45 protein-coding genes and 1 tRNA gene (2 of these 46 running past the window's edge) are annotated in these 57,671 nt (G+C 74.6%); 23 read left to right on the plus strand and 23 right to left on the minus strand.

Annotation, left to right across the window (positions count from 1 at the left end):
- The 5 genes from CO540_RS29715 to CO540_RS29735 form a co-directional block, all read left to right on the plus strand.
- Positions 1–1,055 carry the 3' portion of a bifunctional 3'-5' exonuclease/DNA polymerase gene (locus CO540_RS29715; protein ID WP_172967968.1) on the plus strand. Its footprint begins 649 nt before the window's first position, so 1,055 of the gene's 1,704 nt are visible here — the last part of the coding sequence; its start codon lies off the left edge, out of view; it ends in the stop codon at positions 1,053–1,055.
- A 143-nt stretch (positions 1,056–1,198) separates the two neighbouring features.
- Entirely contained in the window at positions 1,199–1,792 is a 594-nt protein-coding gene (locus CO540_RS29720) for an NTP transferase domain-containing protein (RefSeq protein ID WP_099164460.1), read from the plus strand.
- Between the two features lie 101 nt (positions 1,793–1,893).
- Positions 1,894–2,226, plus strand: coding sequence for a TfoX/Sxy family protein (locus CO540_RS29725; RefSeq protein ID WP_099165024.1), 333 nt, complete (start codon positions 1,894–1,896; stop codon positions 2,224–2,226).
- Between the two features lie 95 nt (positions 2,227–2,321).
- Positions 2,322–3,041 (plus strand): VOC family protein, encoded by a 720-nt coding sequence (locus CO540_RS29730; protein ID WP_099165025.1) that lies wholly within the window; start codon positions 2,322–2,324, stop codon positions 3,039–3,041.
- Positions 3,042–3,104: 63 nt separating this feature from the next.
- On the plus strand, positions 3,105–3,566 hold the full coding sequence (locus CO540_RS29735; protein ID WP_253866282.1) for a hypothetical protein: 462 nt from the start codon (positions 3,105–3,107) through the stop codon (positions 3,564–3,566).
- A 9-nt stretch (positions 3,567–3,575) separates the two neighbouring features.
- On the opposite strand, the gene CO540_RS29740 is transcribed toward CO540_RS29735, so the two are convergent.
- The 5 genes from CO540_RS29740 to CO540_RS29760 all read right to left on the minus strand — a co-directional run bounded on the left by CO540_RS29740 (position 3,576) and on the right by CO540_RS29760 (position 11,327).
- Complete coding sequence (locus CO540_RS29740) at positions 3,576–4,478, minus strand: amidohydrolase family protein (protein WP_253866284.1); 903 nt, start codon at positions 4,476–4,478, stop codon at positions 3,576–3,578.
- Positions 4,475–5,284, minus strand: a complete 810-nt coding sequence (locus CO540_RS29745) for a metal-dependent hydrolase (RefSeq protein WP_091573510.1) — start codon at positions 5,282–5,284, stop codon at positions 4,475–4,477. Before CO540_RS29745 ends, CO540_RS29740 begins: the two co-directional genes overlap by 4 nt.
- A gap of 199 nt (positions 5,285–5,483) precedes the next feature.
- The gene (locus tag CO540_RS29750; protein ID WP_099164461.1) at positions 5,484–7,853 is read right to left on the minus strand and encodes a serine/threonine-protein kinase; all 2,370 of its coding nucleotides are present in this window, start codon (positions 7,851–7,853) and stop codon (positions 5,484–5,486) included.
- A 77-nt stretch (positions 7,854–7,930) separates the two neighbouring features.
- Complete coding sequence (locus tag CO540_RS29755; RefSeq protein ID WP_172967969.1) at positions 7,931–9,256, minus strand: glycosyltransferase family 4 protein; 1,326 nt, start codon at positions 9,254–9,256, stop codon at positions 7,931–7,933.
- 127 nt (positions 9,257–9,383) lie between these two features.
- Entirely contained in the window at positions 9,384–11,327 is a 1,944-nt protein-coding gene (locus CO540_RS29760; protein WP_099164463.1) for an amylo-alpha-1,6-glucosidase, read from the minus strand.
- 42 nt (positions 11,328–11,369) lie between these two features.
- Here CO540_RS29760 and CO540_RS29765 point away from each other — a divergent pair, with 42 nt between their 5' ends.
- On the plus strand, positions 11,370–14,069 hold the full coding sequence (locus CO540_RS29765; protein ID WP_099164464.1) for a glucosidase: 2,700 nt from the start codon (positions 11,370–11,372) through the stop codon (positions 14,067–14,069).
- A 37-nt stretch (positions 14,070–14,106) separates the two neighbouring features.
- Here CO540_RS29765 and CO540_RS29770 read toward each other — a convergent pair whose 3' ends face one another.
- Positions 14,107–15,438 (minus strand): hypothetical protein, encoded by a 1,332-nt coding sequence (locus tag CO540_RS29770; protein ID WP_253866285.1) that lies wholly within the window; start codon positions 15,436–15,438, stop codon positions 14,107–14,109.
- 199 nt (positions 15,439–15,637) lie between these two features.
- Here CO540_RS29770 and CO540_RS29775 point away from each other — a divergent pair, with 199 nt between their 5' ends.
- From CO540_RS29775 to CO540_RS29785, 3 genes are all read left to right on the plus strand, one after another.
- Complete coding sequence (locus CO540_RS29775; protein ID WP_172968093.1) at positions 15,638–16,312, plus strand: HAD family hydrolase; 675 nt, start codon at positions 15,638–15,640, stop codon at positions 16,310–16,312.
- 22 nt (positions 16,313–16,334) lie between these two features.
- The gene (locus CO540_RS29780) at positions 16,335–17,120 is read left to right on the plus strand and encodes a DUF4184 family protein (protein ID WP_099164467.1); all 786 of its coding nucleotides are present in this window, start codon (positions 16,335–16,337) and stop codon (positions 17,118–17,120) included.
- A 377-nt stretch (positions 17,121–17,497) separates the two neighbouring features.
- Positions 17,498–18,205, plus strand: coding sequence for a hypothetical protein (locus CO540_RS29785; protein WP_099164468.1), 708 nt, complete (start codon positions 17,498–17,500; stop codon positions 18,203–18,205).
- 21 nt (positions 18,206–18,226) lie between these two features.
- On the opposite strand, the gene CO540_RS29790 is transcribed toward CO540_RS29785, so the two are convergent.
- The 4 genes from CO540_RS29790 to CO540_RS29805 all read right to left on the minus strand — a co-directional run bounded on the left by CO540_RS29790 (position 18,227) and on the right by CO540_RS29805 (position 20,121).
- Positions 18,227–18,508 (minus strand): SCO0607 family lipoprotein, encoded by a 282-nt coding sequence (locus CO540_RS29790; protein WP_253866287.1) that lies wholly within the window; start codon positions 18,506–18,508, stop codon positions 18,227–18,229.
- A gap of 74 nt (positions 18,509–18,582) precedes the next feature.
- Entirely contained in the window at positions 18,583–18,858 is a 276-nt protein-coding gene (locus CO540_RS29795) for a hypothetical protein (RefSeq protein WP_099164469.1), read from the minus strand.
- 47 nt (positions 18,859–18,905) lie between these two features.
- Complete coding sequence (locus tag CO540_RS29800; RefSeq protein WP_091573521.1) at positions 18,906–19,337, minus strand: hypothetical protein; 432 nt, start codon at positions 19,335–19,337, stop codon at positions 18,906–18,908.
- Positions 19,338–19,542: 205 nt separating this feature from the next.
- Positions 19,543–20,121 carry a DsbA family protein gene (locus CO540_RS29805; protein ID WP_099164470.1) on the minus strand — a complete coding sequence of 193 codons (579 nt, stop codon included), beginning with the start codon at positions 20,119–20,121 and terminating at the stop codon, positions 19,543–19,545.
- A 208-nt stretch (positions 20,122–20,329) separates the two neighbouring features.
- Here CO540_RS29805 and CO540_RS29810 point away from each other — a divergent pair, with 208 nt between their 5' ends.
- From CO540_RS29810 to CO540_RS29825, 4 genes are read left to right on the plus strand one after another with little or no spacing between them, the layout of a single operon-like run.
- Complete coding sequence (locus tag CO540_RS29810; protein WP_099164471.1) at positions 20,330–21,613, plus strand: ABC transporter substrate-binding protein; 1,284 nt, start codon at positions 20,330–20,332, stop codon at positions 21,611–21,613.
- Positions 21,610–22,605 carry a carbohydrate ABC transporter permease gene (locus CO540_RS29815; RefSeq protein WP_099164472.1) on the plus strand — a complete coding sequence of 332 codons (996 nt, stop codon included), beginning with the start codon at positions 21,610–21,612 and terminating at the stop codon, positions 22,603–22,605. Before CO540_RS29810 ends, CO540_RS29815 begins: the two co-directional genes overlap by 4 nt.
- 1 nt (position 22,606) lies before the next feature.
- On the plus strand, positions 22,607–23,443 hold the full coding sequence (locus tag CO540_RS29820) for a carbohydrate ABC transporter permease (RefSeq protein ID WP_099164473.1): 837 nt from the start codon (positions 22,607–22,609) through the stop codon (positions 23,441–23,443).
- A gap of 9 nt (positions 23,444–23,452) precedes the next feature.
- A complete protein-coding gene (locus CO540_RS29825; protein WP_099164474.1) occupies positions 23,453–24,661 on the plus strand; it encodes an ABC transporter ATP-binding protein in 1,209 nt (402 codons plus the stop codon).
- A 366-nt stretch (positions 24,662–25,027) separates the two neighbouring features.
- Here the strand turns inward: CO540_RS29825 and CO540_RS29830 are convergent, their stop codons facing one another.
- Together CO540_RS29830 and CO540_RS29835 are read right to left on the minus strand one after the other, a co-directional pair.
- Positions 25,028–26,131 carry a winged helix DNA-binding domain-containing protein gene (locus CO540_RS29830; RefSeq protein ID WP_099164475.1) on the minus strand — a complete coding sequence of 368 codons (1,104 nt, stop codon included), beginning with the start codon at positions 26,129–26,131 and terminating at the stop codon, positions 25,028–25,030.
- A gap of 237 nt (positions 26,132–26,368) precedes the next feature.
- Positions 26,369–26,860, minus strand: a complete 492-nt coding sequence (locus CO540_RS29835; RefSeq protein WP_099164476.1) for a GNAT family N-acetyltransferase — start codon at positions 26,858–26,860, stop codon at positions 26,369–26,371.
- Between the two features lie 84 nt (positions 26,861–26,944).
- Here CO540_RS29835 and wrbA point away from each other — a divergent pair, with 84 nt between their 5' ends.
- Positions 26,945–27,562: an NAD(P)H:quinone oxidoreductase gene (gene wrbA / locus CO540_RS29840; RefSeq protein ID WP_091573528.1), complete on the plus strand. Its 618-nt coding sequence runs from the start codon at positions 26,945–26,947 to the stop codon at positions 27,560–27,562.
- A gap of 72 nt (positions 27,563–27,634) precedes the next feature.
- On the opposite strand, the gene CO540_RS29845 is transcribed toward wrbA, so the two are convergent.
- Positions 27,635–29,554, minus strand: a complete 1,920-nt coding sequence (locus tag CO540_RS29845; protein WP_099164477.1) for an anthranilate synthase family protein — start codon at positions 29,552–29,554, stop codon at positions 27,635–27,637.
- Positions 29,555–29,812: 258 nt separating this feature from the next.
- Between CO540_RS29845 and CO540_RS29850 the strand changes: the two genes are divergently transcribed.
- The 3 genes from CO540_RS29850 (at position 29,813) to CO540_RS29860 (ending at position 34,301) form a co-directional block, all read left to right on the plus strand.
- Positions 29,813–31,195 (plus strand): FGGY family carbohydrate kinase, encoded by a 1,383-nt coding sequence (locus tag CO540_RS29850; RefSeq protein ID WP_099164478.1) that lies wholly within the window; start codon positions 29,813–29,815, stop codon positions 31,193–31,195.
- A gap of 122 nt (positions 31,196–31,317) precedes the next feature.
- The gene (locus CO540_RS29855) at positions 31,318–33,882 is read left to right on the plus strand and encodes an ATP-binding protein (RefSeq protein WP_253866290.1); all 2,565 of its coding nucleotides are present in this window, start codon (positions 31,318–31,320) and stop codon (positions 33,880–33,882) included.
- A 5-nt stretch (positions 33,883–33,887) separates the two neighbouring features.
- Complete coding sequence (locus CO540_RS29860) at positions 33,888–34,301, plus strand: roadblock/LC7 domain-containing protein (RefSeq protein ID WP_196806755.1); 414 nt, start codon at positions 33,888–33,890, stop codon at positions 34,299–34,301.
- A 60-nt stretch (positions 34,302–34,361) separates the two neighbouring features.
- Here CO540_RS29860 and CO540_RS29865 read toward each other — a convergent pair whose 3' ends face one another.
- Complete coding sequence (locus CO540_RS29865) at positions 34,362–35,849, minus strand: GH1 family beta-glucosidase (protein ID WP_099164479.1); 1,488 nt, start codon at positions 35,847–35,849, stop codon at positions 34,362–34,364.
- Positions 35,850–36,688: 839 nt separating this feature from the next.
- Between CO540_RS29865 and CO540_RS29870 the strand changes: the two genes are divergently transcribed.
- Positions 36,689–39,586 (plus strand): glycoside hydrolase family 48 protein, encoded by a 2,898-nt coding sequence (locus CO540_RS29870; protein ID WP_172968096.1) that lies wholly within the window; start codon positions 36,689–36,691, stop codon positions 39,584–39,586.
- Positions 39,587–39,874: 288 nt separating this feature from the next.
- On the opposite strand, the gene CO540_RS29875 is transcribed toward CO540_RS29870, so the two are convergent.
- Positions 39,875–40,570, minus strand: coding sequence for a DUF3159 domain-containing protein (locus CO540_RS29875; RefSeq protein ID WP_099164481.1), 696 nt, complete (start codon positions 40,568–40,570; stop codon positions 39,875–39,877).
- Positions 40,571–40,657: 87 nt separating this feature from the next.
- Between CO540_RS29875 and CO540_RS29880 the strand changes: the two genes are divergently transcribed.
- Together CO540_RS29880 and CO540_RS29885 are read left to right on the plus strand one after the other, a co-directional pair.
- A complete protein-coding gene (locus CO540_RS29880) occupies positions 40,658–41,545 on the plus strand; it encodes a phosphatase PAP2 family protein (protein ID WP_172967970.1) in 888 nt (295 codons plus the stop codon).
- An 8-nt stretch (positions 41,546–41,553) separates the two neighbouring features.
- Positions 41,554–42,225: a maleylpyruvate isomerase N-terminal domain-containing protein gene (locus tag CO540_RS29885; protein ID WP_099164482.1), complete on the plus strand. Its 672-nt coding sequence runs from the start codon at positions 41,554–41,556 to the stop codon at positions 42,223–42,225.
- Positions 42,226–42,231: 6 nt separating this feature from the next.
- Here CO540_RS29885 and CO540_RS29890 read toward each other — a convergent pair whose 3' ends face one another.
- Together CO540_RS29890 and CO540_RS29895 are read right to left on the minus strand one after the other, a co-directional pair.
- Positions 42,232–43,071, minus strand: a complete 840-nt coding sequence (locus tag CO540_RS29890) for a DUF1028 domain-containing protein (RefSeq protein WP_099164483.1) — start codon at positions 43,069–43,071, stop codon at positions 42,232–42,234.
- A gap of 63 nt (positions 43,072–43,134) precedes the next feature.
- On the minus strand, positions 43,135–44,346 hold the full coding sequence (locus tag CO540_RS29895; RefSeq protein ID WP_099164484.1) for a low temperature requirement protein A: 1,212 nt from the start codon (positions 44,344–44,346) through the stop codon (positions 43,135–43,137).
- A 145-nt stretch (positions 44,347–44,491) separates the two neighbouring features.
- Here CO540_RS29895 and CO540_RS29900 point away from each other — a divergent pair, with 145 nt between their 5' ends.
- Together CO540_RS29900 and CO540_RS29905 are read left to right on the plus strand one after the other, a co-directional pair.
- On the plus strand, positions 44,492–45,472 hold the full coding sequence (locus tag CO540_RS29900) for an LLM class F420-dependent oxidoreductase (RefSeq protein ID WP_099164485.1): 981 nt from the start codon (positions 44,492–44,494) through the stop codon (positions 45,470–45,472).
- Position 45,473: 1 nt separating this feature from the next.
- The gene (locus CO540_RS29905) at positions 45,474–46,274 is read left to right on the plus strand and encodes an SDR family oxidoreductase (RefSeq protein WP_099164486.1); all 801 of its coding nucleotides are present in this window, start codon (positions 45,474–45,476) and stop codon (positions 46,272–46,274) included.
- 311 nt (positions 46,275–46,585) lie between these two features.
- Here CO540_RS29905 and CO540_RS29910 read toward each other — a convergent pair whose 3' ends face one another.
- The 5 genes from CO540_RS29910 to CO540_RS31105 form a co-directional block, all read right to left on the minus strand.
- Entirely contained in the window at positions 46,586–48,868 is a 2,283-nt protein-coding gene (locus tag CO540_RS29910) for a DUF3488 and transglutaminase-like domain-containing protein (RefSeq protein WP_099164487.1), read from the minus strand.
- Positions 48,844–49,998 (minus strand): DUF58 domain-containing protein, encoded by a 1,155-nt coding sequence (locus CO540_RS29915; protein ID WP_099164488.1) that lies wholly within the window; start codon positions 49,996–49,998, stop codon positions 48,844–48,846. The genes CO540_RS29910 and CO540_RS29915 overlap by 25 nt, the downstream gene beginning before the upstream one ends.
- A 2-nt stretch (positions 49,999–50,000) precedes the next feature.
- Positions 50,001–50,996, minus strand: coding sequence for a MoxR family ATPase (locus CO540_RS29920; RefSeq protein WP_091573541.1), 996 nt, complete (start codon positions 50,994–50,996; stop codon positions 50,001–50,003).
- Between the two features lie 25 nt (positions 50,997–51,021).
- On the minus strand, positions 51,022–53,586 hold the full coding sequence (locus CO540_RS29925; RefSeq protein WP_172968097.1) for a fibronectin type III domain-containing protein: 2,565 nt from the start codon (positions 53,584–53,586) through the stop codon (positions 51,022–51,024).
- 205 nt (positions 53,587–53,791) lie between these two features.
- Positions 53,792–56,842, minus strand: coding sequence for a tetratricopeptide repeat protein (locus CO540_RS31105; RefSeq protein WP_253866295.1), 3,051 nt, complete (start codon positions 56,840–56,842; stop codon positions 53,792–53,794).
- Positions 56,843–57,040: 198 nt separating this feature from the next.
- Between CO540_RS31105 and CO540_RS29940 the strand changes: the two genes are divergently transcribed.
- A tRNA-Leu gene (locus CO540_RS29940) sits at positions 57,041–57,124 on the plus strand.
- A gap of 261 nt (positions 57,125–57,385) precedes the next feature.
- Here the strand turns inward: CO540_RS29940 and CO540_RS29945 are convergent.
- Positions 57,386–57,671 carry the 3' portion of a DUF4253 domain-containing protein gene (locus tag CO540_RS29945; RefSeq protein WP_157779193.1) on the minus strand. The gene runs 473 nt beyond the window's last position, so only the last 286 of its 759 coding nucleotides appear in the window; its start codon lies beyond the right edge, outside the window; the stop codon is at positions 57,386–57,388.

Raw genomic sequence — 57,671 nt, forward strand, 5'->3', positions numbered from 1 at the left:
CGCGCCGGCTGGCCGAGCTGCAGGCGCGGATCGCCGCCGCGTTCGGCGTACGCCGGTTGCACGCCGACTCGCCCGCGGAGCTGTTGCGGGCGTTCGCCCGGGCGGGTGTGGAGCTGCCCAACACGCGGGCCTGGGTGCTGCGGGGGGTGGAGCACCCGGCGGTGCCGCTGGTCCTCGAGTACAAGGAGCTCTACCGGATCTGGACGGCGCACGGCTGGGCCTGGCGCGACGCCTGGGTGTCCGGCGGCCGGTTCCACCCGGAGTACGTGCCGGGTGGCGTGGTGTCCGGCCGGTGGGCCACCCGGGGCGGCGGGGCGTTGCAGATCCCGAAGGTGATCCGCCGGGCCGTGGTGGCCGACCCGGGTTGGACGTTCGTGGTGGCCGACGCGGGCCAGCTCGAACCGCGGGTGCTCGCCGCGGTCTCCGGGGACGAGCGGCTGGCCGCCGCGGGCGGCGCCGGCGACCTCTACGCGGCGCTGGCCCGGGACGCCTTCGGCGGTGACCGGCCCCGGGCCAAGGTGGCGCTGCTCGGCGCGATGTACGGGCAGACCGGCGGTGCGGCGGTGCCGGCGTTGGCGGTGTTGCGGAAGAACTACCCGACCGCGTTCGGCTACGTCGAGGCGGCCGCCCGCACCGGCGAGGCCGGCGGGCTGGTCCGGTCGTGGCTGGGCCGCACCTGCCCGCCCGGTTCGGTCGGTTTCGCCGACGGGGACGACGCGGCGCCGGACGGCGAGGTGGATCCACACAGCCCGTCGGCCCGGGCGGCCCGGTCGCGGGGGCGCTTCACCCGCAACTTCGTCATCCAGGCCACCGCCGCCGAGTGGGCCTCGACGCTGCTGGCCACGCTGCGCACCGAGCTTGCCGGCACCGGGGCGGAGCTGGTCTTCTTCCAGCACGACGAGGTGATGGTGCACTGTCCGGACGGTCAGGCCGCCGCCGTCGCCGAGGCAGTGACCGCGGCCGGCGAGCGGGCCACCCGGCTGTTGTTCGGCGACACGCCGGTCCGCTTCCCGCTCGACCTGTCCACGGTGGACTGCTACGCCGACGCGGCTTAGTCCCACAATTTTCCGATTTGCCCCGCTACCCGGCCCTGATCGTGCTCGTTGGGTCCGGTGTGCGTACGACGGGACGGACCGGGCGCGGCTGTGCCCGGTCCGTCCCCCTGGTCGAGGGGGCACCGCTGAACCGGATCGCTGCAATGATCATCGCCGCTGGTGGCGGCCGCCGCATCGGCGGCCCCGAGGCGTTGCTGCACCAGGGCGAGAAGCCGCTGGTGAGCCAGATGATCGACACGATGACCGCGGCGGGCTGCGCGGACGTCGTGGTCGTGCTGGGCGCGGCGGCCGAACAGGTGCGGCAGACCACCGACCTCACCGGCGCCACCGTGGTGGTCAACCGGGCCTGGGGGACCGGCGTGGGCTCCTCGATCCGGGCCGGGCTGGCCGCGTTGACCGACGACGGCATCGAGGCGGTCGTCGTGGTGCCGGTGGACATGCCCGGGCTCACCGCGACGGCGGTCCGCCGGGTGACCGCGCTGCCGTACCCGGACGTGCTGGTCTGCGCGACCTACGACGGCCTGCGCGGCTACCCGATGCTCTTCGGCCGCCGACACTGGTCCGGCATCGCCACGCTGGCCAGCGCCGACGTCGGCGCCCGGCCCTACCTGCTGGCGCACAAGGACCAGATCGTCGACATCGCCTGCGACGCGGTGGCCGACGGCAGCCGGATCGACAGCCCGGAACTGATGGCGCTCTACGGGCTGTCCATCCCCGAGCAGCGCGTCGGCGCCTGAGGGGTAAGGAAGGGCCCCTTCTTAACGCCTGCGGTAGAGGAAGGGCCCCTTCTTAACAAGCGCGCACAGTGGGTGTCGGACCCCGGTGCCAGGATGTGACGGTGGCCTACGACGAGGACCTGGCGAACCGGGTGCGGGAGCTGGTCGGGCGCGAGCCCGGCGTCACCGAACGGCGCATGTTCGGCGGCTTGGCGATGATGCTGCGCGGCAACATGTCGGTGGTGGTGCGCGGCGCCGGCGGCCTGATGGTGCGCGTCGATCCGGCCGACACCGAGGCGGCGCTGGCCGAGCCCGGCGCCGGGGCGACCGTGATGCGCGGGCGGCCGATGCGGGGCTGGGTGACCGTCGACCCCGCCGCGTGCGAGCGCGACGCCGACCTGGCCCGCTGGGTCGACCGAGGGGTCCGCTCCGCCCGGGCCCTGCCGGCGAAGTAGCCCGCCCGATATTCGGCTGCGGATGGCCCCGCTCCGCCCTACGCTCCCGACCTGTCGACAGACGCTCGGACGGCGGATCGGAGATGAGCACCGCGATGACGAGTCACCTCTACGCGATCAGTGTCGACGCGGCGGAGCCGCTGCGGCTCGCCCGGTTCTGGTCGGGGGTGCTGGGTCGGGAGATCGTCGACGACCCGCGCGAGGGGGTCGCGCTCCTGCCCGACGGCGACCCCGGCTTCCGCGTCCGCTTCCTCCGGAACCCCACTCCGAAGACCACGCAGAACCGGGTGCACTTCGACCTGACCAGCGGATCCCCGCGGGACCAGCGGGAGACGGTGGCCCGGGCGTTGGCCCTGGGCGGGCGGCACATCGACATCGGGCAGGGCCCCGACGACGGGCAGGTGGTGCTCGCCGACCCCGAGGGCAACGAGTTCTGCGTCATCGAGGCGGACAACACCTTCCTCGCCGGCTGCGGGCCGATCGGCGCGGTCAACTGCGACGGCACCCGGGCGGTCGGCTACTTCTGGCGCGCGGCGCTGGGCTGGCCGCTGGTCTGGGACCAGGACGAGGAGACCGCGATCCAGTCGCCGGGCGGCGGCGCGAAGGTCACCTGGAGCGGCCCGCCGCTGATGCCGAGCGACGGACGGGACCGGCTGCACCTCGACGTCGTCCCGTCGGGCGGCGACCGGGACGCGGAGGTCGACCGCCTGGTCGCGCTCGGCGCGACCCGGGTCGGCACGGGCCGGCACACGGCCGACGACGTGGTGCTCGCCGACCCCGACGGCACCGAGTTCTGCGTGCTGACGCCCCGCTGACGCGAGGTGCCTCGCGTTCGCTACCGTCCGCGGGGGACGACACCCCGACGGGGAGGGAGCGTCGTGGTCGCTCGTCATCTGGTGGGCATGGCCACCGCCTGGCTCGTGGTCCTCGGCGAGGCGGTCGTCGGCTACCTCGGCCTGCTGTCGTACGCGCTGGTCACCGACGCCGACCCGGGCGGGCCGCTGGCCGGTCCGCTGCTGGTGCTGGTCGCGGCGGTGGTCGGCCTGGCCCTGCTGCCGCTGCTCTTCCTGCCCGCGGTGGCCGTCGCAGAGGTGGCGGGCCGGCGCCGGGGAGTGGTCGCGACGTCGGCGCTCGCCGGGGCCGCCGCGATCGTCCTGGCCGTCGGCTACGCCGTCGCCGCGTCGGTCGCCACGGACGTTCCCGCCGCCCGGATCCCGGTCGTGGCGGGGCTCGCCGCGCTCGCGGTCCTTCCGCCGACGGCCGCGTACGCCCTCGCCGCCCGTGGCGTCGGGCGACTCCGGAGCCGCCCTGGGTGGGTGCGGCGCGCCGTCGCCCGGTGAGGCGTCGGCTCAGGCCAGGTCGAACAGCGCGGCCGCGTTGCCCCAACAGACCGCGCGCAGCCAGTCGTCGCCCAGGTCCAACCGGGCCAATCCGTCGAGCTGCTCGGCGTACGGGTAGGGGATGTTCGGGAAGTCGCTGCCCAGCAGCACCTTGCCGGCCAGGCCCAGCTCGCGCAGCCGGGGTCGCTGCGTCGGCGGGAACGGCACGAACCGGTCGAAGAACGAGGTGAAGGCCATGGTGGTGTCGAGCCTGACCTCGGCGTACCGGTCGGCCAGGTCGAGGAACGCGACATAGTCGGGCGCGCCGAGGTGGGCCACGACGGTGGCCAGCCGGGGGTGCCGGGCGAGCAGCGCGGCGAACGGTTCCGGCCCGGTGTGCGCGGTGCCCACCGGGGCGTGCCCGGCGTGCACGACCACCGGCACGCCGGCGTCCGCGAGCAGGCCCCACACCGCGTCCAGGGCCGGGTCGGTGGGTCGGAAGCCGCCCACCTGCACGTGCACCTTGAACACCCGGGCGCCGGCGGTGAGGGCGTCCGCGACGTACCGGGCGGCGTCCGGCTCGGGGAAGAACGTCGCCGACGGCAGACACCCCGGGGTACGCGCCGCGAAGTCCAGCGTCCACCGGTTCAGCGACTCGGCCATGCCGGGCCGGTGCGGGTACGCCAGCGCGGTGAACGCCCGCACGCCGAGCCGGCCCAGGTACGCAACCCGGGTGTCGTCGTCCCAGCGGTAGCGGATCGGCCACTCGGTGCCGACCAGCGGGCCGGCCGCGTCGAAGTAGGCCCACACCTTGGCCAGCAGGCGGGGCGGCAGGAAGTGGGTGTGCACGTCGGCCAGGCCGGGCAGCCCGAGCCGCTGCCAGAACGCCGGCACCGCCTCGTCCTCGACCGGTGCCGGGAAGGCCCCGGTCACACCTGGATGTCGAAGCGTTGCAGCACCGACGGCGCGACCAGCCCAACCGCGGCGAGCACGGCCAGCACGGTCAGCGCGGCCCGCAGCACGACCGTCTCGGCCTTGCTGCCGGTGCGCAGCGCGATCTTGTTGGGCAGCCCGATCATGGTCCACATCCGGCGTCTGATCGGGATCGGCCAGAGGATCGGCACGCCGGCGCGGGTGATCATGTCGCCGAGGATGTGCACGAAACAGCCCACCCCCATGGCGAGGCCGATCATCGGATAGCCCCGGTCGCCGGGCAGGTTGGCGAACGTGAACCAGGCCGCGGCGGCGGACACCAGCGTGACCACGACCCAGCCGGCCCGTTCCGCCCACTCGTCGAAGAGCCCGCGCAGCGCCAGGCCGATCATGAAGAACAGGATGCCGACCACCGCCCACTTGCCGTAGTGGGCGCAGAGCGCGGTGGTGCCCCACCCGACCAGCACGGTGAACGGGATCGTGTGGGTCAGCGTGCGGTGCCCGTTGTTGCGGCGCGGGTCCTTGCTGAGCTTGGTGGCGTAGTAGACGCCGAGGGAGATCTTCTCCATCACCTCGGCGACGAAGAGGCTGAACACGCCGAACGTCCGGGCGACGGTGGCGCCGCCCTGGTTGCGGGTGACCTTGCCGGAGAGGTCGAGGTCGGGAAAGAGCGCCCCGCCCGCGCAGACCGCGGTGCCCACCGCCAGTGCCAGCGGCGTCTGGTGGTAGTCGGCGAACTGGTCCAGCGCCCAGGAGCCGGTCAGCCACACCGCCGCGCCGGACAGCGCGTGGGATGGTCCCATCATCTCGGCTCGCCCTCCCCAGAGATCTTGATCGAGAAAACTACGCCACTGTAGTCAGGCCGTGCGACGGCGGGGCATCATCCGGACGGTCCACTGGGGAGGGGCACCGGGACGTCCCGGTGGCGCCCGCCGGATCACCAGGAAGTATGTCGCCCCGGCCCGGCCCGCCGGCCCCGACTGTCGGTGATGAGACGCCTGCCGGTCACCCCGCGGTACGGGTGGGCCGGATCGGCCGGATGCTCTCGCGGATCAGCGCGAACTGCGCGGCGGCGGCGGGCCAGTCGGCGTCGGAGGTGGTCCACCCCAGCGTCCAGCCGGCCTCCTCGCCGGGCAGCACCCGCAAGGCGTGCATGCGTTCGCCGTACGGCGCGGTCCACCGGCACTCCCACTCCGCGCCGTCGCCGTCGGCGGCCAGCCGCACCCTCTCGTACTGGAACAGCCGGCCGGCGGACGTCAGGTCCCGCTCGGACGACCGCAGCCGGCCGACCGGGTCTCCGCCCGGGTAGGGCTCGACGCCCAGGATGCGACGGGTGGCCGGGTCCTGGAAGCAGGTGGTGTCGCCGGAGCGCAGCTGGAGCCAGCCGGCGGGCAGGGCGATGTGGAACCCGCCGGCGTCGGCCGGCCAGACCCAGCCGGCGGGCACGGTGACCGCCGGGTCGGCCGGTGGCGGGCCCTTCTGCACGGGGGTGCCCGCCACGTCGGGCCGGATGCAGGGGAACGGCGGGGCCGGCACGCCGCCGGGCCCGCCGGGTGGTCCGGGCGGGCGGTCCCAGGGCTGGCCGGAGCCCTCGCCGCGCCGGTCGTCGTCCGGCGGGTGCGCGTGGTCGTCGGTGACGGCGAGCGCGGTGCCGACCCCGGCGGCCACGGCCAGCGCCGCGGCCGCCGCCGCCAGGCCCCAGCGTCGGGCCGCCGCCGCGCCCGCGCCGCCGTCCGTCCGACCGCCCCCGGGAGCACCGGGAGCGGTTCCGGCGCGCACGCCGCCGCCGAGGACCGGGTCGCCGGATGTGCCGCCGTGGCCGGCCTCGCCGCCGCGCGTGGGCACCCTACCGAGGTCGTCGGGGCGTACGGGGAGCGCGCCGCTTCCCGCACGGCCGCCGCGCAGCACGCCGGTGTCCACGGGGCCGCTGTGGGTGACCGGGGCGGGACCGGGTGGCGGCGACGCCTGCCCGCCGGTGTGCACCGGGCTGAGGGCGTCGGCCCGGGCCTGAGGGCCCTCCGGCCCGGTCGGGCTGCCCGGGTCCACGAAGCTGGTCAGGACCGTGGGGCCGAGGCTGCCGCTCGGACGGTCGGTGGTCTCCCGGGGCGGCCCGCCACGACCCGTCCGGGCCGACCCGTCGGGCTGGCCCGGTTCGACCGGCCCGGACCGTTCGACCGGTTCGGTCGACGACTCGGTGGCGTCCGCCTCGCCGGGCGGCGCCCATTCGCTGCGCAGGGCCGCCCGACTCCAGGCGCGCGCGGCGGCGGCGGGCGGCATCAGGTCGGGATAGTCGACGGGCGGCCCGGCCGCCGTGCCGGTGCTGTCCCAGCCGTCCGCGTCGGTCCGGTCCGGCTCGTGGGTCCGGTCCGGCTCGTGGGTCCGGCCCGGCTCGTGGGTCCGGCCCGGCTCGTCGGTCCGGCCCGGCGGGTCGGCTGCGCCGGCGGACCCGGTCCGCGCCGGCACGTCCGCGCCGGCCGACCGGCCGGGCGCCTCGCCGGCCGACCGGGCCGACCGCCCGGCGGCCGCCCGATCCGCCACGTCGGCGCCCGGCACGTCGGCGTCCGGCGCGGTGGCGGCGGTGAGCAGCCGGGCCGTCTCGTCGTGGCCGAGCCGGTTGCGGGGGTCGCGGCGCAGCAACCCGACCAGCACCGGCATCAACGGACCCGCGTGCGGGGCCGGGTCCGGGGGCTGGCTGGCCAGCGCGGCCAGCGTGGCCATCGCGGTGCTGCGGGCGTACGGCGAGCGGCCCTCCACCGCCGCGTGCAGCGTGGCGCCCAGCGACCACAGGTCCGCCTCCACGCTGGACGCACCCTCGGCGGCGCGTTCCGGGGCCACGTACTGCGGGGAGCCCAGGACGAGCCCGGGACGGGTCATGGCCCCGTCGCCGCCCTCGAACACGGCCAGCCCGAAGTCGGTGAGCAGGACCCGGCCGTCGCGGGCCAGCAGCACGTTGGCGGGCTTCACGTCGCGGTGCAGCACCCCGGCCTCGTGCGCGGCGCGCAGCGCGGCGAGGACGGCCAACCCGATCCCGGCGGCCCGCCGGGGCGGCAGCGGGCCGTCGCTCTCGATGATCTCCTGAAGCGAGCGGGACGGAACGTACTCCATGATCAGCCACGGGTCGCCCTGGACCCGGACCACGTCGTAGACCCGCACCACGTTGGGGTGGCTGAGCCGCGCGGCCGTCCGCGCCTCGCGCAGCGTGCGCGCGCGCAGCTCGTCCCGCTCGTGCTCGGCGAGCCAGTTCGGCGGCACCACCTGCTTCACCGCCACCTCGCGGTGCAGCTCCTCGTCCCGAGCGCGCCAGACCTGGCCCATCCCGCCGCGGCCGACCAGCTCGAGCAGGCGGTACCGCCCGGCGATCACTACCTCCCGCACCGCACTCCTCACCGCTGGTCGTGGTCCACAATAGCCAACGGATCGGACGGTACCTATCGTTCGTCGGGGCGGCGTCCCTAGCTCGCCGCGCCGGCCAGCAGATTTCCGTCCGGAATGGCGATGGCGGACCGGTTGCCGGCCAGCAGCGCGGCGGCCCGGCGGGCCTGGAACGTGTGGTGCTCCCGGCGGGCGGCGGCGTAACTCCCGGCGGTGCGGGCGGCGATGGCCGACCAGGCGTAGCGCCGGGTCACCATGGTCCGCGCCCGGCGCGCCACCCGGCGGGCGAAGACCTCGTCGCCGAGCAGCCGGTCGACCGCGCCGGCCAGCGCGTCCGGGTCGCCGTGCGGGAAGGTCACCCCGGTCACGCCCGGTTCGACGATCTCGGCCAGCCCGCCGGTGCGCGCCACCGCGAGCGGCGCGCCGGCGGCTGCCGCCTCCAGCGCGATCATCCCGAACGGCTCGTAGAGGCTGGGGATCACCGTGGCGTCGGTGGCGGCGAGCACCGCCGGGAGCTGGGTGGCGTCCAGGAAGCCGGCGAACCGGACCGTGTCGCCCAGGCGCAGCCGGTCGACCTGGTCGACCAGCTCGTCCCGGTACGGGCCGTCTCCGGCGATCACCACCCGCAGCCCCGGGTGCCGGTCGGCCAGGTGCGGCACGGCGTGCACCAGGTGCTGCACGCCCTTCTCGTAGACCAGGCGGCCGGCGTACCCGATCAGCGGCCCGCCGGCGGCGAAGCGCGCCCGGGCCGAGGCGACCGCGTGCGGACGGGCCCGCCAGGCCCGGTCGTCCACGCCGTTGGCGACCACGTCGATCCGGCCGGACGGCACGTCGAACAGCCGGGCCACCTGCTCCCGCATGTAGCCGGAGCAGGCGATCACCCGGGCCGAGGCGTTGCTCAGCCAGTGCTCGACGCCGTGGATGGTGCGGTTCATCTCCGCCGGCAGCCAGCCCTGGTGCCGGCCGGCCTCGGTCGCGTGGATGGTGGTCACCAGCGGCACGTCGAGGTGTTCGGCCAGGGTGACGGCGGTGTGCGCGACCAGCCAGTCGTGGGCGTGGATCACGTCGTAGCCGCCGGAGCCGGCGGCGCGCAGGGCGGCCCGGGTGAGCGTGTGGTTGAACGCCATCGTCCAGGCCAGCAGGGAGTCGGTGGCCAGCGGGAACCGGACCGGGTCCTCGGCCGCGCGGACGATGCGGACGCCGTCGGCGTACTCCTCCAGCCCGACGCCGTCGGCGTGCCGGGTGACCACGGTGACCTCGTGCCCGGCGGCGGCCAGGGCGACGGAGAGCGCGTGCACGTGGCGGCCGAGCCCACCGACGAGCACGGGTGGGTACTCCCAGGAGAGCAGCAGCACCCGCAGGTGCCGGGCGGGCTGGATGTCGATCACTTCGGCGTCAGCTGACACGCGGCCCCCTTTGAGTTGTGGTGTCCCCGCCCCGCGGCGTCGCCGCGGGGTTCCGGTGGGGTCGCCACCCATCCTGCCCAGGGGTCGATAACCAGCGGCGACGCGCCGGTTGCCGGTCTGTAACGCGTTACCGGCGGGCGCGCCGCGCGCGCAGCAGCTCCGCCACCGACCACGCCTGGAACGGGCAGCCGGTGGCGGCGTGCGGCGCGGCGCCGTCGGCGGTCTCGCTGACCGAGCCGAGGCCGACCTCGGTGAGGTGCCCCTCCAGGCCCACCAGCAGGTCGTCGGTGGGCAGGCCGGCCCGGCGGTACGCGTCCAGCAGCGGCCCGGTCAGCCACGGCCAGACCGTGCCCTGGTGGTAGGCGGAGTCCCGCTCGGCCGGACCGCCCCGGTGCCGCCCGACGAAACCGGGGGAGTCGGGGGCGAGGCTGCGCGGCCCGAGCGGGGTGACCAGCGCCTCGGCGACGCGGCGCAGCGTGGCCTCGTCCGGCTCCAGCGGCGCGTACGGCAGGGACCAGGCGAGCAGCTGGTTGGGGCGCAGCAGGTCGTCGTCGTGGTGCGCGGCGCCGCCCAGCGGGTAGGCGGGCGCCGGGGCGTCCACCACGTCGTGCAGCCAGCCGGCCGGCGCGGGGAAGCGGGAGCGGAACGACGTGGTGGCCCGGGAGTGCAGGTCCCACAGCGCGCCGGCGTCCCGACCGGCCAGCTCGGTCAGCTCGGCGAGCCCGGCCAACCCGTTGACCCACAGCGCGTTGACCTCGACCGGCTTGCCGGTGCGCGGGGTCACCGGCACGCCGTACACGCGGGCGTCCATCCAGGTCAACGCCACGTCCGGCGGGCCGCCCTGGGTGAGCAGCCCGTCGGCCGGGTCGACGCCGATGCCGTAGCGGGTGCCGGCCACGTGCGCCTCCACCACGCCGTGCAGCGCGGGCAGCAGCTCGTCGCCCAGGTCGGTGTCGCCGGTGACCGTGACGTGCCGGGCGACCGCGTGCAGGAACCACAACGTGCCGTCGACCGTGTTGTGTTCGACCCGGCCGGTGTCGGCGGTGTTCGCCAGCATGCCCTCCGACAGCGTGCCCGCGTACGCCCGCAGCAGCTCGCGGCCCTCGTCGGCGCGGCCGGTGCAGAGGAACAACCCCTCGTAGGAGATCATCGTGTCCCGCGACCAGGCGCCGAACCAGGGGTAGCCGGCCACCACGTCCGGGCCGGTGGCGCCGCGCACCACGAACGCGTCGGCGGCCAGCGCGAGCGTCGCCTCGACCGCGTCCTCGGGCTTCGCCGCGGCCACCACCGCGCGGTGGCGCCGCCGGGCCGCCTCGACGACGGCGGTCGCCGGCGGCGGCTCCTCGGCCAGGTCGTCCGCCCAGGCCAGCACCGTCACCGTCGCCCCCGGCTCGTCCAGCGCGCCGGAGAACCGACCGGCGTACCAGAGGTCCTCGTCCGGGTGCAGGCCGCGGGCCGCCTCCTCCCGGTGGCGCACCCCGTGCCACCACTGGCCCTCCGGCGTCCAGTCCGGCCCGGCGAGCCGGAACGCGCCGTCGACCACCGCGCCGCCGGCCGCTGGCTCCAGCCGGGGCGCCGGCCCGTCGGCCCGCCGCTCGCCGTGGGCGTCCCGCCAGGTGCAGGCCGCGGCCAGGTCCAGCCGGACCGGGCCGCCGGAGACCAGCCGGTGTACCACGGCGACGCACGACCGGCCGTACGTCATGGCGATCTCCCGCTCGATCACCACCTCGCCGATCCGCCACCGCCAGCGCGGCAGCCCGTCGGCCAGGTCGAAGCGTTCCAGCAGCTCGAAGCCGCGCGGGTCGACCACCCCGGAGGACCACTCGTGCGCGCCGAGCCGGACCTGCCGCCCCGACGGCAGGGTCACCGCCGGGTCGAGGCTGGCCAGTCCCACCTTGCGGGACGCCGGCGTTTCGCCCGCCACCACGAGCAGGCCGTGGTAGCGGCGGGTGCGCAGCCCGGCGACGGTGCCCATGGCGTAGCCGCCGCGCCCGTCCGTGACCAGCCATTCCCGGCCGGCGGACGCGGACAGGTCACCACAGACCTGCGGGCCGAAGCGGATGTCGATCAACTTTCCTCCACCGGCAGCGAGGTGTGACATGCCACGGCGACAATGGCCGCTGTGGAGAAGTACCCCGGAGGCGTCGAAGATGTGCGGGTGATCACCGACCGCCCGACCTCCGCGACCTCCGACCCCGAGCGGCACCGGCTCGCCCAGGCCGACGCCGGGGAGCAGGACTGGCGCGCATGGGGCCCCTATCTGTCCGAGCGGGCGTGGGGGACGGTACGGGAGGACTACAGCGAGCACGGCACGGCCTGGGACTACTTCCCCCACGATCATGCGCGGTCCCGAGCCTACCGGTGGAACGAGGACGGCATGGCGGGCGTCTGCGACGACCGGCAGACGTTCTGCTTCGCCCTGGCGCTGTGGAACGGGCGGGACCCGATCCTCAAGGAGCGCATGTTCGGCCTCGGCGGCGACGGCGGCAACCACGGCGAGGACGTCAAGGAGTACTGGTGGTACGAGGACTCCACCCCCACCCACTCCTTCATGCGGTGGCGCTACCACTACCCGCAGGCCGCCTTCCCGTACGACGAGCTGGTCGCGGTGAACGCGCTGCGCGGCCGGGACGACACCGAGTACGAGCTGGTGGACACCGGCATCTTCGACGACGACCGGTACTGGGCGGTCACCGTCGACTACGCCAAGGCGTCGCCGACGGACATGTGCCTCCTGGTCACCGTCGCGAACCGGGGTGACGAGGACGCCACCCTGCACGTGCTGCCCACGCTCTGGTTCCGCAACACCTGGGCCTGGGGGCTGCCCGGCGGCGAGCGGGTCCCGCGGCTGGTCGGATCCGGCTCCCGGCTGGTCGGCGAGCACTGGGTGCTGGGCCAGCTGCTGCTGGAGGGCGACGGCGACCCGACCCCGCTGCTCTGCGACAACGAGACCAACGCCGAGCGGCTGTGGGGGCTGGCCGGGCGGTCCGCGTACCCGAAGGACGGCATCAACGACCACGTGGTGGCCGGCGCCACCACCGTCAACCCGGAGCGCACCGGCACCAAGGGCGCGCTGCACTACGTGCTCGACGTGCCGGCCGGCGGGCAGCGGCAGATCCGGCTGCGGCTGACCCGCACCGCGCCGCCGCCGGCCGGCGACCCGCCCGCCCCGGCCGACCTCGGCGACGGCTTCGACACCGTGCTCTGGGCCCGGCGGGCCGAGGCCAACCGGTTCTTCGACAGCCTGATCCCGGCCGCCGCCACCGCCGACGAGGCCCTGGTCGCCCGTCAGGCGATCGCCGGGCTGATGTGGGGCAAGCAGTTCTACCACTTCGACGTCAAGCGGTGGCTGGAGGGCGATCCCGGCTCGTCGCCGCCGGCCGGCCGCCGGCACGGGCGCAACAGCGCCTGGTGGCACATGAACAGCTTCGACGTGATCTCCATGCCGGACCCGTGGGAGTACCCCTGGTACGCGGCCTGGGACCTGGCCTTCCACTGCGTCACCATCGCCCGGGTGGACCCGGCCTTCGCCAAGGAGCAGCTGCTGCTCCTGCTCCGCGAGTGGTACCTGCACCCCAACGGCCAGATCCCGGCGTACGAGTGGGCGTTCGGGGACGTGAACCCGCCGGTGCACGCCTGGGCCGCGCTGAAGGTGTTCGAGATCGACGGCTCGCGGGACCACGAGTTCCTCGCCCGGGTGATGCACAAGCTGCTGCTCAACTTCACCTGGTGGGTCAACCGGAAGGACACCGGCGGCAACAACGTCTTCGAGGGCGGCTTCCTCGGGCTGGACAACGTCGGCCCGTTCGACCGCTCGGCCGCGCTGCCGGTGGCCGGGGTGCTGGAGCAGTCCGACGGCACCGGCTGGATGGGCATGTACGCGCTCAACCTGCTCGACATGGCGATCGTGCTGGCCGAGCACGACCGGGCCTACGTCGACACCGCGACGAAGTTCTTCGAGCACTTCGCGTACATCGCCGCGGCCGCGTACGACCAGGGGCTGTGGGACGACGAGGACGCGTTCTTCTACGACGTGCTGCGGCTGGCCGACGGCACGCAGGTGCCGCTGAAGGTGCGCTCGGTGGTCGGGCTGCTGCCGCTGGCGGCGGTGACCCGGCTCACCGCCCGGACCATGCGCCGCCTGCCCGAGCTGGGCGCCCGGCTGCGCTGGTTCCTCACCAACCGTCCCGAGTACGCCGAGGTGATCGGCGCCCGCCGGCTCGGCCCGGACGGCCGTCAGCAGCGCCTGCTGTCGATGGTCGGCCCGGAGCAGGTGGTGCGGCTGCTGGCCCGGATGCTCGACACCGACGAGTTCCTCTCCGAGTACGGCCTGCGCACGCTCTCCCGCGCCCACCTGGACAAGCCGTTCACGGTCACGCTCGGCGGGCAGGAGTTCAGCGTCGGCTACGAACCGGCCGAGTCCACCAGCGGGCTGTTCGGCGGCAACTCCAACTGGCGCGGCCCGATCTGGATGCCGACGAACTTCCTGCTGATCAGCGCGCTGCGCGACTACGCCGCGTTCTTCGGCGACGACCTCCAGGTGGAATATCCGACCCGGTCCGGGGTCAAGCGCACCCTCGACGAGATCGCCGACGACCTGTCGGCCCGGCTGATCTCGCTGTTCACCCGGGACGGGTGGGGCCGGCGGCCGATCTACGGCGCCGCGCAGCTGTTCCAGACCCACCCGGACTGGCGGGACCTGATCTGCTTCCCGGAGTACTTCCACGGCGACAACGGCGCCGGTCTGGGCGCCTGGCACCAGACCGGGTGGACGGCGTTGGTCGCCGACCTGATCCTCACGCTGCGCCGCTGAGCGCGGGACGCGCCGGCTCCGGCGCGCCCCGCGCCGGCTAGGGCAGCGGGAGGAACGCCACCCGGGCGTGGTACTCGCGGGCGAACGTCTCGGTGTCGCTGCCCACCCACAGGCCCCGGTCGGTGGCGTACAGCTCGGCGGTGCCGACGCCCCGCGCCTTGGTCGGGTTCCACGGCAGCGCCCGGCCGGTGGTCGGGTGGATCGCGCCGATGCCGGGCCGGGACACCGCGCCGGCGCCGGCGGAGTTGCGGCCCAGGGGGTTGTCCAGCCAGCGCTGGTGCCCGCCCACGTAGACCGCGGCGCCGGTGACCGCCACCGAGAGCAGCGTGTCGCCGCCGGTGTAGTTGGCCCAGGTCGGCTGCTTGCCGGCGGTGGCGGCGCCGAACTCGAACCGGGCCGCGGTGTCGCAGAGCGTGCCGGGGAACGGCCCGCCGGTGGTGACCACGACGAACCAGCTGCCGTCCGGCGCGATGTCGACGCCGCGCAGGTAGGCGGGCATCGTCCTGGCGCACGGCGGCTGGTAGCGGTCGGTGGACCAGCCGGAGAGCGTGGCCCCGGCGGCGGTCAGGTCGGCCACCGCGAGCTGGTGCCGCGCCACGCCCGCCACGGTGCTGAAGTTGCCGGCGAGGACCAGCTTCCGGCCGTCGGGGGAAACGTCCAGCGCCTCGACCTTGACCGGCGCGGTCGCCCCGGAGCTGGTCACCCGGGGTCCGGCCAGGCGCAGGTCCACCGACGGGTCCGCGGCGCCGGTGGTGGCGTCCACCGCCGCCAGGCCACGCCGGGTCACCCCGCCGACGGTCTGGAACGCGCCGCCGACGACCAGCCGACCGCCGACCAGGCGTACGTCGTTGACCTGGTTGTTGAGGGCCGGCGGGGTGAACCCGGCGACCCGGGCGCCGGTGGCCGCGTCGATCCGGGCCAGCCGGGACGCGGCCACGCCGCCGACAGTGGTGAACGCGCCACCGACGTAGAGCGAGCGGCCGTCCGGGGCGGCGGCCAGCGCCCGCACCGCGCCGTTGACCCGCGGCCGGAACGTGGTGTCGATCCGGCCGGTGGTCGCGTCGAGGGCCACCAGCCGGGGCATCGCCAGCTGGGCCGACTGCCCGGCGTTGCGGACCGTGGTGAAGGTGCCGGCGAGGTAGACCCGGTTGCCGATCTGCAGGATCCGGGTCACCGTGCCGTCGAGCGCGTGCGGGGTCCAGTCGACCGGGTCGGCGCCGACCACGGTGGTGTGCGCGGCGTTGACGGCGAGGGCCGGAGTCGTCGGGAGCGCGCCGACCACGGCGGCGATCGTGGCCGCCACGGCGACGACCGCGCGTCGCCGGCGACGGGTGCGGGACGGTGGTGCTGGGGCGGATGCGGTCGTCATCGCCGAAGCATGCCGCCCGAGCAGGCGTTCCGCAGTCGGGTAGCCGCCCCTGACCGGCCGCCGAACGGCCGGTCCGCGTGCCCGACCGGTGGTGGGGCGAGGCCCCGTTCAACTCGGGTGTGGCCCGGGGTGGGCCGGAGTAGGGTGTGCGGGTCCACGAGGGGAGGGTGGTGTGACGCGACCGCGCCGGGAGGCCGCCGTGCTGGTCTTCGACGCCGACGACACGCTCTGGGAGAACAACGTCCTCTTCGAGCGGGTGATCGACGACTTCCTCACCTGGCTCGACCACCCCACCCTGGACCGGACGCAGATCCGGGCGGGGCTCGACGACATCGAGCGGGCCAACGCCGTGGCGCACGGCTACGGCAGCAAGGTGTTCCTGCGCAGCCTGGGCGAGTGCCTGGAGAAGCTGCGCGAACGTCCGGCCACCGGGCCGGAACGCGCCGAGATCGAGCAGCTCGCGGCGGCGCTGGTCGGGCACCAGGTCGAGTTGATGCCGGGCGTGGCGGAGACGCTGGACGACCTGGCGACCCGCCACGACCTGCTGCTGCTGACCAAGGGCGAGCGGGAGGAGCAGCAGCGCAAGCTCGACGCCTGCGGGCTGCTGCACCACTTCCGGGCGGCGCACATCGTGGCGGAGAAGGACGCGGACACCTACCGGTGGCTGGCTCGCCAACACGCGTTCGACCCGACGGCGGCGTGGATGATCGGCAACTCCCCGCGCTCGGACATCCTGCCCGCGCGCGCCGCCGGGATGAACGCCGTCTTCATCCCGAACGAGAACACCTGGGTGCTGGAGCACGAGGAACTCGACCCGACCGACCCCGGGGTGATTCGGCTGGCCACGTTCCCGGACCTGGTCCGGCACTTCTGACCCGGCCGGTAACGTCCGACAGGTGCCGCTCACCTTCCCGTCGCACCTCGCGCCGGTGCTGCCGCTGAAGCGGTGGCGGCCGCACTGGTTCGACGGGGTGGCGCTGGCCACCGGCGCGGTGGCGCCGGACGTCGCCTACCTGTTCAGCGGCACCCGCCTCGACCTCGGCCTGCGCACGCACACGCTGGGCGGGCTGCTCTGGTGGTGCCTGCCGGTCGCGCTCGCGTACGCCTGGATCGTCCGCCGGGTGGTCGCCGGCATCGCCGCGCACCTGCCCGCGCCGAGGTTCTTCGGCTGGCCGCAGTACGCCGCGTTGGCCGGCGTGCGGCATCCCTGGCAGGTCACCGTCTGCTCGGCCCTGATCGGCGCGTTCAGCCACGTCGCGTGGGACCGGATCAGCCACACCGAGCGCCTGCCCCGCCTGTTCGGCGTCGCCGACTTCCACGCCCTGACCGGGATGTACTGGTGGCAGTTCGCGGACGTGTTCGCCAGCCTCGGCGGCGGCCTGCTGGTGGTCGTCCTGGCGCTGCACGACGCGCGTCGCGGCGCGATCTTCGACGGGGTGCCCCCGCCCGCGCCACCGACGAACCGGCTCGTGTTCTGGCGGGTGGCCCTGGCGGTCACCGGTCTGGGGGCGCTGCTGCTGCCCGGGCTGCCGGCGGCCACCATCCCCGCCCCGGCCGGCGTGCGGGTGCTGCACCTGGGGGCGCTGGCTCTCATCGCCGGTGCGGCGGCGGCCCGGTCCGCGCCGCCGCGACGGGCCGATCGCGGTCGGCGTCTCGAAGACGAACAGCGCCCGGTCGGCTGACCCTGTTACGTCGACATGCCGCATTTCGGCATTGACATCAATCACAACCGCAGGGGTGCGGTCGAAGCTTGTCCGACCTGCGCGGACCTGCCTAACCTGAGCCGGCGTCCACGCCTCGTCGGGGTGAGTCGGGGGCGCACCGGAGTCCGGTGGTGTGAGCACCGTGGAGCTGAGTGCGGGCAGACCGGCTCGCCGTGCGGAGCCCGGCGTGGGCGGCGTGCCACGCCCGTCGTGTTCCCACGGCGTAGACCGTTACCACGCCGGACGGCCGGGGTCAGGGCCGGGGAGTTGCGGACCCGGTCCTGACCCGTCCGGCCGACCGGAATCCGGGCGGGACGCCTCTGGTGCGCGCGCCGGTCACGGAGCGACACTGAGTCATGACACCTCAGCGCGTACCGCTGCTCGCCGGGCTGGTCGTGCTGCTCGCGGCGGCCTGCACCTCGACCGGCCACGACGGCGCGAACCCGGCGCCCCCGGCGACGTCCGCCACCGCGGCGCCGCCGGTCCCGACCGCCGCCGCGTCCCCTCCCGCGGCGACCACCCCACCCACCGCGACCGACCCGTCGGCGACCGCCGGTTCCTGGCGGGTGACCTGGGGCTGGGCGGTGCCCGGCTCGCCCGCCCGGGTGACGCATCCGGTGCGCGTCCCGGTGACCCCGGCCCCCGGCGAACCGCTGCCCGTGCTGGTGTCGGTGCAGACCGGCGACCACCCCGCGGAGGGGTTCAGCCGGATCACCTTCGCCTTCCGCGGGCCCACCCCCTCGTACCAGGTCGGCTACGTCCCGCAGGTGGTGACCGAGGGGCGTGGCGCGCCCGTCACCCTGCCCGGCACGGCGTACCTGTCGGTGCGGTTCGAACCGGCGCAGGCGCACGACGCCCGGGGCGGTGGGACGGCCGACGTGCCGCCGGCGGCGATCGGCTACCCGACGCTGCTCGGATGGGCGGCGGCCGGCGACTTCGAGGGGCACCTGAGCTTCGGGCTCGGCCTGCGGCCGCCGGACGGTGGGCGGTTGCCGGTGCGGCTAAGCGAGTCGACCCGGCCGGACGGCACCCACGTCGTCTCCGTCGACGTCCGGCGGGCCTGACCGCCGGACCCGCCGGTCGGCTCAGGTCTCGATGACGGCGCCGTTCTCGTCGATGCCGTGGGTCCGCCAGTAGACGTCCCACTCGTCGTCGACGTGCCGCGGCACCTTGTCCGGCGGGAAGCGCACGTACGGGGCGGTCGGCTCCTCCCCGTCGGGGAGACACGCCCGGCCGCCGCCCGGGCCGACCGCGATGACCGGGTACTCACCGTCGGCGCAGATGCTCTCCCGGTAGGAGCACCCGGTGGTGAGCATGAGCCCGCTCAGCCCGACGGTGGCGAGGACGACCACGATTCGAGTTCGCACGCGGAGAATTCTCGTCGCCCCGCGCGCGTCCGCCATCGGTACGCGTACTCACCTTCGCCGGTGGGACCGCCGGCTCAGCCGGCCTCGCCCCGGACGATCGCCACCGCGACCCGACAGAACTCGTCCATGTCGGGCTGGAAGCCGGCGGCGATGTCCGGGTGCAGGCCGGCGCGGGTCTCGTCGAGCAACCGACGGCAGACGTCCTCGACCGGCTCGCCCGCGTAGCTGGCACGGACCCGGTCGGCGGCCGCCTGCAGGGCCGAGGTCAGCTGATCCTCCAGCGGGCCGCGCAGCTTCTGCTGCACAGGATCGAGCCCGCTCGGATCGAGCGTGACATGTGGCTCCGACATCGGCGCTCCCTTCGTCGGCGTCCGCGGTACCCCACCGCGGGCGTCGGTCAAACCATCGTCGGTACGGCCGCGACCCGGACCTGGTAGGAGAACTCCTCCGCCGGCTCCTCGGCGTACGACAGCCGGCGGATCTGCCGGTCGTCGGCCCAGAGGGCGACGTCGACCAGCACCCCGAGGTGGGCGAGGCCGATGTTGGCCACCCGCTTCTTGTCCTGCAGCACCGCGCACACCCCGCCGAGCAACGTGCTGGCGTCGGAGGTGCGGTGCCCGGGCGGGCAACGCAGGGTCAGGTCCACCTCGATCGGACCGGCGAGCGGGGTCCACCCGGTGCGCTGGGCCGCCGTGCAGGCGGCCTGGAGCAGCGCGCGGACCCTCGTCGCCTGCCGGTGCCCGGCGGCGAAGATGGACAGGGCCTCGGTCTTGACCGGGGGCAGGCCGCTCACCTCGAACGTCAGGGCGAGAGCGCGGGTGTCCTGCACGACGGCACCTCCTCGGGGGGAATCCTGCCCAACCGGTACGCGAGCAGACGGCAGTTCCCGCGAGAACCAACCGATCGGGCGGGCGGTGGGGGACGGCCGGCGGCGTATCGACATCGGCGGCGACGCGCTGGCTACGGAGCTAGGGAAACGCTAGTCGAGTCGACTGACGCTGGGTAGTCTCCCCGCTCACGGAGTGGGACGGCGGTCAGCGGCGCGCGCGCTTCAGCTCGTGGAACGTCTCCAGACGCAGCAGCGGCAGCATCGAGTCCCAGATCGTCACGGCGTCCTCGACGCCGGGGACCTCGGTCAGGATCGGGCCGTGGATGCCCCGGCGGGCGTCCGGCACCATCAGCACCGGCGAACCGATGTCCGGCCCGGCCGAGGCGTACGCCAGGGCGTGCGACGCGTGGACCGCCTCGTCCCAGCTCTCGTCGTCGAGCGCCGGCGCCACGTCCGCCAGGCCGGCCGCGTCCACCGCCGCCGCGACGACGCGGTCGCCGAGCGGGTCGCCGGCGTCGTGGCTGCGCGTGCCCAGCTCCGTGTACAGGCGGCCCGCGTCGTGGTGGCGGCTCTGCGCGCGCAGCGCCTCCACCAGCCGCAGCACCCGCCCGGAGGCCGCCATCGCCTCGGCGTACTCGGGGGCGACCTGCCCGTCGTTGAGGATGGCCAGGCTGAACGCCCGCCACTCGACGCCCAGCCCGCGCGCCTCGGCGACGGCGACCAGCCAGCGGGAGGTGCGCCAGGTCCACGGGCACACCGGATCGAAGAAGAAGGTGGCGTCCATCACCCCAACCTAGGGCGGGGGGCGCCGGCCCGCAGCGCGGCGGTCACCGTCACGTGACCGTCATGTTTCGCTTCGTCGCAGGTCGGGCACGTTCAGCCGCACGAAACGCCCGGGGCGTCGGGCGGACAGGCCGGTGCCTCGACCGTCTCGCCGTGCGCCGGGGCACGGGTGACCTCCCCGGTTCTTCGCCGAAGAGAGGGGGAGGGTGATGACGACAGTCCCCGACACGGCCGCACGGCGGCCGGTGAGACGCGCGGCGGCCGCCGCCGCCGCGCTGGCGTTGGTGGCCCCGCTGGCCGCCTGCGGGTCCGGCGGCGACGGCGGCACGCCCACGATCAACCTGTACTACCCGCCCGAGCAGAACCTGCAGAAGGTGGTCGACGACTGCAACGCGCAGGCGCAGGGGCGGTACCGGATCTCCTACCGGGTGCTGCCGCGGGAGGCCGACGAGCAGCGGGTGCAGATGGTGCGCCGGCTGGCGGCGCAGGACACCGGCATGGACGTGCTCGGCCTGGACGTCACCTGGACCCAGGAGTTCGCCAGCGCCGAGTGGATCCGGGAGTGGACCGGCCAGGACAAGGCCGAGGTGGAGCAGGGCACGCTCGAGGGCCCGCTGGACACCGCCCGGTACGAGGACAGGCTCTACGCCGCGCCGAAGAACACCAACGTGCAGCTGCTCTGGTACCGGTCCGACCTGGTGTCGCAACCGCCGAAGACCTGGGACGAGATGATCTCCGCGGCCCAGCAGCTCAAGCAGCAGGGCAAGCCGTACCAGGTGCTCACCATGGGCGCCCAGTACGAAGGGCTGGTCGTCCTCTACAACACGCTGGCCGAGAGCGCCGGCGGGAAGATCCTCAGCGACGACGGCAAGAAGGCGGTGATGGACGCCGGGACCGTGCGCGCGCTGGAGCAGCTCAAGACGTTCGCCACCTCCGGCGTGACCTCGGCGTCGTTCAGCAACGCCGTCGAGGACCCGGTGCGGCTGGAGTTCCAGTCCGGCGGCGGCGCGTTCCAGGTGAACTGGCCGTACGTGTATCCGGCCCTGCAGGAGGCCGCCCCGGAGCTGGCGAAGAACGTGAAGTGGGCGCGGGTGCCGGGGATCGAGGCGGGCTCCCCGAGCAAGGTGACCATCGGCGGGATCAACCTGGCGGTCAGCACCTACTCGAAGCACCCGACCGAGTCGTTCGAGGTGGCCCGGTGCCTGCGCAACGCCGAGCACCAGAAGTTCTCCGCGGTCAACGACGGCGTCCCCCCGACCATCGAGGCGGTCTACGACGACCCGGAGATGGACGAGGCGTACCCGATGAAGGAAACCATCCTGGAGGAGCTGAAGGAGCCGGCGGTGCGACCGCTGACGCCCGCGTACCAGAGCATCTCCACGGTGATGTCGGCGATCCTGTCGCCGCCGTCGGCGATCCAGCCCGAGCAGACCGCCGACCGACTGCGCGGGGCGATCGCCGACGCGCTGGAGTCGAAGGGGGTTCTGCCATGAGCGTGAACGCGAGCCCGGCCGGCGCCGAGGCCGCCGTCGAGGCGGAGGAGTCGACCGGCCGGCACGCCGCCGTGCCGGCTCAGCGGGCCCGACGCGGCTCCCGCGCCCCGTTGAGCGAGAACAAGCGCGCCGAGCGGCGGCTCGGCTGGCTGCTGTGCGCGCCGGCCGCCCTGGTCATGGTGGCGGTCACCGCGTACCCGATCCTCTACTCGGTCTGGCTCTCCCTGCAACGCTTCGACCTGCGGTTCCCGGACGAGCGGCAGTTCGTCGGGCTGGAGAACTACGTCACCGTGCTGAGCAACGACTTCTGGTGGACCGCGTTCGGAGTGACCGCCCTGATCACCGTGGTCACCGTCGCGATCGAGCTGGCGCTCGGCATGGGCCTGGCGCTGATCATGCACCGGACGCTGGTCGGGCGCGGCATCGTGCGCACCGCGGCGCTGATCCCGTACGGCATCGTCACGGTGGTCGCGGCGTTCTCCTGGCGGTACGCCTGGACGCCCGGCACCGGCTACCTGGCGAACCTGTTCGACGGCAGCGCGCCGCTGACCGAGCGGGCCAGCTCGCTGGCGATCATCATGCTGGCGGAGATCTGGAAGACCACCCCGTTCATGGCGCTGCTGCTGATGGCCGGGCTGGCGCTGGTGCCGGAGGACCTGCTCAAGGCGGCCTCCACCGACGGCGCGACGGCGTGGCAGCGGTTCACCAAGGTGATGCTGCCGGTGATGAAGCCGGCGATCCTGGTCGCGCTGCTGTTCCGCACGCTCGACGCGTTCCGGGTCTTCGACAACATCTTCGTGCTCACCAACGGCGGCAACGAGACCTCGTCGGTGTCGATGCTCGCCTACAACAACCTGATCCGGGGCCTCAACCTCGGGATCGGCTCCACGATGTCGGTGCTGATCTTCATCACCGTGGCGATCATCGCCTTCGTCTTCGTGAAGCTGTTCGGCACCGCTGCCCCCGGCAGCGACGATGGGGAGAGGCGCTGACATGGCCGTGGAAACCACCACACGGGCGAAGCTGCGTTGGGGCGTGCTCGACCTCGTGGTCGTCGTCTTCGCGCTGGTGCCGGTGCTCTGGATCGCCTCGCTGTCGTTCAAGACCCCGGCCACGCTCACCGACGGCAAGTTCTGGCCGCGGGAGTGGACCCTCGACAACTACCGGACGATCTTCGACACCGACCAGTTCGTCCGGGCCCTGGTCAACTCGATCGGCATCGCGCTGATCGCCACCCTGATCGCGGTGGTGCTCGGCACGATGGCCGCGTACGCGATCTCCCGGCTGGACTTCCCGGGCAAGAAGCTGCTGGTCGGGGTGTCCCTGCTGATCGCGATGTTCCCGCAGGTGTCACTGGTGTCGCCGCTGTTCGAGATCGAGCGTCAGCTCGGCCTCTTCGACACCTGGCCCGGCCTGATCCTGCCGTACATCACGTTCGCGCTGCCGCTGGCGATCTACACGCTGTCGGCGTTCTTCAAGCAGATCCCGTGGGACCTGGAGAAGGCGGCCAAGATGGACGGCGCCACCCAGGGGCAGGCGTTCCGGCGGGTGATCGCCCCGCTGGCCGCGCCGGGCGTGTTCACCACGGCCATCCTGGTCTTCATCTTCTGCTGGAACGACTTCCTGTTCGCGATCACGCTCACCTCGACCGAGCGGTCCCGCACGGTCCCGGTGGCCCTGCAGTTCTTCACCGGCGAGTCGCAGTTCGAGGACCCCACCGGGGCGATCTGCGCCGCCGCCGTGGTGATCACCGTGCCGATCATCCTGTTCGTGCTCTTCTTCCAGCGCCGCATCGTCTCCGGTCTGACCTCCGGCGCAGTCAAGGGATAGGTGGTAACAGTGGCTGACATCGTGCTGGACAAGGTGAGCAAGCGGTTCCCGGACGGGACCACCGCGGTGCGGGACGTCGACCTGGAGATCGCCGACGGCGAGTTCGTCATCCTGGTCGGCCCCTCGGGCTGCGGAAAGTCGACCACCCTCAACATGATCGCCGGGCTGGAGGACATCAGCTCCGGTGAGCTGCGCATCGCGGGGCAGCGGGTCAACGACAAGGCGCCCCGGGACCGGGACATCGCCATGGTCTTCCAGTCGTACGCGCTCTACCCGAACATGACCGTGCGGGAGAACATGGCGTTCCCGCTGCGGCTGGCGAAGATGGACAAGGAGACCATCAACCAGAAGGTCGACGAGGCCGCCAAGGTGCTGGAGCTGACCGCGCTGCTGGACCGCAAGCCGGCCAACCTTTCCGGCGGCCAGCGGCAGCGGGTCGCGATGGGTCGGGCGATCGTGCGCCAGCCCAAGGCGTTCCTGATGGACGAGCCGCTGTCCAACCTGGACGCCAAGCTGCGGGTGCAGATGCGGACCGTGGTGTCCCGGCTGCAGAAGCAGCTCGGCACCACCACGGTCTACGTGACCCACGACCAGACCGAGGCGATGACCCTGGGCGACCGGGTGGTCATCATGCGCGGTGGCGCGGTGCAGCAGGTCGGCCCGCCGCAGGAGCTGTACGACAACCCGCGCAACCTCTTCGTCGCCGGGTTCATCGGCTCCCCGTCGATGAACTTCCTGCACGCCGCGGTGGAGGAGGGGCGGCTGCGCACCGCGCTGGGTGACGTGCCGATCGGCGAGCGGATCCGCCGCGAGCTGGAGGCCGGCGACGCGCCCCGCGAGCTGATCCTCGGCGTCCGGCCGGAGCACTTCGAGGACGCCGCGCTGATCGACGACGAGACCCGGGCCCGGGGCCTGGAGTTCGAGGCGCCGGTCGACATCGTCGAGTCGATGGGGTCGGACAAGTACGTCTACTTCACCGTCGAGGGGGAGCGGGCCAGCGCCGCCGAGCTGGAGGAGCTGGCCGCCGACGCGGGCGCCTCCGACTTCGCCGGGGCCGGGTCGAGCCTGGTGACCCGCCTGTCGGCGGAGTCGCCGGTGCGCGAGGGCGAGACCCGCCGGGTGTGGTTCAACCTGGAGAAGATCCACCTGTTCGACCCGGGCAGCGGCCGCAACCTGACCCTGCACGAGGGCCGGGCGGCCGGCGCGCTGGCCGACTGAGCACGCTCACGCGCAAGGGCCGGTGGCTTTCCGTCGCCGGCCCTTGCGCTGCCCGTCCCCGGCCCTCCTCCTTCTCGCAATCCTGTCGAATCACCGCGAAACAGGAACCACAACCCCAAGATCGTCGCAACCCGGGATCGGGGCGGGGCTGTCCGCCTCAAGAGCGAGCGCCGCGTTCCCAGGTCTGGTGTCGATGGCGCACCGCCCTGCGGCAATTCCGCCGATCATGGAGTTGTGGCACCTTGCAAACCGGGTCGGAAGGGTGTGAACCGGGAACCACAACTCCAAGATCGGCGGCCCGAGCGCGGGCGAAGGGGCCCGAGATCGGCGTGATCCGGGGTGGGCGGCGGGACGTTCGGCTGCCGCTCACCAGGAGTGGCGCAGCTCCAGCCCGAGGAAGCGGGCGTAGCCGGCCAGGGCCGCGTCGACCCGGGCGCGCAACGCGACGTCGAACGGCACGAGCTGCCGCACCGTCACGGTCACCGCGCTCTTGCCCAGCGTGCGCTTCCAGGTGCCGACCACCCGGCCGTCGCGCACGACCGTGGACTGGAACATCCCGTTGTTGCCGGGCACCACGGCGTCGGCGTGCGCCGGGTCGAGCATCAGCGAACGGTCCTTGAAGCCGAGCAGGTACTCGTCGAAACCGGGCAGCGTGTGCACGTCGTCGACCGGCGCGCGGGGCGCGTCGAGCAGCGCGGCGTCGACCACCGCCGCCTCGCCGTCGACCTCGACCGGCGCGATCCGGTCACCGGCCAGCGCGACGGCCCGGGTGGCGTCGGTGACGGTGAGCCCGCTCCAGCGGGCCAGCTCGTGCCGGGTCACCGGACCGTGGCCGCGCACGTAGCGGTGGGCCAGCATCGCCAGCGCCTCGTCCCGCTCCGGGCGGTGCGGGTCGGGCACCCACTCGTCGAGCAGCACGAACGTCTGCTCGGCGCCGACGTGCGGGGCGATGCAGGTGATGCCGCGCTGGCTGGCGTACCAGAGCAGGTGGTAGCCGCGCTGGCCGGAGGTGTCCAGCCCGGCGTCGCGCAGCGCGGCCAGGCAGTCGGTGCGGCTGAGCCGACCGCCGCCGGACAGCGCCTCGCCGAGCACGTCGCCGGCCTGGTCGCCGTCGGCGACGGTGAGCCCGAGCTGACGCCAGCGGCCGGCGACGGTGGCCAGCGCCCGCACGCCGGTGACCGCCAGCATCCAGTGCGCGTCGCGCGCCGGCACCAGGTGCACCGTGCCCCGCATCGGCCAGGTGCGCAGCGCCTCGCGCCGCTCCAGCGCCGCCCGCACGTCGTCCTGGGTGCGGCCGGGCAGGCGTACGCCGAGCGACCACAGCCCGCTGGCGGCGTCCTGTGCCTGCATGGCGCCGAACCACTCGACCACGTCGGCCACGCCCTCCGGTCGGGCGGTGGGGTGCGGGCGCAGCAGCAGGCTGGTCATCCGCAGGGCGAGGGCCTCGGCGCGGCTGAGACGTAAGGGCACGGGCGGCCTCCCGTCGACGGGTGGACGGTCAGCATAGGCCCGGCGTCCGACAGCACCGGGCGGACCGGACCGCCCCTGATCGCGCTGCGCCGGCCACGCTGCCGACGGAGCGCGATCCCCCGTTCAGGTTCCCGGCGCGGGGGCGGCGGTCGGCCGGCGCCGGTGCGACCAGGATCCCCGGCGCGCGCGGGCGGAAGGCCGGTTGCCCGCGGAACTTGCGCAAATCTTGAGCCGCGCTCAGTCCAGCCGTCGGTACATCACGAGCAGGTCGACGTACCCCTGGTCCGGGTGGCGGAAGCCCTCCGGCACCCGGCCGACCACCGCGAAGCCCAGCGACCGCCACAGCCGTACGGCCCGGGTGTTGCTGGCCACCACGGCGTTGAACTGCATGGCCCGGTAGCCGTCCGCGCGGGCGGCCGCCAGCACGTGCGCGGCGAGCGCCCGGCCGACGCCCCGTCCGGCGGCGGCCGGGGCGACCATGAAGCCGGCGTTGGCCACGTGGTCCCCGGGGCCGGCCTGGTTCGGCCCCAGCTTCGCCGAGCCGAGCACCGTGCCGTCCGGGTCCACCGCGACCACGGTCCGCCCGGGCGGCGCCGCCATCCACAGCGCGCGGGCCTGCTCCTCGGTCACGTCGCGCGGCCAGGTGTACGTCTCGCCCGCCGCCACGATCTCCCGGAGGAACGGCCAGATCAGCGGCCAGTCGGCGGCGGTCGCGGGGCGGATCTCCACCCGCCGATCATGCCCGCCCGGAGTTTGACGCGACAAGTAACGGGTAGTCGCCGGAGCTGACCCGAATCGAGGAGGAAACGTCTGATGGATGGCCAGGTCAAGGTCGCGGTGATCTACTACAGCGCGACCGGCATCACCTACCAGATGGCGCAGTCGGCGGTCGAGGCGGCCGGGGAGGCCGGCGCCGAGGTGCGCCTGCGCAAGGTGCGTGAGCTGGCGCCCGACGAGGCGATCCGCTCCAACTCGGGCTGGCAGGCGCACCGGCTGGAGACGCAGGACGTGATGGAGGCGCAGCCGGACGACCTGTCCTGGGCCGACGTGGTGATCATGGGCTCGCCGACCCGGTACGGCATGATCGCCGCGCAGCTCAAGCAGTTCATCGACACCACCGGCCCGCTCTGGGCGCAGGGCGCGCTGGCGGACAAGGTGTACACCGGCTTCACCTCGACCGCGACCTCGCACGGCGGCCAGGAGGCGACGCTGCTGTCGCTGTACACGGTCTTCTACCACTGGGGCGGCATCGTGGTGACCCCCGGATACACCGACCCCAGCCAGTTCGTCGCCGGCAACCCCTACGGCGCCTCGCACACCAGCAACAACGGCGAGGTCGCCCCGGACCACGTGGCCCTGGCCGCCACCGCGTTGACCGCCAAGCGGGCCGTGCTGATGGGCGCCGCGCTGAAGAAGGGCATGGCCGGCTGACCGACCCGGGTGGGCGGCCGGTGGCCGGACGGGGGCTCTCGAACCCGTCCGCGCCACCGGCCGTCCTTCGCCCTACCCCCGATCGGCCGCCCCATGCGCGCTCAGCGCCGGCCGGTCCAGCAGATGCCCGAGCAGGTCCGCCAGGACCGCCGTGCCGTCCTGGCTGAGCACCGACTCCGGGTGGAACTGCACCCCGGCGAAGCCGGCGCCGCGCAGCGCGTGCACCGCGCCGTCGCCCGGGTCGCGGGACAGCTCGACCGGGCCGTACGGGCCGGACACCCGGTCGGCGTCGGCGCGGGCGGTGAAGCTGGCGTAGAACCCGACCCGTCGGGTCACCCCGAACACCGGCACGTCCTGCGGCAGCCCCTGGTAGGGCGCGTCCCGGCGGTGCAGCGGCAGCCCGAGCAGCCCGGCCAGCAACTGGTGGCCCAGGCACACCGCCAGGGTCGGCCGGCCCGAGGCCAGCAGCTCGGCCAGGAGCGTCCGCAGCGCGGCCATCTTCGGCGCGGTCACGTCGCGCGGGTCGCCCGGGCCGGGACCGACCACCACCAGGTCGTACCCGTCGAGCGGGCCCGGATCCGGCCAGTCGCGCCGGCTGACCGACAGGCCGAGCGCGCCGAGCTGGTGGGCGAGCATCCCGGTGAACGTGTCCTCCCCGTCGACGATGAGCGCCCGGCGGCCGGCCAACCCGCGCAGCGCGATCGCTCCCGGCTCCCGCTGCTCCAGCCAGAACCGCGCCAGTGGGGTGTTGCGGGCGGCCAGCGCGGCCCGTACCTCCGGGTCGTCGGCGTGGCGGACGGCCGGCTCGACGCCCGGGTGCGGCGCCTCCGGGCCGAGACCCAGCGCGGCCAGCACACCGGCGGCCTTGGCGTGCGTCTCGGCCACCTCGCCGGCGGTGGTGGAGTGCCGGACCAGCGTGGCGCCGACCGGCACCCGCAGCGCGCCCTCGGGCGAGAACTCGGCGGTGCGGATGAGGATCGGCGCGTCCAGCGTCTGCCGGCCCTGCTCGTCGCGGCCGAGCAGGGCGAGCACGCCGGCGTAGTAGCGGCGGCCGGTGCGCTCGTGCCGGGCGATCACCCGGCAGGCGTTCTCCATCGGGCTGCCGGTCACCGTGGGCGCGAACATGGTCTCCCGCAGCACCTCCCGCACGTCCCGGGAACAACGCCCGGCCAGCAGGTACTCGGTGTGCGCCAGGTGCGCCATCTCCTTCAGGTACGGCCCGACCACCTGCCCGCCGTGCTCGGCGACGACGGCCATCATCTTCAGCTCCTCGTCGAGCACCATGTACAGCTCCTCCACCTCCTTCGGGTCGTGCAGGAAACGCAGCAGCGCGTCCCGGTCCACGGTCTCGCCCCGGTGCCGGAAGGTGCCGCTGATCGGGTTCATCTCGACCAGGCCGTCGGCGACGCTGACGTGCCGCTCCGGGCTGGCCCCGACCAGGATCCGGGTGCCGGTGTGCACCAGGAACGTCCAGTAGGCGCCGCGCTCGCGCACCAGCAGCCGACGCAGCGCGGCCAGGGCCGTGGCCAGCGGGTCGCCCTCCACGGTGGCCCGCAGGGTGCGGTGGATGACGAAGTTCGCCCCCTCGCCGTGACCGATCTCGTCGGCCAGCACCCGCTCGACGATCGCCGCGTACTCGTCGTCGGCGATGTCGAAGCCGGCGTCGCGGGTGCGCACCGGCGCGTCGGGCAACGCGTCCAGCACCTCGTCGAGCGGTATCCGCCGGTGCTGCTCGACCGCCAGGTATTCCAACGGCAGGCCGTCGTCCACGCAGTCGAAGCCGCGCTCGGTGATCTGTCGGAACGGCACCAGGGCGAGCGTGCGCGGGCCGGCCGCGCCCTCGGGCACGGGCAGGTCGGCGAGCTGGTCGGCGGTGCGTACCGGACCGGCGAACAGGTCGACGTGGTCGGCGCCCTCACGGCGGACGAGCGCGAAGGGGCCGGGGTCGAGGCCGGCGGCGACAGCGGCGAGCGGGTCGGACGGGCGGGTCATCGGGTCTCCTCGGTGGGCCGGTGGCCGCCGGTGAGGCGGCCCGGGTTGCCGGGGGAGACCGGCGGCCGCCTCGTGGGGCGGCCGCGTGGGGAAGCTACGCGCGGGGGTGGGCCGCCGGGTCGGCGGGCCACCAGCAGTTCGGGTGCGCGGGCATGGCGATCACTGTACGCGATCGGCCGGCGTCGGGGAACCCGATCGCGCGGGAGCGGGTACGGATCTTGGCTTCGCCGCCGGTCCCGCCGGGTAGGTTGACCGGCGATGGACATTCTCGCTCTGGACCTGGGCACCTCCTCGGTACGCGGGCTGGTGCTGGACGCGGACGCCGTGCCGCGCCCGGGCGCGCTGGCCCGTCGCAAGGTGCACCTGGCCACCGGCGACGACGGCACCGGGACGCTGGACGCGGCCACCTACCTGGCGTGCCTGGTCGAGTGCCTGGACGAGCTGGCCGCCGGTGGGCACCTGCGGCGGGTCGGCCTGGTGGCGACGTCCGCGCAGTGGCACTCGGTGCTGCCGCTGGCCGCCGACGGCACACCGTCCGGTCCGGTGCTGACCTGGCTGGACACCCGGGCCGCGCCGCCGGACGGCGACGGTGGTCCGGCCGACCCGGAGGACTACCACCGGCGTACCGGCACCTGGTGGCACCGCTGTTACTGGTCGGTGCGGCTGCCCTGGTTGCGGGAGCGGTGCGGGGACCGGACGGTGCGGTTCGCCGGGCTGGCCGAGTACGTCCTCGGCGAGCTGCTCGACACGGCGCCGATGTCCATGTCGCTGGCCTCCGGCACCGGGCTGCTCGACCTGCGGGACCTGGACTGGGACGCGGAGGCGTGCGCGCTGGCCGGCGTCCGTCCGGACCAGCTCCCGCCGCTGGCCCCGCCGGGCTGGCACGGCCGGCTGGGCCCCGGCTACGCGAGGCGCTGGCCGCAGCTGACCGAGGCGCGCTGGTCCGCGCCGATCGGCGACGGGGCCGCCTCCAACGTCGGGTCCGGCTGCGTCGACCCGTCGCGCGCGGCGGTCACCATCGGCACCTCCGCCGCGGTCCGCATGATCCAGGCGGTGCCGGCCGGTGCGGAGCTGCCGCCGCTGCCCGATGAGCTGTGGCGCTACCGGGTCGACCACGACCACGTCGTCACCGGCGCCGCGTACTCCAGCGGCGGGAACCTGTTCGCCTGGGCCGACCGGGAGCTGCGGCTGCCCACGGGTGCGGAGCTGGAGGCCGCGCTGCACCGGGCCGCCGCCGACCTGGTCGTGCGGGCCAATCCCCGGTTCGGCGGCGACCGGCCACCCGGGACGGCGCCGGCCGGTTCCGGTGAGCTGCGCGGGCTGAGCTTCGGCACCACCGCCGTCGACATCCTCGCCGCGCTGATGGCCGGCCTGTGCCGGCTCGTCGCCGACGACCTGGCCCAGCTCGAGGCCGGCGTGGGCGAGCCGATGGAGGTGGTGCTCGGCGGCGGGGCGTTGACCGCCTCACCCTGGTGGCGCGGGGCGTTCGCCGACGTGCTCGCCCCGCGTACGGTCCGGTGGCAGCGCAACCCGGAGATCGGGGCGACCGGCGCCGCGCTGGTGGCGCTCGGTCGGGTCGCCGAGGCGGTCGACATCGGCGGCATCGGCCGGACGGACGAGGGCGCCGCGCCGAACACGTGACCGCCCACCCGCCGCGCTGACCGTCCTGCTCATGCCGCCCGGGCGGCCGTTGACACCGCCTCCGGGCCTGGTTGGATGGACTCCGCTCCCCGCCGTGGTGGAGTCGGAACGAGGAGGCAAGTGTGGGCGCAGCTCCCGACCCGGCCCGCGGTGCGGCCCCACCGCCGCACCGGCGGCGCTCGGGGTACCGGCTGCGGGACTGGCGGATGGGCACCAAGCTCGCCACCGTCCTGGTGATCCCCACGCTGGCGTTCCTCGTCCTGGCCGGCATCCAGACCCGGGGGCTGGTCGGGCAGACCACGGCGCTGAGCGACTTCGCCCAGCAGGTCGGCATCGGCCGGCAGATCACCGCCGCGGTGGACCGGCTCCAGCAGGAGCGGGACCGTTCAGCCGGCGAGCTGGCCGCGTTGCGCCGCGCGGGCACCGGTGCCGACCGGGACGCCGCGGTCGCCGCGTTACGGCCGCTGCAGGAGGCCACCGACCGGGCGGTGGACGAGCTGCGCGTCGCGGCCGAGCCGCTGGCCGACGCCGACGCCGCCTGGCGGGTCTCCTACTCCGAGGCGCTGGAGGCGTACGACCAGGTGGTGAACATCCGGGCGGCGGTGCCGCCCGCGGTGCTCTCCAGCGACACCGTGCTCAGCAACTACCACCGGGCCGTGGCGGCGCTGCTCAACCTGCTGGCCGAGCCGTCGCCCGGCGACGACCAGCAGGCGTTGACCGAGTCCGTGCTGCGCTACGTGCAGCTGTCCCGGGTCAAGGAGCTGTCCTCCCGGATCCGCGGCGAGCTGTACGCGGCGTCCCGCGCCGGGCGGTACGAGCAGGACGACCAGGTGACGCTGAGCGACCTGCGGGCCCAGCAGCTCACCGCGCTGGGCGCGTTCCGGGTCGCGGCGACCGCCGAGCAGGTCCGCCGCTACGACCGGACCTCGGTCGACCCGGCCTTCGTCACGGCGACCCGGCTGGAGGAGCGGACCCTGCCCACCGGCGCGGCGGAGCCCGCGCTGCTGTCCGCGCCGCAGTGGTGGGCGGCCAGCGAGCAGCGGCAGGAGCTGTTCCGCCAGTTGGAGGGCGAGCTGCTCGACGACGCGGTGCGCCGGGCCGACGACGCCAGCGCCCGGCAGTTGCGCGAGACGCTGCTGGTCGCCGGCGGCATCGTCTCGGTGCTCCTGATCGCCGTGCTGATCTCGCTGCTGGTCGGCCGGTCCGTCGCCCGGGCGATGCGGCAGCTGCGCGGCCAGGCGCTGCGCATCGCGCAGGTGGAGCTGCCGCTCACGCTGGAGCGACTGCGCACGGTGGACCGGCCGGTGGGCGCGATCGACGTGCCACCGGCGGTGGTCGACTCGCAGGACGAGATCGGCGAGCTGGCGGAGGCGTTCGTGGCGGTGCACCGCAGTGCCGTCGACGTCGCGGTCGAGCAGGCGATGATGCGCCGCAACGTCAACGCCATGTTCGTCAACCTGGCCCGGCGCAGCCAGGTGCTGGTCGAGCGGCAGCTGGAGCTGCTCGACGACCTGGAACGCGAGGAGAGCGACCCGGAGCAGCTGGAGAACCTGTTCAAGCTCGACCACCTCGCCGCCCGCATGCGCCGCAACGACGAGAGCCTGCTGGTGCTCGCCGGCACCGAGTCCACGCGACGGTGGAACCGCCCGGTGGGGCTGGGCGCGGTGCTGCTCGCGGCGAGCGCGGAGATCGAGCAGTATCAGCGGGTCCGCCACCAGAACCGCACCGACCTGCACGTGGTCGGGCACGCCGTGGGCGACCTGGTGCACCTGTTCGCCGAGCTGCTGGAGAACGCCACCGCGTTCTCCCGCCCGGAGACCGTGGTACGGGTGGTGGTCGAGGCGGACGGCCCGGGCGCGCTGGTGGAGATCGTCGACCTGGGGCTCGGTATGAGCCCGGGCGCGCTGGCCGAGGCGAACGCCGTGCTGGCCGAGCCGCCGGCCGCCGACGTGGGCGCCTCGGAGCGGATGGGCCTGTTCGTGGTGAGCCACCTGGGCGCCCGGCACGGCGTGCGGGTCCAGCTGCGCCCCGGCCGGGAGGGCCTGGTCACCCGGGTCCGGATCCCGGCCCACCTGCTGGCCGAGGCCCCCGCCCCCGGGCTGGAGCCGCCCGCGCCGGCGCGGATGCTGACCAGCCAGGTGGCCGCGGCGTCCCGGGCGTTGGGCGCGGCCACCGCCGAGCTGCCGGTGGCCGGGCGGCACCCGGTGCCGCAGCCGGGCCCGCCGGCGGCGCTGCCGGTGTCGCCGCTGACCGGCCGGCCGCTCGGTGACGTGGCGGAGGCCGCGCCGACCGGCCCGCCGACGCCCACCGGCCCGCCCGCCGCGGTGCCCCGACCCCGTCCGGTGCCCGGCCGAGCGGAGGACGTGCTCACCCCGGGGGCCGCGGCGGCGGCCGGCGGCGGCTGGTTCAGCCGGCAGGGACCGACGTCGTCGGTGCTCGGTGTGACGCCGGCGCCGGCACCGACGCCGGTGACCGGGGGGACCAACGAGCGGGGTCTGCCGGTACGCGTGCCGATGGCCCAGCTCACCTCGGTCACCTCGGCCGCCCGCCCGGCCGTGCGGCAGGAGCCGGACCCGGAGGCGGTCGGCGGTATGCTGTCCCGCTTCTACGGCGGGGTGCGGCGGGCCGAGGCCGAGGAGACCACCGAGATGTATCTGCCGCGCGACGAAGGGGGACGACGACAGTGACGACGTTGAGCCAGGAGGCACGGGACCTGAGCTGGCTGGTGAACGCGTTCGCCGAGCGGGTCCCCGGGGTGGCGCACGCCGTGGTGGTGTCCTCCGACGGGCTGCTGGTGGCGATCTCCGCGCACCTGCCGCGCGACCACGCCGACAAGCTCGCCGCCGTGACCTCCGGCCTGATGAGCATCACCGCGGGCGCGGCGCAGATGTTCGACGGCGACGTCGTCAAGCAGACCGTGGTCGAGATGGGACGGGGCTACTTCCTCGTCATGCAGATCCGGGACGGCTCGATCCTGGCGACGCTGGCCGGCGCGGACGCCGACATCGGCGTGGTCGGCTACGAGATGGCCCGGCTGGCCAAGCAGGCCGGCGAGATGCTCACCCCGGCGCTGCGCGCCGAGCTCCAGCAGGCGCTGCCGCGCTGAGCTGCTACCACGCGTTGAGCGCGGGTGCCCGGCCGGCGGGTGCCGGCCGGGCCGTCCCGGTCAGAGGCCGTTGCGGCGGATCACCTCGCGGTACCAGTGGGCGCTGCGCTTGAGCACCCGCCGCTGGCTCGCGTAGTCCACGTAGACCAGGCCCCAGCGCTGGTCGTAGCCCTCGGCCCACTCGAAGTTGTCCAGCAGCGACCACACGTGGTAGCTCTCCAGCGGCACGCCGTCGCGGACCGCGCGGTGGGCGGCGGCGAAGTGGTCGCGCAGGAAGCTGACCCGGCCGGCGTCGTCGACGGTGCCGTCCGGGCCGGGGGTGTCCGGGCAGGGCAGGCCGTTCTCGGTGATGGTGATCGGCACCCGCCCGTAGTCGCGGGTGACCCGGGTCAGGATGTCGTACATGCCCTCGGGGTAGATCTGCTGCCACTCGGCCTCCGAGGTGGGCCACTTCCGCACGGTCCCGCCGCCGCCGGTGACGTAGATCGGGGTGTAGTACTGCACCGCGAGCAGGTCGACCGGGCTGGAGATGATTTTCAGGTCGCCGTCCCGGACGCCGCGGACCATCCGGCTGTCCGGCCCGAGGTCGGCCAGCACGTCCTGCGGGTACGCGCCCTTGAAGACGGAGTCGAGGTAGAGGCGGTTCTCGTAGCCGTCGTAGAGGCGGGTCGCGGCGGCCGCCTCGGCGCTGTCGTCGGCCGGGTAGCAGGGGTGCAGGTTGAGCGCCGGGCCGATCCGTCCGGACGCGCCGGAGGCGCGCAACGCCTGCACGGCGAGGCCGTGGGCGAGCTGGAGGTGGTGCGCCACCAGGTAGGCCGCCGCCTCGTCCCGGTGGCCGGGCGCGTGGTGACCCCAGATGTAGCCGTTCTGCACCACGGTCTTCGGCTCGTTGATCGTCAGCCACGCCGGCACCCGGTCGCCGAGCGCCCGGAACACGGCGTCGGCGTAGTCGGCGAAGCGCTCGGCGGTGTCGCGGTTCTCCCAGCCGCCGTCGTCCTGCAACGCCTGCGGCAGGTCCCAGTGGAACAGCGTGGCCATCGGCGCGATGCCCCGCTCGTGCAGCCCGTCCAGCAGCCGGCGGTAGAAGTCCAGCCCGCGCTGGTTGGGGCGGCCGGACCCGTCGGCCTGGATCCGGGGCCAGGAGATGGAGAACCGGTAGCTGCGCAGCCCCAGCTCGCGCATCAGGTCGAGGTCCTGGGCGTACCGGTGGTAGTGGTCGGCCGCGACGTCGCCGGTGTCACCGTTGCGGGTGCGCCCCGGGGTGTGGCTGAAGGTGTCCCAGACGGACTCGCCCCGTCCGTCCTCCTTGGCCGCCCCCTCGATCTGGTACGCCGAGGTCGCCGCGCCCCAGCCGAAGCCGTCCGGGAACCGTAGCCCGCCGTCCGGTTCGGCGTCGGTGTTGCGTTCGGGTGGGCTGTCGCAGCCGCTGACGGCGACGGCGGCGGTCCCGGCCAGGGTGGCGCCGGCGAGCCCGGTCCGGGCCGCGCCGGCGGCGGTGGCGGACAGGGCGGCGCGGCGGAGCAGGCGCCGTCGGGTGAGTAACGACATGGGACTTCTCCTCGAAGTGACGGGCCGCCCTGGGGCCGGGAGCGCTCCCAGCATAGGCCAGGGGCGGCCGGCCTCGATCCGGCGGTCGCGGCGGGAGGCGGCGCGGCCGGCGGGCGGCCGGAAGTGGGGTGGGCGGGTGTCGCTCGGGGGCTGGGGGCGAGCGGCGAGGGTGGGGCAGATAGCGAGAAAGGCCGTCCGGGTGGCGTGTCGCGCCTGTCCCGTCGGCCTCTTTTGCCGTCGACAACGGGGGTTTAGTGTGGGGACGGGGGAGGGCAACCCCCGTCCCCACCGGTGATGCACACACGCACGAAGTGGAATTGGCGTCCGTCGTGCGTGTCGCGCGGGAGCCGGGCCACGCGAGTGGCTCTGGTTCCACCTCCCTCCGTCTGGCGGGTGATGGCCGGCGGCGGTGTCCGGGCTGGTCCGCCGTCGGCCACAGGGCCGACGCGTCGGGCACGGGTGTCCCCGACGATCCAGTACTTACATCTCCGTCGATGGAAGCGCTCCCATCGGCGATGCTGCGACTGTAACGCCCGTCACGGCTTTGGAAAAGCCCCTAAACGAGATCGAAACATGGACGTGGGTATCTGCCCTGGCCGTTGTGGTGGGAGCGCTTCCATGTCACACTCTCGACACACGCGACGTTGGAGCCAGCTCGCGAGCGCGGGCCGCCGAGGGCACCCGGTGAGAACCGGTGCGGCGCCCGATCCCCGGCACGGCCGGGACGACCCCTTTCCGGACGCCTCCGTCCCCCCGCGTACGCCCGTCGACGCGTGGAGGCGCCCCGCCGGGACCCCGGTCCCGGCCCGGTCCGAGGAGACACCGCCCACATGAGACTTCTGGCCAGACGTCGCCGTACGGCGATGGTCGCCGCCACCGCCCTCGCCATCGGCGGGGTGGCCCTGCCCGCGAGCTCCGCGCAGGCCGCACCGGCCTGCGACGTGACCTACGCGACCAGCGACTGGAGCACCGGCTTCACCGCCACCGTCACCATCAAGAACCTGGGTGACGCCCTGAACAACTGGTCGCTGAAGTTCGCCTTCCCGAACAGCAGCCAGCGGGTCACCCAGGGCTGGTCGGCGAAGTGGAGCCAGTCCGGCAGCGAGGTCACCGCGACCAACGAGTCCTGGAACGGCAGCCTGCCCACCGGCGCGTCCACCAGCATCGGCTTCAACGGCAGCTACAGCGGCAGCAACCCGAAGCCCACCGCCTTCACGCTCAACGGCGTCGCCTGCAACGGCGCCACCACCAACCAGCCGCCGACGGTCTCCCTCGGCGTGCCGGCCGGCCCGTTCGAGGCGCCGGCGGACGTCCCGCTGACCGCGACCGCCAGCGACCCCGACGGGACCATCAGCAAGGTCGAGTTCTACCGCAACGGCCTGCTGGTCAACACCGACACCACCGCACCGTACGGCTACGACCTGCTCGACCTGCCGGCCGGCAGCTACACCGTGCAGGCCAAGGCGTACGACAACGCCGCCGGCAGCGCGACCGCGGAGAAGTCGTTCACGGTCAGCGCGGCCACCGGGCCGAAGCTGGTCGCCACCCCGTCGGCGGTGAGCGTCGAGGAGGGCGGCAGCGCCACGGTGCGGTACACCCTCAGCGCGGCGCCCAGCGCGAACGTCCCGGTGACCCTCGCCGTCACCGGGGACAGCGACATCACCGTCTCGCCGGCCACGCTGACGCTCACCCCGAGCAACTGGAGCACCGGCGTCACCGCCACCGTCTCCGCCGCGGAGGACGCCGACACCGCCGGCGGCACCGCCACGGTGACCGCGTCGGCCACCGGCTTCGCCCCGGTCGCGGTGGTCGCCACCGAGGTCGACAACGACACCCCGGGCGGCGACAACGCCTACATCAAGAAGTTCCTCGACCAGTACGGCAAGATCAAGAACTCGGGCTACTTCAGCCCCGAGGGCGTGCCGTACCACTCGATCGAGACGCTGATCGTCGAGGCGCCCGACCACGGGCACGAGACCACGTCCGAGGCGTTCAGCTTCTGGCTCTGGCTGGAGGCGCAGTACGGCCGGGTCACCCAGAACTGGGCCCCGTTCAACAACGCCTGGACGGTGATGGAAAAATATATCATTCCGAATCATTCAGACCAGCCGACGGCGGGCGCGCCGGGCACCCCGCAGTACGCGGCCGAGCACAACCTGCCCAGCCAGTACCCGTCGGCGCTGGAGGCCAGCGTCCCGGTCGGCCAGGACCCGCTGCGCTCGGAGCTGCAGTCCACCTACGGCACCGGTGACATCTACGGCATGCACTGGCTGCTCGACGTCGACAACACCTACGGCTTCGGCCGCTGCGGCGACGGCACCACCAAGCCCGCGTACATCAACACGTTCCAGCGGGGCACCCAGGAATCGGTGTGGGAGACCGTGCCGCAGCCGTCCTGCGACACGTTCAAGCACGGCGGCCCGAACGGCTACCTGGACCTGTTCGTCAAGGAGTCCAACGCCCCGGCCAAGCAGTGGAAGTACACCAACGCGCCGGACGCCGACGCGCGCGCCGTGCAGGCCGCGTACTGGGCGCTCACCTGGGCCAAGGCGCAGGGCAAGGAGGCCGACGTGGCGGCCACCGTGGCCAAGGCCGCGAAGATGGGTGACTACCTGCGCTACGCGTTGTTCGACAAGTACTTCAAGAAGATCGGCAACTGCGTCGGGGCGTCCACCTGCCCGGCCGGCAGCGGCCGCGACTCGGCGCACTACCTGCTCTCCTGGTACTACGCCTGGGGTGGCGCGTACGACGCCTCGCAGAACTGGTCGTGGCGGATCGGCTCCAGCCACAACCACTTCGGCTACCAGAACCCGTTCGCGGCGTGGGCGATGACCAACGTCGCCGAGCTGAAGCCGAAGTCGCCGACCGCGGTCTCCGACTGGCAGAAGAGCCTGGACCGGCAGCTGGAGTTCTACACCTGGCTGCAGTCCGCCGAGGGCGGCATCGCCGGTGGCGCCACCAACAGCTGGGACGGCAGCTACGCCCAGCCGCCGGCCGGCACCGCCACCTTCTACGGCATGTTCTACGACGTCGACCCGGTCTACAACGACCCGCCGTCCAACCAGTGGTTCGGCATGCAGGCGTGGTCGATGCAGCGCATCGCCGAGCTGTACCTGCAGACCGGCAACGCCAAGGCCAAGGCGCTGCTGGACAAGTGGGTGCCGTGGGCGATCGCCAACACCACGACCGGCGCCAACTGGTCGATCCCGTCGGACATGAAGTGGACCGGCCAGCCGGCCAACTGGAACCCGACCAGCCCGCAGCCGAACACCAACCTGCACGTCGAGGTGACGGTCAAGGGTCAGGACGTCGGCGTCGCCGCCGCCTACGCCCGCACGCTCATCGCGTACGCGGCCAAGTCCGGCAACACCGCGGCGAAGACCACCGCCAAGGGCCTGCTGGACGCGCTCTCGGCGGCCGCCGACAGCAAGGGCGTCTCGATGCCGGAGAAGCGCGGCGACTACAAGCGCTTCGACGACGTCTACAACGCCGCCGACGGTCAGGGCCTCTACGTGCCCTCCGGCTGGACCGGGAAGATGCCCAACGGCGACGCGATCGCCAGCGGCAAGAGCTTCCTGGACATCCGTTCGTTCTACAAGAACGACCCGGACTGGCCGAAGGTGCAGGCGTACCTGAACGGCGGCGCGGAGCCGGTCTTCAACTACCACCGGTTCTGGGCCCAGGCGGACGTCGCGATGGCGTACGCCGACTACGGCACCTACTTCCCGCAGGGATGAGGTGACTCCTCCTCCGTGGGCGGGGTCCGCCCCGCCCACGGGGGAGGCCGCCCCGGCCGATGGGGGAACGGAGCGGCCGGGTCGGCGGACGGCCTGACGCCCACGGTCAGGCCGGGTGGGCCGGCCGTCCGGACGACGCAGCGGACGGACCGGCCCACCACTCCGCCCGGGGACCACCCATGGCGCGAAAAGGCACGGAAAAATCAGCGCTCCACGGGATCACATCCGTGGCGCGGACGGAGTACCGTATTTCACGGAGAGGCCGCTCCCCCCGTGGCGGCCTCTCCACTACTTTTCCGGGGACGTCGCCGGCTCCCCGTCCGGATCGGGCACGACCACCGGGTGTCGTGGCCCCGGGTGTCCGGGCGGCAGCGACCGGCTGACCACCACCCAGCTCGCCGCCAGCGCCGCCGCGATCAGCGGCCAGGTCAGCGCCGCCCGCGTCACGGTCAGCGCCACCACCCGCCCGTCCAGCCAGAGCGGCACGAAGACCGCCACCCGCAGCACGTAGGTGGCCGTCCACACCCAGCTGCCCCGGCCGTACGCCCGCAGCAACGCCGGGTCACGGCGCCACCGGGCCCGCTGGCGCAACGCCACGCCGACCACCACGCCGAGCAGCGGCCAGCGCACCACGATGCTGACCGCCCAGGCCAGCGCGCTGGCCGCGTTGGAGGCGATCTGGAGCAGGAAGAAGTCGGCGGCCCGGCCGGTGCGCACCGCGATCAGCGCGGCCACGCAGACCGCGAGCAGACCGATCAGGACCGAGCGCGGGCGGTCGCCGCGCCGCCACCGCCAACCGGCCACGGCGCCGCCGGTCAGCACCGCGGCGAACACGCCTCCCCACAGCCCGCCGAGCACCCAGCCGAGCCCGAACGCGAGCGGGGGCAGCGTCGCGTCCACCGCGCCCCGCCGCCCGCCGAGCAGGTCGGCCAGCGACTCCGGGCGCGGCTCGGCGGGCCGTTCCCGTTCCGGTCCGCCGGTCACCTGCCACCTCCTCCGATCGCCCCGCCTCAACCTACGCCGGGATCCGGGGCGCTCCCGCGCGCGCCGGACCGGGCCGACCGCTAAGTTGTGCGGGTGCGGGAGACGGCGAGGGGTTGGACGGCGGTCTGGTTGGTCGTACTGGCCCTGACCCAGACAGCGATGTTCGTGCTGGTGTGGCGGTTCGCCGTGCACACCGAACTGGGCCAGTGGCTGGACACGGTCGCGTTGACCGGCAACCGGATCGGCCAGGACCGCATCGACGGTCCGGTGGACACGCTCCTCAACGCCATGTCGGTGGTGTCGCTGCTGGTCGCGACCGCGGTGATCGGCTTCATCGCGTTGATCCGCGGCCGCAAGGCGCTGGCGGTCACCGCCACACTGCTCATCGCCGGGGCGAACGTGAGTACCCAGCTGCTCAAGTACTACCTGGTCCGCCCCGACTTCGGCATCGACCCGGAACGGGCCGCCGCCGGCAACAGCCTGCCCAGCGGACACACCGCGGTGGCGGCGTCGGTGGCGATCGCGCTGATCCTGGTGCTGCCGAGGCAGGTGCGGGTGGCCGGCGCGTTCCTCGGCGCCGGGTACGCCGCCGCCGCCGGGGTCGCCACGCTCTCGGCCGGCTGGCACCGGCCCAGCGACGCGATCGCCGCCTATCTGGTGGTGGGCGCGTGGGCCGCGGCGGCCGGTCTGGTGCTGCTGTTCTTCCAGCGGGAGCAGGCGGTGGTGGAGCGGGGCGACGCGCACCGGCTGGGCGCCGCCGTGCTCGGCGTCGCCGGCGCGGTCGCCCTGCTGGGCTCCGCGCTGGCGCTGTCCTGGCTGGTCGACCGTTCCACCGTCGCCGTCGAGGACCTCGGCCGCCGTCCGCTCTTCATCGGGTACGCGGGCAGCGCGGCCGGCATCGCCGGCACGATCGCCGTGGTGGCCGCGCTGGTGCTGGCCGTGGTGCACCGGCTGGTGCCCCGGTGGAAGGGCTGAGCACGCCGGTGGAACCGGCGCGGGCGGCCTTCCGGGACGAGTGCGCCCGGCTGGAGCGGGTGGTGCACGGCCTCGACGAGGCGGCGCTGGACCGGCCCACACCGTGCCCGCCCTGGCTGGTGCGGGACCTGCTCGCGCACGTGGTCACCGGGGTGGGGCGGCTTGCCGGGATGCTCGCCGAACCCGCGCCACCTCGCGCCGAGGTGGACGCGGCCGGCTACTTCGGCGCGGCCAAGTTCAGCCCGCCCGTCGACCGGGAGCGGATCGACGGGGCACGGCGGGCCGCCCGGGAACTGCCCGGCGTGACCGAGGTGGCGCGGGAGTTCGGCCGGGCCTGGCGGGCCACCGACACGGCGGTGGCCGACGCGCCCGCCGGCCGGGTGGTGCGGACCCGGCACGGTGACGCGATGGCGGTGGGCGAGTTCCTGCGTACCCGGGTGGTGGAGGTCGCGGTGCACGGCCTGGACCTGGCCGACGCGCTCGACCGGTCGCCCTGGACCACGCCGACCGCGGCGGCCGTGGTCGTCGACGTGCTCACCGGCGGGCGGCCGGTGCCGGCCCGGCTCGGCTGGGACGCGCTCACCGTGCTGCGCAAGGCCACCGGCCGGCTGCCGGTGACCGACGCCGAGCGGACGGCGCTGGCCGAGGCCGGCATCCGCCGGCTCGCGTTCGGCGGCTGACGCCGCTCAGGCCGCCGCGGCACGCCGCAGGTGCTCCAGCACGATCGGGTCGATCCGGCCGGGCACGAACCGTTCCTCCAGGTTCTCCAGGCCGGACCAGGCGGCGAGCGCGTCGTCCAGGCCCGCCGGGCCGACCGGGTGACCGGCGGCGGCGAGCAGGTCCGCCACCTCGACGGCGAGCGGGCCGGTCAGGTCGCGCAGGGTGGCCGGGTCGGGGCGACCGAAGATCATGGTGTGGATGCCGAGCAGGCGACCCAGCTCGGCGACCGGGTCCGGGTGGTCGTCCACCCGCAGGTCGACCAGTTCGTCGCCGGTGCCGGCGTAGCCGCCGTGCCGCTGCACCACGAACAGGGCGGCGCTCTGCTTGCCGCGTCGGTCGCCGCCGGCCCGGTCGCCGGCGGTGAGCGCGGCGAACAGCCGCTGCGGGAACGGCAGATCGGTGCCGGTGAGCCAGGCGTCGCGCAGCGCGTCGATCACCTGCGGGCCGCTCAGGATGTTGCCCTGCGCCGCCCAGCCGTCGCCGGCCTGCCCGCCGGCCCACGGGTGGCAGCGCGGCCCGGTCCAGGTGGCCCCGGCGCCGGTCGCCCCGACCACGCCGAGCTGCCGGTCGTCGCGTCCCGGGTCGGCGGCCACCAGACCGGCCACCACGTCCACGGCGGGGACGCCGGTGCGCAGCAGGGCGAGCGCCTGCGCCCGGTAGGCGAGGTTGGCGTGCGCCTGCGTGGCCACCGCCCCGACCAGCGCCTCGGCGGCCGGCACCAACGCCCCGGCGGCGAGGAACCGGCTGGCCACGGCCACGCCGTAGAGCTGCCCGTCGGCGGATCGGGCGACGAGCGAGAAGGTCACGCGCGGATCGTAGCCCGCGGGTGGGGGCGTCGTCCCGCACCGACCGAAGCGCGTGCGCGACGGTCAGAACGGCGGCGCGGCGGCCTCCGGCGGGCGCCCCCACGCACGGCGGGCGTCGGCCACCGCGACCGCCACCAGCACCACGACCGCGAGGGCCGACGCGGCCAGCGGTGCGACGCGGAGCAGCAGCGGTGCCGGCAGCAGCAACGCAGCGATCGCCACCAGCCGGGACGGGGAGACCCGGCCGAACACCTCGTACTCGAACCGGGCCCGGCCGGCGAGGAACAGCGCCGGGCCGCCCAGGATCATGGCCAGCCAGGGCAGCTCGTTGTGCCCGGTCGGGTGTTCGATGACCAACTCGTAACCGATCGCGGTGGCCACCACGCCGACCACCATGACCAGGTGGGTGTCGGCGGCGGAGCGGCCGATGGTGGCCGGGTGCGCGGATCTCGTCACGGCCTCGCCGAGGATCTGCCCGGCCCGCTGCACGTAGATCCGCCACAGCAGGATCGAGGTGGCCAGCGCGAACGCGAACGCGGCGACGGCGGTCGCCCCGGTCGGCACGCCGGTGAACGTCCAACCGGCCAGCAGGATCGTCTCGCCGAGCGCGACCAGGAAGAACTGCTGGTAGCGCTCGGACAGGTGCTCGCCGTGGATGTCCCACCGGGAGATCGTGGACCGGCCCAGGCCGGGCACCGGCCAGCCGAACCGGGCGGCCAGGTACTCCAACAGCAGCGCGAGCGTCCAGAGCACCACCCGGGCGTCGACCGGCAGCACCGCGCCGGCGAGCCAGAGCACGCCCGTGGCGCAGAACGTGATCAACATGCGCAGCTTCAACCGGCGGTACTGGAGCTTGCGCAGCACGAGCATGAGGATCGCCGGCCGGGTCACCTGCGCCACCACGTACGCGACGGCGAACGGCAGGCCGTTCTCGCTGAACGCGCGGGGGATCGCCACCCCCATCACCATCGCCGAGAGCAGCGCGGTGATCACGATGACCTGCAACCACAGGTGGTACGGGTCGTACCGGCTGGTCGTCCACGCCGTGCCCTGCCAGACCGCCCAGAGCGCGAACAGCAGCAGCAGCGTCTTGCCGCCACCGGTCACCGCGGACCAGTTCGTCTGGCCGCCCTCCAGCGCCAGGTCCTCGAAGGCGCGCGCGGAGATCCGGGTCAGCGCGAACACGTAGACCAGGTCGAAGAAGAGTTCCAGGAAGGTCGCCCGGCCCCCGTCACCGTCGGTCGCACGCAGCGCGGCGGGCTCGGCGACCTTCACCGTCGTCTCCCGTCCCCGATCCCGCTCACCCGGCAGTCGTAACACTCTTTCCGGGCGCCATGGTGCGGATCGGTCGTATCGGTGGAGGATCTTGCTCCCGGCGGTGGTGGACGGGCACGATCGACAGGTGACGAACCGATGGGGCATGACCGTACCGCTGGGCGGCATCCCGCTCGCCGACCACGCCGCCGTCTACGCGGCCCTCGACCACGCCGGGTTCACCGACGTCTGGTCGTCGGAGGTGGCCGGGACCGACGCGTTCACCCCGCTCGCGCTCGCCGCCGCCTGGGCGCCCCGGCTCCGCCTCGGCACCGCGATCACCCCGGCCTTCACCCGGGGCCCGGGGCTGCTCGCGATGAGCGCCGCCGCCCTGGCCGAGGCCGCGCCGGGTCGGTTCGCGCTCGGTGTCGGCGCCTCGTCGCCGGTGGTGGTGCGGGACTGGAACGCGGTGGCGTACGACGAGCCGTTCAAGCGGACCCGGGACGTGCTGCGCTTCCTGCGGGCCGCGTTGCGGGGCGAGACCGTCGACGGGGCGTACGACACGTTCGCGGTCCGGCGGTTCACCCTCGAGCGCCCGCCGGCCGTGCCGCCGCCGGTCCTGCTGGCCGCGCTGCGCCCCGGCATGCTGCGACTCGCCGCCGCCGAGGCCGACGGGGTGATCCTCAACTGGCTCGCCGCCGAGGACGTGCCGACCGCCGTCGCCGAGCTGGGCGATCGCCGTCCCGGCTTCGAGGTCGCCGCGCGGATCTTCGTCTGCCCCACCGAGGACGCCGGGTACGCCCGCGCCCTGGGCCGCCGCCTGATCACCGGCTACCTCACCGTGCCCGCGTACGCCGCCTTCCACCGCTGGCTCGGTCGGCAGGAGACGCTGGGCCCGATGTGGCGGGCGTGGGAGGCGGGGGACCGCCGGGGCGCCGCCGCCGCGGTCCCGGACGAGGTGGTCGACGCGCTCGTGCTGCACGGCTCGCCCGAGCAGTGCGTGGCCGGCGCCCGCCGGTACGCCGCGCACGGCGTCGACGTGCCGGTGCTGGCGGTGCTGCCCACCCCGGAGACGACCGAGGGTGGCGCGGACGCCTGGGCCGGTCTGCTGCCCCGGCTCGGCGTCGACGCGACGGAGGTGGCCTGAGATGAACCTGACCGACCGGGTGGTCGTGATCACCGGTGGGGCCGGCGGGATCGGCGCGGCGCTGGGCCGACGGTTCGCCGCCGAGGGCGCCGCCGCCGTCGTGCTGGCCGACCTGGCCGCCGACGCGGCCCGCGCGGCGGCCGAGGCGATCGGCCCGGTGGCGTCCGGGGTCGGGCTCGACGTCACCGACGAGGCGGCGGTACGCGCGCTGGTCGACGAGACCGAGCGCCGCCACGGCCGGATCGACCTGTTCTGCGCGAATGCCGGCGTGGCCACCGGCGGCGGCATCGACGCGCCGGACGCCGACTGGGACCGGGCCTGGCGGGTGAACGTGCTCGGTCACCTGCACAGCGCGCGGGCCGTGCTGCCCGGCATGCTGCGCCGGGGGCAGGGCCACCTGCTGCTCACCTGTTCGGCCGCCGGGGTGCTGACCGCGGTCGGGGACGCCCCGTACACCGCCACCAAGCACGCGGCGGTCGGCTTCGCCGAGTGGCTGGCCATCACCTACCGCGACGCCGGCATCCGGGTCAGCGCGCTCTGCCCGCAGGGCGTGGACACGCCGATGCTCGCCGACGGCCTCGCCGAGGGGCACCTGGGCGCCCGGGTGATCGCCGCGTCCGGGGCGATCCTCACGCCGGACCAGGTCGCCGACACCGTCGTCGCCGGGCTGGCCGAGGAGCGGTTCCTGATCCTGCCCCACCCGGAGGTGGCCGACTACGCCCGCCGCCGCGCCGAGGACCCGGACGGCTGGCAGGCCGGTCTGCGCAAGCTCGTCCGCAAGCTGCGCGCCGCCGACTCGTAGCCGCGGGCCCTCGTCGCCTCGCCGGATACCCCCGCGCCTGGCGGGACCCCGCCCGGCGGACCGGACCTTTTCCGTCGTCTGACTAGGAACTTGATGACGTGAACGACTCGGTGCACCGACGGTCGTCGCGCGGAAGCGTTCGCCAGGCGGTCGCGTTGTGCCGCGGACGTCAGGGCTCCCGACGTGCCGGGGTGACCGATCCACCTACGTCGTCAAGTTCCTAGCCGACCGAGGGGCCTACGCTCCCGGAGCCCTCGGCGTGCCGCCGGGGGCGCCCGGGCGTGAGCGGCGAACCGCCGAGGGGGCCACGATCAGCGGCGCCAGCGCAGCGGACCCGGGCGCACGGTCCACCACAGCCGTGCCCAGCGGGACCGGGCCGCACGCAACGCCGTGACGTAGCCGGTGGCCACCTCCGCCGCCCGCGCGGCCTGCGCCGCGTCGACGCTGCCCGGCGCGAACGCGGCCCGGTTCACCAGGTCGGCCAGCTCGCCCACCCCGTCGCCCGACCATGCCGCACCGCCGTCCGACCGTGCCACCCCATCGCTCGACCGCGCCGCCCGGGCCGCCGCGAGCGTGGCCCGGGCCTGCTCGGCGACCTCCTCCGCCGCCAGGTCGTCGCCCACGGGCCGGCCGGCCAGCCGCAGCGCGTCGGTCAGCTCCCGCCAGGCGCCGGTCACCCGCCGGCCGGGATCGCCCTCCGCCAGGCGGGACCGGCTCAGCCGGCGGCGCATCGCCGCCAGGACCGCCAGCACCGCGCCGACCAGCAGCACCAGGCCGCCGACGCCGCCGGCGACCAGCACCGGCGTACCCGGGCCCCGGTCGGGCCGGGCCGGCGCGGGCGCGGCGGCCGGGGGAGTGGCGGAGGGCTCCTCGGTCGGCGCCGGCACCTCGGACGGCGGCGGGTCCTCCGGCTTCGGCCGGAAGTCCTCCTCCACCGGGCGGGGCTCGGAGTCCGGGCGCGGCATCGGATCGAACGGCACCCAGCCGACGCCCTCGAACAGCACCTCCGGCCAGGCGTACGCGTCGGCGGCCCGCACCGGCCCGTCGGCCTTCGGCTCGAACCCGACCACCACCCGGGTGGGCAGGCCGGCGAGTCGACCGAGCACCGCGAACGCGGCGGCGAACTGCTCCGACGTGCCCCGCTGCCCGCCGCCGTTGCGCGGCCCGAACAGGAAGAACGTCAGGTTGGGGTAGGCGTGCCCGCTCGGGGCGTCGGCGGTGACCCGGTAGTGCTCGGCGAGGAACGTGGCGATCGCGTCGGCCCGCGCGTACGGGGCGCCGTTCTCCTCGGCGAGCTGGGTGGCCAGCCGCCGCAGCTGCTCCGGCGCCCCGTCCGGTACCCGCAGCACCCGGGCCACCGCGTCGCCGGCCGGCACGTTCGCGGTGGTGACCAGGTTCAGGTCCGGGCGCTCCCGCACCGAGGACACGTCGTACCGCAGCCCTGGGGCCAGTCCCTCCGGCCGGATCACCGTGCCGGTCTCCGGGTCGTAGGCGACCCGCGCGCCGGTCACCTCGCGCGGCGTTGGCACCGCCGGCAGCAGCCGCCCGGTCAGGTCGCCCACCGTGATCTCCTGGCGGACCGTGTCGGTGGTCGCGCCGGCCGCCGACTCGGCGGCGGGCAGGACCCGCCCCGCGTTGCGGTACGTGGCCCCGACCCGCCAGGTCACCCCGTCGTAGTCACTGAGCACCGCCAGCCGGATCCGCGGCGGCCCGCCGTCGCCCGCGCCGGCCACGGTACGCACGTCGAGCAGCCGCTGGTCCGGGTTCAACGCCCAGCCCGAGATCCGGATCAGCGGGTTCTCGTCCAGCGACTCGACCTGCGGCGGTTCCACGTAGCGGCGCGGATCGACCGGACGGTCCTCCACCTGGCCGGCCACCACCGGTGCGAGCAGCGCGGCGAGCCCCACCACCACGGCCAGCCCGGCGGCGGTCGCGGCGACCAGCCGCAGCCGCACCGCCGCGCGTACCGTCGGGGGGAGGTCGGCCACCGGGTCGCCGGCGGCCGGGTCGGCCCGCCGGCCCGGCGCGGCCAGGCCGGCGGCGGCGACGGCCGCGAACAGCACCGTCGGCCCGACCGCCGGCTCCGCGTTCGGCCCCACCACGTAGAGCACGCCGCCGTAGAGCAGCACCGGCGGCAGGTAGCCCAGCAGCACCCGCCCGGCCCGCAGCGCGACCTCGGCGGCGGTCAGCCCGGCCAGCCAGGCGGCCACCACCGGGACCAGCACGGTGTCCGGCGCCGGCTCGACCGGGATCATCGCGGTGAGCAGCCGGGGGATCGCGTTGCGCGCGGCGTCCACGGCCACCTCGCCGAGCCCGCCGGGCAGCGCCGCGTGACTGGCGGCCAGCCGCAGCGACAACAGCGTCCAGCCGGTCAGCGCGGCCACCGACAGGGGCGCCACCAACCAGGACGGCAGTCGCCGGGCGGCCACGCTGACCAGCACCGAGCCGACCGCCGCGCCGACCATCAGCCGGGTCGGCAGCGGGTCCGCGTACACCCGGCCCAGCACCACACCGGACAGCGCGACCAGCACGACCAGCGCCGCCGGCACCGGCACGGCGCGCAGCCGCGTCACCACCGGCGGATCCCGTCCCACTCGGCGGCGAACGCCGCGCCGTCCGCCGCGTCCAGCACCACCAGGCCCGTCCCACCGGCCGCCGTCGGTCCCGTCGCGCCGAACACACCGACGACCACCGACGGGTACGCGCCGCGCAGCGCGCCGACGTGACCCAGGTCCTCGCGGCCGCCCGGCCCGGTGAGGAACACCAGCGTGTCGCCGAGCCGGTCGCGGCGCAGCCGGGCGGTCGCCGCCGGCAGCACCTCCGACCCGCCCTCGGCCAGCTCGACCGCGGCGAGGCGGTCCAGCGGCCCGGCCGGGCCGGCGGGCTCGGTCTCGGCGGGCGCCACCAGCAGCAACCGCACCGGCAGGTCCTCGCGCACCGCGGCGGCCACCACAGAGGCGGCCGCCTCGCACGCCGACTCGAACGACTCCGCCACGCCCGCGACCCGTCCCGGGTGTGCGGCGGACCGGTTGTCCAGCACCACCACGAGCCGCGGCAGGCTGGTGTCCACGTTCTCCCGCACCATCAGCTCGCCCACCCGGGCGCTGGTCCGCCAGTGCACCCGGCGCAGCTCGTCGCCGACCACGTACTCCCGCAACGAGTCGAACGTGATCGAGCCGTGCGGCACGCTGTCGGTGCGCCCGTCCAGGCTGCGCCCCGCGCCGGTGGGCACCGCGGACAGCGGGTGGATCCGCGGGTGCACCCACACCGGGACGGTGTCGCCGTAGCCGCGGGCCAGCGCCACCAGGCCGAGCGGGTCGCGGCGGACGACCCGCAACGGCCCCACCGGCACCACTCCGCGCCGCTGCGTCGGCACCGCATAGCGCACCACCGTGTCGCGTCCCGGGCTCAGCCGCAGCAGCGGCACCGGCACCAGCGAGCCGGCGCAGCGGTCCTCGGCCACCAGGTTCGCCGCCCGCAGCCGGCCGGTGTTGCGCACCGTCAACTCCATCGCCGCCGGCTCGCCGCGGGCCACCCGGTCCGGGTCGGCCCGACGCTCGACGGCCAACCGGGGCCGCCACGCGGCGGTCACCCCGGCGTAGCCCACCGCCACGGCCGCCGCCGCGCCGAGCACCGTCAGCTCCGGGTACGCGTACCGGAAGCCGACGCCGAGCAGCACCAGGGCGGCGACGAGCAGCCCGATCCCCCGGGCGGTGATCCCCACGCTCAGCCGTGCACCGGGGCGGGCTGGCCGGACGGCAGCGGCACCGGCACCGAGGCCACCGCCTGGCGCAGCACCTCGGCCGGCGTGACGCCCCGCACCTGCGCGTCCGGGGTGAGCAGCAGGCGGTGCGCGAAGACCGGCTCGACCAGCGCCTTCAGGTCCTCCGGCATGATCCAGCCCCGGCCGTCGATCAGCGCGTACGCGCACGCCGCCCGGGTCAACGCGATCACCCCGCGCGGGCTCACCCCGACCCGCACCTGCGGATGGGTCCGGGTGGCCGCGGCCAGCCGCACCGCGTACGCGTAGAGCGGCTCGGCGATGTGCACCCGCCGGGCCATCTTCACCATCTCGCCGACGGTGGCGGTGTCCGTGACCGCGGTGAGCGAGTCGGGGGAGCGGACCGTGGCGCCGCGCAGCACCTCCACCTCGACCGCCTCGTCCGGGTAGCCGACGGAGAGCTTCACCAGGAACCGGTCGAGCTGAGCCTCGGGCAGCCGGTAGGTGCCGTCCATCTCCACCGGGTTCTGCGTCGCCACCACCAGGAACGGCTGCGGCACCGGGTGGCGTACGCCGTCCACGGTGACCGTCCGCTCCTCCATCACCTCCAGCAGCGCCGACTGGGTCTTCGGCGAGGCACGGTTGATCTCGTCGGCGATGACGATGTTCGCGAAGACCGGCCCGGGGTGGAACTCGAAACCGCGGCTGGCCTGGTTGAAGATCGTCACACCGGACACGTCGGAGGGAAGCAGGTCGGGTGTGAACTGGATCCGCCGCCACTGCCCCTTCACCGTGGCCGCCACCGCCCGCGCGAGCGTGGTCTTGCCGACCCCGGGCACGTCCTCCAGCAGCACGTGCCCCTGCGCGAACAGCGCGGTCAACGCCAGCCGGACCACCTGCGGCTTGCCCAGCACGACCGCGTTGACGTTGTCGGCCAGCCGGGCGGCGAGGGCGGCGAAGCCCTGCACCTCCGGCTGGCTGAGCGGTTCGTGCGTGTTCACGGTGTGCCTTTCGGTCCGGGCGAGGTCAGCAGGTGGGCAGCAGGTTGAGGTTGTCGCCGCCCTCCAGGTTGAGCCACGCCCACGGGATGTAGGTCCTGCCCTTGTAGTCGACCTGGACCCACCAGGTGCTCCGCTTGTCGTTGTTGTAGATCCAGGCGTCGACGTCCTCGCCCTTGGCCTTGCAGTACGTGCGCAGCCGCGTGCCGTCCGGCACCCAGCCCGCCTGTCGATCGTCGTCCTGCTGGGTGACCTTGAAGATCTCGTTCCCGTTACGACCCGGCACGTCCTTGTTGCAGTACGTCCGCTGGTCCCCGTCCGGGCCGTTCTTGCAGGTGGCGATGCCGTAGACCGGGTCGGTGGTCTGCGCGCGGGTGGCCGTGCCCTTACCGGCGGCGTTGGACGCGGTCAGCGTCACCGTGTAGGCCGTGCCCGGCGTCAACCCGGTCACCCGCAGGCTGGAGCAGCTCCCGCTGGCCGTCTTCCCGCCGGTCGCCGCCGTGCAGGTGGCCTTTCCGCCGCCCGCGTCCACGGTGAACGTCACCGTCACCGAGGTGGCGTCCGCCGACGAGCCGGTCACCGTGATCCGGGGCGCGGCCACGGTACGCGCGGTGGTGCTGGCCTCCGGGCCGTCGCCGGCCTCGTTGACCGCCTTGACCTTCACTGTCACGTTCTGGCCGTTGCCGAGCCCGCCCACGGTGGCCCGCACGTCGGTCACCTCGACGGTCTTGCCGCCGGCCTGCACCACGTACTTCGTCACCGGGCGGCCGTTCTCCACCGCCGGCGACCACTGCACCGCGATCGTGCCGGGCTGGTCGGCCACCGTGGACGCGCGCAGCTCGGTCGGCGCCTTCGGCACGGTGAACGGCACCACCGTGTTGCTCACCGGCGACGCCTTCGACCCGGCGCCCTTCTCGCTCACCGCGGTCACCGTGAACGCGTACTGGGTGCCGTACTCCAGCGCGCCGGCCGGCACCACCAGCTCGGTCTTCGGTGACTCGCCGGCCGGGGCGCTCGCACCGGCCGAGGTCGCGGTCACCGCGTACTTCGTGACCTTGTTGCCCTGGCCGTCGGCCTCGGGCCAGCTCACCCGGACCGTGCCGTCCGGCCGGGCCTCGGCGGTCACCGAGGCCGGCGGGTCGGGCACCTCGGCGGTCGGCACGACCGGGTTGCTGCGGCGCGCCGGCCCGTCACCCTTCGCGTTCACCGCGTGCACCGAGAACGTGTACGTCTCACCGTTGGTCAGACCGGTGACCTCCAACGCGCGCTGGTTCGCGCCCACCTCGTGGGTCTGACCGCCGCCCTCCACCACGTACCGGGTGATCTCGGCGCCGTTGGACGCGGCGGCCTGCCAACTCACCCGCGCCGACGCGTTGCCCGCGGCAGCGGTGACCGCCTTCGGCGCGCCCGGCTTGCCCACCTTCGGCTTCTTCGGCGGGGGCGGCGGCGGGGGAACCGGCGGCGGGTCGCCGCCGAGCACGTCGTTGGCGTACTTGTTCACCTCGCGGACCCGGTTGCGGTCGTCGACCACCTGGGCGGTGGACGAGTCCGGCGGGTTGATGAACAGGTGGTTCTCGCGGACCTCCAGCTCCACCGGGCCGGGCCGGCCGGAACCCTTGATCGTCTCCACCAGCTGGCCGGCCGCGTCGAACGAGTAGACCGCGCCGGTGCTCTCGTCGGCGCAGTAGAACCGGCCCGCCCAGGCCACCGCCGGGCTGAGCCGCGCGCCCGCCCCGGGCACCGTGAACCGCTTCACCTCGGCGCCGTCGCTGACCACGTGCACCGACCGGTCACCGGGAACGGTGACCGGCACCTGCGGCCCGCTGGTCCGCGTCGGCAGGTTGCCCGGCGCGGTCATGGTCAGCCCGGCCCGCTGCGTCCGGCCGCCGACCACCGTCACCAACGACGCGGACGTGCGGTCCAGCACCGCCACACCCTCGTCCAGGGTGGACACCACCAGCTCGTGCGCGGGCTCGGCCACCTCGTACGTCTCGACCCGCTTCGGGCTGAGCCCGGCCGGCGGGGCGTCACCCGGGGTGTCCGGCAGGTCGGCGGCGGTGACCGCCGAAACGGTGCCCTCGCTCGGCACCGCGATCCACAGCTTCCCGGCGCCGTCGAACGTCCCGCCGGCGATGCCCGGCGGGTAGCGGACCGGCTCGCCCACCGGCGTCAGCGCCCGCGGGTCGAGCTGCCGGACGATGCCCTGCACCGCGTCCACCACGAACGCCGCGTCCTCGTGCAGCGCCACGCTGACCCCGAACCCCGGCGCGGTCGGCGTGCTGGCGGTGATCTGCAACGTCGCCAGGTCCAGCGAGCTGACCTGGCCGGTGTTGAGGTCGCGCAGGATCAGCAGCCGGTCGGTCTGGGCGACCTGCATCTGGTGCCGCCGCCCGCCGGGCACCTCCATCCGGGTGTCCACCCGGGCGGTGACACCGTTGACCCGGGCCAGCTCGCTGCGGGTGGTGCTCCACAACCACGAGGACGCGTCGTAGTTGGCCACCGCGTTGTCGGCGGCGCCCAGCCCGAGCACGGTCAGCCCCATCGCGGCCAGCAACGCGGCCACGGTGCCGATGGTCACCAGGCCGCCGCGCATCCGCGACCGGGGGCGGGCCGTCTCCGGCCCGGTGCTCGTGACGTCCTCGATGGTGGTCACTGCCGGCTGCCTCCCCGCGTCGGTGGGGGAGGGCGCCGCGCGTGGTCGACCCTCCCCAGAGCCGGGAGCCATCATAGGTGCCGGCAGAGGCCGGTGAAACCCGCACCGTCTCCCTGTGGACACCGAGCGTGTCCTCGGTGCCCCGTCACTTCGGCGTGGCGCCGCCATCGCGGTCCGTGCACACCTGACCGGACGTGGCGTACGAATCGGTCGAGTAGACCGCCAGCACGGTGAAGCAGTAGTCCAGCCGCGCGCTCAACCCGTTCACCGTGTACCGGGTCTGCCCGGCGTCCACGGTGGCCATCACCCCGAGCTTCTGCCCGGCCTGACCACCGGCCACGACGAACGGCACCCCGCCGCTCGTCGGGTCGGTCCAGGTCACCGTGATCGTGGTGGTGTCGTCCCGCAACCGCAGGTCGGTCGGGGGCGGTCCGGTCACCTTCGGCTTCGGCGCACTCGGCGCCGGCGCCGGCGGCGCCGCGTCCCGGTTCAGCCAGACCGCGCCCGCGCCGACCGCGACCACCACCGCCAGCACCGCGCCGCCGACCAGCAGGGCCAGCACCGTACGGTTCCGGCCGCGCGACTCCGGCTCCTCCACCTCCGGGTACGCGGCCGGCTGGTGGAACGACGGCGGCACCGCCGGCCACGAGCCCTGCTCCGGGTACGCGGGCTGCTCCGGGTACGGGGGGTGGTCCGGCCGCGTCGACTCGGGGAAGTCGAGCAGCCCGTCGTAGACCGGCAGTGACCGCCCCTCGTCCGGCGTCTCCTCGTGCTCGTCCGGCTCCGTCCCGTGCCCCGGCGCCGGCTCGGCGGCCGGCTCAGGCTCCGGGCCGGCGGGCCGGTCCACCGGTTGGGGCGGCGCGACGCTGCTCCACGGTGGAGCGGTCATGCCCCACGGCGGCACCGGCGACCCACTGACCGGGGAGGCGCTGATCGGGGCCGCGCTGACCGGCATCCCGCTGACCGGGTACGCCGCCGGCCCGCTGACCGGGTGTCCGGGTGGTCCGCTGACCGGGAAGGTCGGTGGGGCGCTGACGGGTTGTCCGGGTGGTCCGCTGACCGGACGGGTCGGTGGGGCGACGACCGGCGGGACCGGTGGCGCGGTCGACGGGGGCATGGGGGCGGTCGGCCCGGCGGCGGACGGTGCGGCCGCCGACGCCGCAGTGGCCGGTGGCCCGCTCACCGGCGTGTCACCTCGCGGCGGCGCGCTCACCGGGAACGCGCTCAGCCGCGCCGCGTCCACCGGCGGAGTGTTCGGGGGCGGACCGCCGGTGGGACGGGCGTCCGGGCGGGCCTCACCTGTCGCGGTCGCTGCGCGCTCCGCCTCCTCGCGCAGCAGCGGACCGATCTGCTGCACCTGGACGGTCGGCCTGTCCCAGCCTGGGCCACCGGGAACGGGCGGCGTCGCGCCGGCTTCCGGCCGGCCCGGTGGGTTCGGGTCCGGGCGTCCTGGCGTGCGTTCGCCGGCACCGGGCGCCGGCACTCCCGGCGCTGGCGGCGGCGAGGGAACTGCCGGGCGGGGCGTGGGGTCCGGCGCCGTCGGAGCCGGTGGTGCGGAGATCGGTGTCGCCCCGACGGATGCGGGTCCGGCAGCGGTCGCCGGTGCCGCCGTGGTGCGCGACGGCGGGGCGGGCGCCGCCGGGACCGGAGGTGTCGAGGCGGCCCCGGGGAACTGCGCGGCCGGGGCGGGTGGGCCGGAGGTGGGGGCGGGGACCGGTCGCCCCGGGGCCGGAGGAGCGGAGACCGGCGGGGCGGCGGGCACGGCCGGTGGCGGCGGAAGGACGCCGTGCGCCGGCGGGCCCGAGGTCGGGGCCGGCGGGACCGCGGTCGGCGCCGGCGGCACCGAGATGACGGCCGGCGGTGGCGGGAGGACGACGGGTGCCGGCGGACCCGAGGTCGGCCCCTGGAACACTCCCGCCGCCGGCGGCGGGAGTGTTCCAGGGGCCGGCGGGCTGGAGATCGGCGCCGGTGGTGGGATGACCGGGGCCGGTGGCAGGGCGGAGGTCGAGGTGACCGGCGCCGGTGGCACGGGCGGTACCGAGACGGGATGCACCGGGCCGCGCGGCGCGGACCCGTGCGGGGCGTTGGCCGGCGCCGGGCCGGCCGCCGACGTCGTCTGCCAGGTGGCCGGTGCGGCCGGCGGCCCCGGCAGCGAGGGCGCGGGCGGAACGACCCGTGGGTGTCCCGGCGGCGGTGCACCGACAGCGGGAGGGACGGTCGGGGGCACCGGCGTGACACCGGGGACCGGCGGTCCGGTCAGCGGTGGCGCCGGCGGGACGGCGGGTGCCGGTGGCCCGACCGTCGGCCGCGGCGCGGTGTCGAAGGCCGCCGGGCGGCCCGGACCGGCGGCGGGTGGCGCGGGGAACCGGGTGGTGGCTTCCTCGGGCGGCGCGGCGAACCGCGTGGTCGCATCCTCGGGCGGCGTCGGAAGGCCGGTGGTCGGCGGCACGGGCGGAGGAGCCCACGGACTCGACGTACGGTCCGGCGCGGCCGGTGCGAGCGGAGGCGACGAGATCGGGATCGCCGGCGGGGGCGGCAGCGTGCCGTGGGCGCGAGCAGGGGCTCCCGGGCGCTGCGCGGGAGGCACCGCCGGATCGGGCGCGGGCTTCGGCTGCGGGGCCCACTCGGCACCCGGTACGCGTGGTGCGGGCGGCACCGGAGGAGTGGGTCGCGGCGGGACCGGCGGGGGAGGGTACGACGGCGTGACCGCCGGTAGCGACACGGTGGGCCCGGACAGCGCCGGATCGGGGCGCGGGCCGGCAGCGGCGGCGGAGCCGCCGAGGTAGTGCCGCGCCGCGCGTACCGCCGGGTGGTCCGGACCGAGCACGGCGGGCCCGGCGGTGGCGACGCGGCTGTAGTTGCGGCGGGCCTCGTGCCGGTTGCCCAGCTCCTCCGCCACCGCGGCCAGGTCGAAGCTGAGCGCGAGCATCAGCGGGTCGGCGTCGCCGCGGCGACGCTCACCGGCCGCGTACGCCTCCTCGAGCGTCCGTCGGGCGGCGGCCGGGTCGTCGGCCTCCCGGTGCAGCCGGGCCAGCAGGTGACCGGTGGTCAGGACGTCCTGGTGGTCCTCGCCGTACGCCGGTCGGGCCGCGGTGATCGCGTCGGCGAGCAGCCGGCGGGCGCCGGTCAGGTCGCCCGCCGCGCGCAGTGCGAGGGCCTGGTGTTGAGCGGCGGTCAACGGGGAGGGGTGGGACACGTGAGCAATGCTGCCCGGAATCGTCCGTCGCGCGCTACCCGCCTGCTCGTGGACGGCTTTGACCAGGGAAAACGTGGGGAGCTGGCGGTGATGTGCATGATCGTTCCGGGCCGTGTACAGTAATCCCCCGTGCGGCCCGACGGCCGGCTGATCCGGTGAGAAGATCACCTCGGCCGACCGGGTAGGCTGTACGTGCAGGTCCGGGTGGCGGAATGGCAGACGCGCTAGCTTGAGGTGCTAGTGCCCGTATAGGGCGTGGGGGTTCAAGTCCCCCCTCGGACACAAACCATTACCCCACGGTGCGCGCTGGGATCCACTTCAGCGCGCACCGTTTGCGTTTCGAGCCGGTGGGTCAGTCGAAGTCCGAGCTGTCGGTAGCCCTCGGCCTTGTCGGCTAGGTCGGCGTCCTGGAGCACCGTGGTGATCTCGTCTTGCGACGGCATCCCTGCCGGCGCGAAGAGTCGAGCCGCGCAAGCCGCACCCGGGCACACCAGACGGCAGGGCCGCGCCGGACCGCCTTCGCCCGGCAGGTCTTCCTGCCGGTCAGTCCCACCAGAAGGTCCAACAGTTCAGGCCCATGATTGCGTCCGCGTACGTGCGGAAGGTGTCGGTGTGGCTCTGCCAGATGTTGTCCGGGCAGAAGGCGAAGTGTTCGGCGGTCACCTGCAGTGCTGAGTGGGCGGTGACAGGTGGTGCGGCGATGCTCAAGTGGAGGGTGTCGAAGCTCAGGCCGACGACTGTGGCCCCGAAGCGATGCTGCCAATCGCGGGTGACGGCGGCGAAGCGGGCGGTGTCGTTGTCGTGGTTGAGCGGCCCGGTCCAGCCGATC

The sequence above is a fragment of the Micromonospora sp. WMMA2032 genome (assembly GCF_002688545.1).
In the GTDB taxonomy this organism is placed as follows: Bacteria; Actinomycetota; Actinomycetes; order Mycobacteriales; family Micromonosporaceae; genus Micromonospora; species Micromonospora sediminicola.

Coding starts and splice junctions, on each gene's coding strand:
- CO540_RS29850 (WP_099164478.1), top strand. CDS start 29,813: ATGGACATTCTCGCTCTGGACCTGGGCACCTCCTCGGTACGCGGGCTG.
- CO540_RS29865 (WP_099164479.1), bottom strand. CDS start 35,849: ATGTCGTTACTCACCCGACGGCGCCTGCTCCGCCGCGCCGCCCTGTCC.
- CO540_RS29845 (WP_099164477.1), bottom strand. CDS start 29,554: ATGACCCGCCCGTCCGACCCGCTCGCCGCTGTCGCCGCCGGCCTCGAC.
- CO540_RS29720 (WP_099164460.1), top strand. CDS start 1,199: ATGATCATCGCCGCTGGTGGCGGCCGCCGCATCGGCGGCCCCGAGGCG.
- CO540_RS29745 (WP_091573510.1), bottom strand. CDS start 5,284: ATGATGGGACCATCCCACGCGCTGTCCGGCGCGGCGGTGTGGCTGACC.
- CO540_RS29905 (WP_099164486.1), top strand. CDS start 45,474: ATGAACCTGACCGACCGGGTGGTCGTGATCACCGGTGGGGCCGGCGGG.
- CO540_RS29785 (WP_099164468.1), top strand. CDS start 17,498: ATGACACCTCAGCGCGTACCGCTGCTCGCCGGGCTGGTCGTGCTGCTC.
- CO540_RS29900 (WP_099164485.1), top strand. CDS start 44,492: ATGACCGTACCGCTGGGCGGCATCCCGCTCGCCGACCACGCCGCCGTC.
- CO540_RS29925 (WP_172968097.1), bottom strand. CDS start 53,586: ATGCGCGGCGGCCTGGTGACCATCGGCACCGTGGCCGCGTTGCTGGCC.
- wrbA (WP_091573528.1), top strand. CDS start 26,945: ATGGATGGCCAGGTCAAGGTCGCGGTGATCTACTACAGCGCGACCGGC.
- CO540_RS29810 (WP_099164471.1), top strand. CDS start 20,330: ATGACGACAGTCCCCGACACGGCCGCACGGCGGCCGGTGAGACGCGCG.
- CO540_RS29820 (WP_099164473.1), top strand. CDS start 22,607: ATGGCCGTGGAAACCACCACACGGGCGAAGCTGCGTTGGGGCGTGCTC.
- CO540_RS29815 (WP_099164472.1), top strand. CDS start 21,610: ATGAGCGTGAACGCGAGCCCGGCCGGCGCCGAGGCCGCCGTCGAGGCG.
- CO540_RS29730 (WP_099165025.1), top strand. CDS start 2,322: ATGACGAGTCACCTCTACGCGATCAGTGTCGACGCGGCGGAGCCGCTG.
- CO540_RS29770 (WP_253866285.1), bottom strand. CDS start 15,438: ATGACGACCGCATCCGCCCCAGCACCACCGTCCCGCACCCGTCGCCGG.
- CO540_RS29765 (WP_099164464.1), top strand. CDS start 11,370: ATGGCCGCTGTGGAGAAGTACCCCGGAGGCGTCGAAGATGTGCGGGTG.
- CO540_RS29805 (WP_099164470.1), bottom strand. CDS start 20,121: ATGGACGCCACCTTCTTCTTCGATCCGGTGTGCCCGTGGACCTGGCGC.
- CO540_RS29795 (WP_099164469.1), bottom strand. CDS start 18,858: ATGTCGGAGCCACATGTCACGCTCGATCCGAGCGGGCTCGATCCTGTG.